The 56,967-nt window shown below is 60.3% G+C and carries 54 protein-coding genes and 4 tRNA genes (1 of these 58 only partly in view); 30 read left to right on the forward strand and 28 right to left on the reverse strand.

The window, feature by feature from the left end; genetic code table 11:
* Positions 1-221: 221 nt before the first annotated feature.
* The 6 genes from msrQ to GQX66_RS01695 all read right to left on the reverse strand — a co-directional run bounded on the left by msrQ (position 222) and on the right by GQX66_RS01695 (position 6,210).
* Positions 222-845 carry a protein-methionine-sulfoxide reductase heme-binding subunit MsrQ gene (gene msrQ, locus GQX66_RS01670; RefSeq protein ID WP_007959665.1) on the reverse strand — a complete coding sequence of 208 codons (624 nt, stop codon included), beginning with the start codon at positions 843-845 and terminating at the stop codon, positions 222-224.
* On the reverse strand, positions 845-1,858 hold the full coding sequence (msrP, locus tag GQX66_RS01675; protein ID WP_134021104.1) for a protein-methionine-sulfoxide reductase catalytic subunit MsrP: 1,014 nt from the start codon (positions 1,856-1,858) through the stop codon (positions 845-847). Before msrP ends, msrQ begins: the two co-directional genes overlap by 1 nt.
* Positions 1,859-1,920: 62 nt before the next feature.
* Positions 1,921-2,778, reverse strand: coding sequence for a CDP-diacylglycerol--serine O-phosphatidyltransferase (pssA, locus tag GQX66_RS01680; RefSeq protein ID WP_007959662.1), 858 nt, complete (start codon positions 2,776-2,778; stop codon positions 1,921-1,923).
* Positions 2,779-2,926: 148 nt separating this feature from the next.
* Complete coding sequence (gene ilvC, locus GQX66_RS01685; RefSeq protein WP_007959661.1) at positions 2,927-3,943, reverse strand: ketol-acid reductoisomerase; 1,017 nt, start codon at positions 3,941-3,943, stop codon at positions 2,927-2,929.
* A 48-nt stretch (positions 3,944-3,991) separates the two neighbouring features.
* The gene (gene ilvN / locus GQX66_RS01690) at positions 3,992-4,483 is read right to left on the reverse strand and encodes an acetolactate synthase small subunit (protein ID WP_003176102.1); all 492 of its coding nucleotides are present in this window, start codon (positions 4,481-4,483) and stop codon (positions 3,992-3,994) included.
* A gap of 2 nt (positions 4,484-4,485) precedes the next feature.
* Positions 4,486-6,210, reverse strand: coding sequence for an acetolactate synthase 3 large subunit (locus tag GQX66_RS01695; protein WP_085608788.1), 1,725 nt, complete (start codon positions 6,208-6,210; stop codon positions 4,486-4,488).
* A gap of 400 nt (positions 6,211-6,610) precedes the next feature.
* Between GQX66_RS01695 and GQX66_RS01700 the strand changes: the two genes are divergently transcribed.
* On the forward strand, positions 6,611-7,027 hold the full coding sequence (locus GQX66_RS01700) for a DUF4124 domain-containing protein (protein WP_085747757.1): 417 nt from the start codon (positions 6,611-6,613) through the stop codon (positions 7,025-7,027).
* Between the two features lie 18 nt (positions 7,028-7,045).
* Here the strand turns inward: GQX66_RS01700 and GQX66_RS01705 are convergent, their stop codons facing one another.
* From GQX66_RS01705 to mrcB, 3 genes are read right to left on the reverse strand one after another with little or no spacing between them, the layout of a single operon-like run.
* Positions 7,046-7,381 carry a YqcC family protein gene (locus GQX66_RS01705; protein ID WP_064599443.1) on the reverse strand — a complete coding sequence of 112 codons (336 nt, stop codon included), beginning with the start codon at positions 7,379-7,381 and terminating at the stop codon, positions 7,046-7,048.
* Complete coding sequence (locus GQX66_RS01710; RefSeq protein WP_134021101.1) at positions 7,381-8,127, reverse strand: hypothetical protein; 747 nt, start codon at positions 8,125-8,127, stop codon at positions 7,381-7,383. The genes GQX66_RS01705 and GQX66_RS01710 overlap by 1 nt, the downstream gene beginning before the upstream one ends.
* Positions 8,128-8,143: 16 nt before the next feature.
* The gene (gene mrcB, locus GQX66_RS01715) at positions 8,144-10,468 is read right to left on the reverse strand and encodes a penicillin-binding protein 1B (protein ID WP_134021098.1); all 2,325 of its coding nucleotides are present in this window, start codon (positions 10,466-10,468) and stop codon (positions 8,144-8,146) included.
* Positions 10,469-10,586: 118 nt separating this feature from the next.
* Here mrcB and GQX66_RS01720 point away from each other — a divergent pair, with 118 nt between their 5' ends.
* From GQX66_RS01720 to GQX66_RS01735, 4 genes are all read left to right on the forward strand, one after another.
* On the forward strand, positions 10,587-12,143 hold the full coding sequence (locus tag GQX66_RS01720; protein ID WP_240865724.1) for an AAA family ATPase: 1,557 nt from the start codon (positions 10,587-10,589) through the stop codon (positions 12,141-12,143).
* 91 nt (positions 12,144-12,234) lie between these two features.
* A complete protein-coding gene (locus GQX66_RS01725) occupies positions 12,235-12,579 on the forward strand; it encodes a pentapeptide repeat-containing protein (RefSeq protein ID WP_007959639.1) in 345 nt (114 codons plus the stop codon).
* A gap of 220 nt (positions 12,580-12,799) precedes the next feature.
* Positions 12,800-13,072 carry a TfoX/Sxy family protein gene (locus tag GQX66_RS01730; protein WP_003228231.1) on the forward strand — a complete coding sequence of 91 codons (273 nt, stop codon included), beginning with the start codon at positions 12,800-12,802 and terminating at the stop codon, positions 13,070-13,072.
* A 15-nt stretch (positions 13,073-13,087) separates the two neighbouring features.
* Positions 13,088-13,870, forward strand: a complete 783-nt coding sequence (locus GQX66_RS01735; protein ID WP_134021092.1) for a cyclic nucleotide-binding domain-containing protein — start codon at positions 13,088-13,090, stop codon at positions 13,868-13,870.
* Between the two features lie 226 nt (positions 13,871-14,096).
* Here the strand turns inward: GQX66_RS01735 and GQX66_RS01740 are convergent, their stop codons facing one another.
* From GQX66_RS01740 to GQX66_RS01755, 4 genes are read right to left on the reverse strand one after another with little or no spacing between them, the layout of a single operon-like run.
* Positions 14,097-14,948, reverse strand: a complete 852-nt coding sequence (locus GQX66_RS01740) for a ChaN family lipoprotein (protein ID WP_240865749.1) — start codon at positions 14,946-14,948, stop codon at positions 14,097-14,099.
* A gap of 21 nt (positions 14,949-14,969) precedes the next feature.
* Positions 14,970-15,737, reverse strand: a complete 768-nt coding sequence (locus tag GQX66_RS01745) for a heme ABC transporter ATP-binding protein (protein WP_102718626.1) — start codon at positions 15,735-15,737, stop codon at positions 14,970-14,972.
* Positions 15,737-16,720: an iron ABC transporter permease gene (locus GQX66_RS01750; protein WP_178083780.1), complete on the reverse strand. Its 984-nt coding sequence runs from the start codon at positions 16,718-16,720 to the stop codon at positions 15,737-15,739. The genes GQX66_RS01745 and GQX66_RS01750 overlap by 1 nt, the downstream gene beginning before the upstream one ends.
* Before the next feature lie 50 nt (positions 16,721-16,770).
* On the reverse strand, positions 16,771-17,643 hold the full coding sequence (locus tag GQX66_RS01755) for an ABC transporter substrate-binding protein (protein ID WP_134021080.1): 873 nt from the start codon (positions 17,641-17,643) through the stop codon (positions 16,771-16,773).
* 162 nt (positions 17,644-17,805) lie between these two features.
* Here GQX66_RS01755 and GQX66_RS01760 point away from each other — a divergent pair, with 162 nt between their 5' ends.
* Positions 17,806-18,123: a Rieske (2Fe-2S) protein gene (locus GQX66_RS01760; protein WP_085747750.1), complete on the forward strand. Its 318-nt coding sequence runs from the start codon at positions 17,806-17,808 to the stop codon at positions 18,121-18,123.
* Here the strand turns inward: GQX66_RS01760 and sfsA are convergent.
* Complete coding sequence (gene sfsA, locus GQX66_RS01765; protein WP_240865753.1) at positions 18,120-18,833, reverse strand: DNA/RNA nuclease SfsA; 714 nt, start codon at positions 18,831-18,833, stop codon at positions 18,120-18,122. The two genes, GQX66_RS01760 and sfsA, sit on opposite strands and share 4 nt — an antisense overlap.
* Complete coding sequence (locus GQX66_RS01770; RefSeq protein WP_085747748.1) at positions 18,833-20,005, reverse strand: pyridoxal phosphate-dependent aminotransferase; 1,173 nt, start codon at positions 20,003-20,005, stop codon at positions 18,833-18,835. The genes sfsA and GQX66_RS01770 overlap by 1 nt, the downstream gene beginning before the upstream one ends.
* Before the next feature lie 334 nt (positions 20,006-20,339).
* On the opposite strand from GQX66_RS01770, the gene dksA reads away from it, so the two are divergent.
* The 14 genes from dksA to GQX66_RS01840 all read left to right on the forward strand — a co-directional run bounded on the left by dksA (position 20,340) and on the right by GQX66_RS01840 (position 39,625).
* Entirely contained in the window at positions 20,340-20,783 is a 444-nt protein-coding gene (gene dksA / locus GQX66_RS01775; protein WP_039771633.1) for an RNA polymerase-binding protein DksA, read from the forward strand.
* Positions 20,784-20,866: 83 nt separating this feature from the next.
* Complete coding sequence (gluQRS, locus tag GQX66_RS01780) at positions 20,867-21,763, forward strand: tRNA glutamyl-Q(34) synthetase GluQRS (protein ID WP_240865765.1); 897 nt, start codon at positions 20,867-20,869, stop codon at positions 21,761-21,763.
* 77 nt (positions 21,764-21,840) lie between these two features.
* On the forward strand, positions 21,841-22,017 hold the full coding sequence (locus GQX66_RS01785; RefSeq protein ID WP_003176118.1) for a hypothetical protein: 177 nt from the start codon (positions 21,841-21,843) through the stop codon (positions 22,015-22,017).
* On the forward strand, positions 22,001-24,955 hold the full coding sequence (locus tag GQX66_RS01790; protein ID WP_007959612.1) for a sensor histidine kinase: 2,955 nt from the start codon (positions 22,001-22,003) through the stop codon (positions 24,953-24,955). The genes GQX66_RS01785 and GQX66_RS01790 overlap by 17 nt, the downstream gene beginning before the upstream one ends.
* Before the next feature lie 22 nt (positions 24,956-24,977).
* Positions 24,978-26,414 carry a sigma-54 dependent transcriptional regulator gene (locus tag GQX66_RS01795; RefSeq protein ID WP_085747746.1) on the forward strand — a complete coding sequence of 479 codons (1,437 nt, stop codon included), beginning with the start codon at positions 24,978-24,980 and terminating at the stop codon, positions 26,412-26,414.
* 734 nt (positions 26,415-27,148) lie between these two features.
* Positions 27,149-28,549 (forward strand): polynucleotide adenylyltransferase PcnB, encoded by a 1,401-nt coding sequence (locus GQX66_RS01800; protein WP_007959609.1) that lies wholly within the window; start codon positions 27,149-27,151, stop codon positions 28,547-28,549.
* Between the two features lie 3 nt (positions 28,550-28,552).
* Positions 28,553-29,038: a 2-amino-4-hydroxy-6-hydroxymethyldihydropteridine diphosphokinase gene (folK, locus tag GQX66_RS01805; RefSeq protein WP_102686300.1), complete on the forward strand. Its 486-nt coding sequence runs from the start codon at positions 28,553-28,555 to the stop codon at positions 29,036-29,038.
* Between the two features lie 320 nt (positions 29,039-29,358).
* The gene (panB, locus tag GQX66_RS01810; RefSeq protein ID WP_102718631.1) at positions 29,359-30,159 is read left to right on the forward strand and encodes a 3-methyl-2-oxobutanoate hydroxymethyltransferase; all 801 of its coding nucleotides are present in this window, start codon (positions 29,359-29,361) and stop codon (positions 30,157-30,159) included.
* Positions 30,156-31,016, forward strand: a complete 861-nt coding sequence (panC, locus tag GQX66_RS01815; protein ID WP_007959604.1) for a pantoate--beta-alanine ligase — start codon at positions 30,156-30,158, stop codon at positions 31,014-31,016. Before panB ends, panC begins: the two co-directional genes overlap by 4 nt.
* A 349-nt stretch (positions 31,017-31,365) precedes the next feature.
* On the forward strand, positions 31,366-33,030 hold the full coding sequence (gene pgi, locus GQX66_RS01820) for a glucose-6-phosphate isomerase (protein ID WP_240865770.1): 1,665 nt from the start codon (positions 31,366-31,368) through the stop codon (positions 33,028-33,030).
* A 114-nt stretch (positions 33,031-33,144) separates the two neighbouring features.
* Positions 33,145-35,082 carry an acetate--CoA ligase gene (acs, locus tag GQX66_RS01825; protein ID WP_240865773.1) on the forward strand — a complete coding sequence of 646 codons (1,938 nt, stop codon included), beginning with the start codon at positions 33,145-33,147 and terminating at the stop codon, positions 35,080-35,082.
* 145 nt (positions 35,083-35,227) lie between these two features.
* Positions 35,228-36,244, forward strand: coding sequence for a class I SAM-dependent methyltransferase (locus GQX66_RS01830; protein WP_240865776.1), 1,017 nt, complete (start codon positions 35,228-35,230; stop codon positions 36,242-36,244).
* Between the two features lie 133 nt (positions 36,245-36,377).
* Positions 36,378-39,329, forward strand: coding sequence for a DUF748 domain-containing protein (locus GQX66_RS01835; RefSeq protein WP_240865779.1), 2,952 nt, complete (start codon positions 36,378-36,380; stop codon positions 39,327-39,329).
* A complete protein-coding gene (locus tag GQX66_RS01840) occupies positions 39,329-39,625 on the forward strand; it encodes a DUF2845 domain-containing protein (RefSeq protein ID WP_085747738.1) in 297 nt (98 codons plus the stop codon). The genes GQX66_RS01835 and GQX66_RS01840 overlap by 1 nt, the downstream gene beginning before the upstream one ends.
* Positions 39,626-39,792: 167 nt before the next feature.
* Here GQX66_RS01840 and GQX66_RS01845 read toward each other — a convergent pair whose 3' ends face one another.
* Together GQX66_RS01845 and GQX66_RS01850 are read right to left on the reverse strand one after the other, a co-directional pair.
* Positions 39,793-40,149: a BON domain-containing protein gene (locus GQX66_RS01845; protein ID WP_011335977.1), complete on the reverse strand. Its 357-nt coding sequence runs from the start codon at positions 40,147-40,149 to the stop codon at positions 39,793-39,795.
* Between the two features lie 297 nt (positions 40,150-40,446).
* On the reverse strand, positions 40,447-40,869 hold the full coding sequence (locus GQX66_RS01850; protein ID WP_085747737.1) for a pilin: 423 nt from the start codon (positions 40,867-40,869) through the stop codon (positions 40,447-40,449).
* Positions 40,870-41,095: 226 nt separating this feature from the next.
* Here GQX66_RS01850 and pilB point away from each other — a divergent pair, with 226 nt between their 5' ends.
* From pilB to yacG, 5 genes are read left to right on the forward strand one after another with little or no spacing between them, the layout of a single operon-like run.
* On the forward strand, positions 41,096-42,796 hold the full coding sequence (pilB, locus tag GQX66_RS01855) for a type IV-A pilus assembly ATPase PilB (protein ID WP_240865789.1): 1,701 nt from the start codon (positions 41,096-41,098) through the stop codon (positions 42,794-42,796).
* A 2-nt stretch (positions 42,797-42,798) separates the two neighbouring features.
* Positions 42,799-44,016 carry a type II secretion system F family protein gene (locus GQX66_RS01860; RefSeq protein ID WP_240865792.1) on the forward strand — a complete coding sequence of 406 codons (1,218 nt, stop codon included), beginning with the start codon at positions 42,799-42,801 and terminating at the stop codon, positions 44,014-44,016.
* 1 nt (position 44,017) lies between these two features.
* Positions 44,018-44,890: an A24 family peptidase gene (locus GQX66_RS01865; protein ID WP_240865793.1), complete on the forward strand. Its 873-nt coding sequence runs from the start codon at positions 44,018-44,020 to the stop codon at positions 44,888-44,890.
* Positions 44,887-45,510: a dephospho-CoA kinase gene (coaE, locus tag GQX66_RS01870; RefSeq protein ID WP_007959586.1), complete on the forward strand. Its 624-nt coding sequence runs from the start codon at positions 44,887-44,889 to the stop codon at positions 45,508-45,510. The genes GQX66_RS01865 and coaE overlap by 4 nt, the downstream gene beginning before the upstream one ends.
* Positions 45,507-45,707, forward strand: a complete 201-nt coding sequence (gene yacG, locus GQX66_RS01875) for a DNA gyrase inhibitor YacG (protein WP_011335983.1) — start codon at positions 45,507-45,509, stop codon at positions 45,705-45,707. The genes coaE and yacG overlap by 4 nt, the downstream gene beginning before the upstream one ends.
* 6 nt (positions 45,708-45,713) lie before the next feature.
* On the opposite strand, the gene GQX66_RS01880 is transcribed toward yacG, so the two are convergent.
* The 3 genes from GQX66_RS01880 to GQX66_RS01890 all read right to left on the reverse strand — a co-directional run bounded on the left by GQX66_RS01880 (position 45,714) and on the right by GQX66_RS01890 (position 47,148).
* Positions 45,714-45,929: a hypothetical protein gene (locus GQX66_RS01880; RefSeq protein WP_240865796.1), complete on the reverse strand. Its 216-nt coding sequence runs from the start codon at positions 45,927-45,929 to the stop codon at positions 45,714-45,716.
* Positions 45,930-45,994: 65 nt separating this feature from the next.
* The gene (locus tag GQX66_RS01885) at positions 45,995-46,684 is read right to left on the reverse strand and encodes an energy-coupling factor ABC transporter permease (protein WP_129972816.1); all 690 of its coding nucleotides are present in this window, start codon (positions 46,682-46,684) and stop codon (positions 45,995-45,997) included.
* Complete coding sequence (locus tag GQX66_RS01890; protein ID WP_085689765.1) at positions 46,681-47,148, reverse strand: FAD/FMN-containing dehydrogenase; 468 nt, start codon at positions 47,146-47,148, stop codon at positions 46,681-46,683. Before GQX66_RS01890 ends, GQX66_RS01885 begins: the two co-directional genes overlap by 4 nt.
* 130 nt (positions 47,149-47,278) lie before the next feature.
* Here GQX66_RS01890 and GQX66_RS01895 point away from each other — a divergent pair, with 130 nt between their 5' ends.
* From GQX66_RS01895 to GQX66_RS01915, 5 genes are all read left to right on the forward strand, one after another.
* Positions 47,279-47,905 carry a DUF1780 domain-containing protein gene (locus GQX66_RS01895; protein ID WP_007959580.1) on the forward strand — a complete coding sequence of 209 codons (627 nt, stop codon included), beginning with the start codon at positions 47,279-47,281 and terminating at the stop codon, positions 47,903-47,905.
* A complete protein-coding gene (locus GQX66_RS01900; protein WP_102686306.1) occupies positions 47,902-48,429 on the forward strand; it encodes an MOSC domain-containing protein in 528 nt (175 codons plus the stop codon). Before GQX66_RS01895 ends, GQX66_RS01900 begins: the two co-directional genes overlap by 4 nt.
* Positions 48,430-48,480: 51 nt before the next feature.
* Positions 48,481-48,654, forward strand: coding sequence for a DUF3094 family protein (locus GQX66_RS01905; RefSeq protein WP_003228304.1), 174 nt, complete (start codon positions 48,481-48,483; stop codon positions 48,652-48,654).
* Positions 48,655-48,717: 63 nt separating this feature from the next.
* Entirely contained in the window at positions 48,718-50,016 is a 1,299-nt protein-coding gene (locus GQX66_RS01910) for an NAD(P)/FAD-dependent oxidoreductase (protein WP_240865798.1), read from the forward strand.
* 211 nt (positions 50,017-50,227) lie between these two features.
* Positions 50,228-50,635, forward strand: coding sequence for a hypothetical protein (locus GQX66_RS01915; RefSeq protein WP_007959573.1), 408 nt, complete (start codon positions 50,228-50,230; stop codon positions 50,633-50,635).
* Positions 50,636-50,707: 72 nt separating this feature from the next.
* On the opposite strand, the gene GQX66_RS01920 is transcribed toward GQX66_RS01915, so the two are convergent.
* The 8 genes from GQX66_RS01920 to rluD all read right to left on the reverse strand — a co-directional run.
* Positions 50,708-52,333, reverse strand: a complete 1,626-nt coding sequence (locus GQX66_RS01920; RefSeq protein WP_240865821.1) for a methyl-accepting chemotaxis protein — start codon at positions 52,331-52,333, stop codon at positions 50,708-50,710.
* Between the two features lie 160 nt (positions 52,334-52,493).
* A tRNA-Pro gene (locus GQX66_RS01925) sits at positions 52,494-52,570 on the reverse strand.
* A 97-nt stretch (positions 52,571-52,667) separates the two neighbouring features.
* Positions 52,668-52,743 (reverse strand) — tRNA-Lys (locus GQX66_RS01930).
* 5 nt (positions 52,744-52,748) lie between these two features.
* Positions 52,749-52,825: transfer RNA gene (locus GQX66_RS01935), tRNA-Pro, on the reverse strand.
* A 9-nt stretch (positions 52,826-52,834) separates the two neighbouring features.
* Positions 52,835-52,910 (reverse strand) — tRNA-Asn (locus GQX66_RS01940).
* 298 nt (positions 52,911-53,208) lie between these two features.
* Positions 53,209-55,773 (reverse strand): ATP-dependent chaperone ClpB, encoded by a 2,565-nt coding sequence (gene clpB, locus GQX66_RS01945; protein ID WP_102716614.1) that lies wholly within the window; start codon positions 55,771-55,773, stop codon positions 53,209-53,211.
* 130 nt (positions 55,774-55,903) lie between these two features.
* A complete protein-coding gene (gene pgeF / locus GQX66_RS01950; protein ID WP_240865838.1) occupies positions 55,904-56,626 on the reverse strand; it encodes a peptidoglycan editing factor PgeF in 723 nt (240 codons plus the stop codon).
* Positions 56,623-56,967: the final stretch of a 23S rRNA pseudouridine(1911/1915/1917) synthase RluD gene (gene rluD, locus GQX66_RS01955; RefSeq protein WP_085747728.1), read on the reverse strand. 618 nt of this gene lie beyond the right edge of the window; only the last 345 of its 963 coding nucleotides appear in the window; its start codon lies off the right edge, out of view; the stop codon is at positions 56,623-56,625. The genes pgeF and rluD overlap by 4 nt, the downstream gene beginning before the upstream one ends.

Here is a 56,967-nt window from a genome sequence, read left to right on the forward strand (position 1 = left end):
ACACGCTGCTGTCAACACCTCTTTTTCTCCGCTTTCGACCGAGAAGATCGAACCGTTGAAAGCGCCGAACAAGTCGGCATTTCCAACTCCTTCCAGGCTTCGATGAACTGAAGCGACCCGCCTTCGAAACCTACCTAACTCATTGAATCTCAAGGAGTTTTCCGTTTCGACTGCGCCGGAAGTGGGGCGAATTATAGAGACTCAGAATCTGCCGTCAACCCTTAATTTCGCTTTTCCTGAAAAACCTGCTTTTTACCCATCAAACGCGGGATCCGGCGGGTCAAAGGAGGAATACGCAACGCCAAAAGGAAAACACCTATAAAGGCATAGATTGCCCACTCCTTAAGATCAGCACGGACAATCCACAACATATGCAGCAATCCCAACCCGAGAATCACATACACCAGCCGGTGCAATTTCTTCCAGCGGGTACCTAAACGACGCTGACTGTATCGGTTGGAGGTAATCGCCAATGCCAACAACCCCAGAAAACCCAGAGCACCCACAATGATGTAAGGACGCTTGCGCAGCTCGACACCCAGTTGCGACCAGTCGAAACCGAGAATGAACGCCATATAGCTGCAAAGATGCAGAACCACATAGGCAAAACACCAGAGCCCCAACTGACGGCGCACAGCAATCCACCCGGCCCACCCCGTAAGTTTCTGCAGCGGCGTCATACTCAGGGTGATCAACAGCAATACCAATGTCCCAAGCCCCAGCCGATCAACCAGAACCTTCCCCGGATCTGGCCCAAGCAGATCCGCAAAAGCCTGATAGAACCACAACAGCGGCCAGATCGCCGCAGCCAGGAAAACGCCTACACGCCAGATCGGATATCGCATCAGTAGTTCTTCCGCAGATCCAGCCCTGTATATAAAGAAGCGACCTCATCCGAGTAGCCGTTGAACATCTGCGTATCACGCACATTCGGCTTGAACAGACTGTTAGGCAGTCGCCGCTCCCGAGCCTGAGTCCAACGTGGGTGGTCGACAGTAGGGTTCACATTCGCATAGAACCCGTACTCATCCGCCGCAATGCTCTGCCACGTCGTCTTCGGCTGCTCGCTGACCAGACTGATCCGCACGATGGATTTGACGCTCTTGAATCCGTACTTCCAAGGCACCACCAGACGCAACGGCGCACCGTTCTGGTTTGGCAATTCGCGGCCATACATACCCACCGCCAGAATCGCCAAGGGATTCATCGCCTCATCCAGACGCAAGCCTTCTACATAGGGCCAGTCGATCAGGGCGAATCCCGAACGCTGTCCGGGCATGCTCTTCGGATCCTGTAAGGTTTCGAAGCGAATGTATTTGGCATTCGAAGTAGGTTCTACCTGCTTCAACAGTGCCGAAATGGGAAAACCGATCCAGGGAATCACCATCGACCACGCCTCGACACAGCGCAGGCGATAAATACGCTCTTCCAGCTGGTAAGGCTTCATGAAGTCTTCCAGAGCATAACGCCCCGGTTTACCCACCTCCCCGTCCACGACAACACTCCACGGTTCGGTTTTCAGCGAACCGGCATTGGCTGCCGGGTCACCTTTGTCAGTACCGAACTCATAGAAGTTGTTGTAATGGGTCGCGTCTTTGAAAGGTGTGATCGCATCATCCTTGACGTTCACCGCACCCCATTTGACAGAAGGCAGTTTCTCGGCAAACCAGGTGGGCGCCTTTCCGGCTTCGACATCGGCATAGCGGGCAGCCTCTTCGGCACTGGCCCAGCGCGGCAAAGTGCTCATGGCCAAACCGGCCGCGGTTGCTCCGAGCAATTGACGGCGAGAGAGATAAATGGATTCAGGCGTGACGTCCGACTCATGGCAGTCGGACGCTTTGGGGACTTTGATCAGCATGGCAACTCCGCAGCTTTGGAGGACAGATGCACCATAGACTGCGGAGTATGAGGGAAATTACATCACTCGGCGTGTTTGTGACGACGAAGATGCAACAGATACTGCACCGGGCCCGACGCGGCATAAGCGAGGAACACCAGCAGCAGAATGCGAGGCGGATCGCTGAACACCACGGCAAACACCAGCACCACCGCCAGAATCGCCACGAAAGGCACGCGCCCCTTCAGATCCAGCTCCTTGAAGCTGTTGTATTTGATGTTACTGACCATCAGCATGCCGGCGGCCGCTACCATCAGCGCGACCAGGAACGACATCTTCGAACCCTGGATCCCGTAATCGCTGAACGCCCAGACAATCCCCGCAACAACGCCGGCAGCAGCCGGGCTGGCAAGACCGATGAAGTAGCGCTTGTCGGCGGTCCCCACCTGAGTGTTGAAACGCGCCAGACGCAACGCCGCACCCGCCACATAAATGAAGGCAACCATCCAGCCGACCTTGCCCATGTCACCCAGCGCCCAGCCGAATGCCAGTAATGCCGGAGCGACACCAAAGGCGACCATGTCCGACAGCGAGTCGTACTCGGCACCGAACGCACTCTGCGTATTGGTCATGCGCGCCACACGACCATCAAGGCCGTCGAGTACCATGGCGACGAAGATCGCGATAGCCGCGAAAGCGAAGTACTTGCTCGCATTCGCCGAGTCACCGGCGCTCAGCGCAGCCTGGGCACTCATCGAGTTGATGATGGAATAGAACCCTGCGAACAGGTTCGCAGTGGTGAACAGATTCGGCAGAAGATAGATACCACGATGCCGGACTTTACGACCTTCTGCGTCATGCCCTTCTTCGATGTGCTCATCGATGGGCAGCAGGCTTTCGGCGTCGGAAGCCTGGTTCGGCTCTTCGGGACGTTCGCTCATGGACAGTACCTTGCAACGGATTGGACATTTTCGACAGGTGTCTGGGACGACGGTTCGGCCACAAACGATGCAGCTTTATACCAGAACCGCCCGCCCATACGAAAAAACGCGGCCGAGGCCGCGTTTTTTTCATACAAGGTTCGACGACTTAGTTTTTGGCTTTGTCGACGATCTTGTTGGCACCGATCCACGGCATCATGGAGCGCAGTTGCTCGCCGATGATTTCGATACCGTGAGCGGCGTTGTTACGACGCTTGGCGGTCATTGAAGGGTAGCCGGTGGCGCCTTCGCTGATGAACATTTTGGCGTATTCGCCGTCCTGAATACGTTTCAGGGCGTTGCGCATGGCCTGACGGGATTCGGCGTTGATCACTTCCGGACCGGTCACGTACTCGCCGTATTCAGCGTTGTTGGAGATCGAGTAGTTCATGTTGGCGATACCGCCTTCGTACATGAGGTCAACGATCAGTTTCAGTTCGTGCAGACACTCGAAGTAGGCCATTTCCGGCGCGTAGCCAGCTTCAACCAGGGTTTCGAAACCGGCTTTTACCAGCTCAACGGTACCGCCGCACAGAACGGCTTGTTCGCCGAACAGATCGGTTTCGGTCTCGTCCTTGAAGGTGGTTTCGATAATGCCGGTACGACCGCCACCCACGCCGGCGGCGTAGGACAGTGCAACGTTCTTGGCGTTGCCCGAGGCGTCCTGGTAGATCGCGATCAGGTCAGGGATACCGCCGCCTTTCACGAACTCGGAACGTACGGTGTGGCCCGGTGCTTTCGGCGCGATCATGATCACGTCGAGGTCGGCACGTGGAACAACCTGGTTGTAGTGAATCGCGAAACCGTGGGAGAAGGCCAGGGTGGCGCCTTTCTTGATGTTCGGCTCGATTTCGTTCTTGTACAGCTGGGACTGGAACTCGTCCGGGGTCAGGATCATGACCAGGTCGGCGCCGGCAACAGCGGCAGCCACGTCGGTCACTTTCAGGCCGTGGGCTTCAGCCTTGGCAACGGTGGCCGAACCTTTACGCAGACCGACGGTAACGTCGACACCGGAATCTTTCAGGTTGCACGCCTGGGCGTGGCCTTGGGAGCCGTAACCGATGATGGCAACTTTCTTGCCCTGGATGATCGACAGGTCGCAGTCTTTATCGTAGAAAACTTTCATGAATTTCCCCTTTATATCCAGGCCGTTCAGGCCATTCGCTAATTTGGTTTAGATGCTGAGTACTTTGTCGCCGCGGGCAATACCGGTGACGCCACTGCGGACGGTCTCCAGAATCGATGCGGTGCCGATGGACTGAATGAAGCTGTCGAGCTTGTCGCTGGTACCGGTCAGTTGAACGGTATACACGCTGGCGCTGACGTCGACGATCTGTCCACGGTAAATATCGGTGGTGCGTTTGATCTCGGCGCGCTGGGCGCCAGTGGCCTTGACCTTGACCAGCATCAGTTCGCGCTCGATGTGAGCACTTTCCGACAGGTCCACCAGCTTGACCACCTCGATCAGCTTGTTCAGGTTTTTGGTGATCTGCTCGATGACTTCATCGTGGCCGACTGTGGTCAGCGTCAGACGCGACAGGGTCGGGTCTTCGGTTGGCGCCACGGTCAGGCTTTCGATGTTGTAGTTGCGCTGCGAGAACAGGCCGACTACGCGAGACAAAGCACCGGGTTCGTTTTCCAGAAGCAAGGAAATAATGTGCCGCATGATTAGGTACGCTCCGTCTTGCTCAGCCACATATCGCGCATGGAGCCGTCTTTGATCTGCATCGGATAGACGTGCTCGCTGGTGTCGACCGAAATGTCGATCACCACCAGGCGATCTTTCATGGCGAACGCCTCTTCCATCTTCGACTTCAAATCTTTCGATTCGGTGATGCGCACGCCGACGTGGCCATAGGCTTCAGCCAGCTTGACGAAATCAGGCAAGGATTCCATGTAGGAGTGCGAGTGACGGCTGCCGTAACTCATGTCCTGCCACTGACGAACCATGCCCAGAACACCGTTGTTCAGGATGACGATCTTGACCGGCAAACCGTATTGCAGGCAGGTCGACAATTCCTGGATGTTCATCTGGATACTGCCTTCACCGGTGACACACGCAACATCGGTGTCAGGGAAGCTCAGCGCGATACCCATCGCGGCCGGCAGACCGAAGCCCATCGTGCCCAGGCCACCGGAGTTGATCCAGCGGTTCGGCTTGTTGAACTTGTAGTACTGCGCAGCAAACATCTGATGCTGGCCCACGTCGGAGGTCACAAAGGCGTCGCCCTTGGTCACTTCGCACAGGGTTTCGATCACGGTCTGCGGCTTGATCTTGCTGCCGTCGCCCTTGTCGTAAGGGAACAGGCCGCGATCACCGCGCCATTCATCAACCTGCTTCCACCAGCTGGCAACGGCTTCCTTGTTCGGGGTTTCGCCGATTTCCTTGAGGATCGCGACCATTTCGGTCAGGACGCTCTCCACCGGACCAACGATTGGCACGTCGGCCTTGATGGTCTTGGAAATCGAAGCCGGGTCGATGTCGATGTGAATGATCTTGGCGTTCGGGCAGAACTTCGGCGCGCCGTTGATCACTCGATCGTCGAAACGCGCGCCGACCGCCAGGATCACGTCGGCATGGTGCATCGCCAGGTTCGCGGTGTAGCTGCCGTGCATGCCGAGCATGCCGATGAACTGACGGTCAGTGCCAGGGTAGCCACCCAGGCCCATCAAGGTGTTGGTAACCGGCAGGTTGAGCATTTGCGCCAGCTCGGTCAGCGGCGCGGAGCCGTTGCCGAGGATTACGCCACCGCCGGAGTACAGCACGGGACGCTTGGCCGCCAGGAGCATTTCTGCCGCCTTGCGGATTTGCCCGGAGTGACCGCGAACGGCCGGGCTGTAGGAACGCAGTTTGGCTTTCTTCGGGAAGATGTATTCGAACTTCTCGGCCGGGTTGGTCATGTCTTTCGGGATATCGACCACGACCGGGCCCGGACGACCGGATTGCGCCAGGTAGAAGGCCTTCTTCATGACTTCCGGGATTTCCGAAGCGTGCTTGATCATGAAGCTGTGCTTCACGATCGGCCGGGAGATACCGATCATGTCGGTTTCCTGGAACGCGTCGGTGCCGACCATGGTGCTTGGCACCTGACCGGAAATGATCACCATTGGAATCGAGTCCATATAGGCAGTGGCGATACCGGTGATGGCGTTTGTGGCGCCTGGACCGGAAGTCACCAATACCACGCCGGCTTTACCGGTGGCACGGGCGTAGCCGTCAGCCATATGGGTAGCCGCTTGTTCGTGACGAACCAGGATGTGGGTCACTTCCGGTTCTTTGAACAGGGCATCGTAAACATGAAGGAGAGCACCACCCGGGTACCCGTAGATATATTTGACGCCTTCGTCACGCAAAAAGCGGACGAGCATCTCACCGCCAGATAAAAGCTCCACGTTGTTCACCTCTAAAACGCCAGAATACCGTCCACAAAAAAGCGAACGGGTCTTAATAGGTTTACTTCTCGGCAGAGCATGAGCGACGGTGGTCGCCGACTACGTCAGCACTGACTGAGCAAGTATTGGGATCGTCCCAAGTGTTGCGGGCCTTTCCCACCCAGCGCGAGGTAACGCGTTGCGGGTGTAACAGGTCGACGCGGATATGCGCCTCATGATCTGCCGAGAGGGTCTGCTTCTGGCAGTCCCTGTACAGCGGACTTTGGATTCTTCTGTTTCGCCCTCTCCAAGTCAAGCCGTCTATGTGCTTAATTGTGGGTAAGCACATGAGAACGCAAGAAAAAACCTGGAAACCGCTACTCTGTTAGCTTCAATTGCGCAGTTTTGCCAAGGAATCAGCATGCGAACGCTTCTATTAACTCTGCTAATCGGCGCCAGCCCCTGGTGTATGGCCGGTCAGATCTACAAATGGGTCGATGCCCAAGGCGTCACCCATTTTGATCAACAGCCACCACAAGGGCAGTCATCCACCGCCGTGAAGACGCCCTCATCTCCAGCACCAATACCTGCCGCATTACCTGGCAGCGGCGCGCTGGGCGATCAGAAAGCCATCGATGACAAGGTAAAAAAGCAAGTGGCCGAGCAACAGAATCAGCTCAAGGCATTTTGCGAACAGGCACGCACGAATCTCGCGCAACTGCAGAACAATCCGCGCTTGAGGGAGGAAGTGGAGGGAGAATTGCGGCGGCTGAGCGACGAACAGCGCCAGCAACGTACTGCGGAGGCACAAAAACAGATTGCGGAAAACTGCCAGTAACCACTGGCAGTTTTCGGTTCAGCGCGAAGCGGTGATCAGCAGGTCGAACTCTTTGAGCAATACCTGAAGCTGCCGATCCTTGCCCTGCAGATTGCGCTGGGCAAAAACCATCTCGGCCATTTCCTGAATGCCCGAGGCATTGGGCAATGGCAGATCCTGTTCGAGGATCATCTTCATCCGCGGCAGGAAGATCCATTGCAGCCACTGCTCGAAATCGAGGGTGTCGACCGAAAACGGCTCGACACTGCTCAGGGCTTCGACCGAGGGCTGGACGTCATCCCACCAGCCCTGGGCGCGCAGTTCACGCTCGATCAACAGCAGTTGATCGGCGACTTTGGAGAAACGACTGTCCATCACAGCGAAACCTTGGCCTTCTGACGGGCCAGAGTGGCGCCGGCGGAATCACCTTGCTTCTCACGTGCCTGAGCGATCAATTCCCACAGACTGGCCTGCAAGTCCGGACGACCATTGGCCATGGTCAACGCACGGCGAGCGGTCTGCTCGGCTTGCGGCGCATCGCCCTGGGCCATGCGCACCTGCGCCAGACGGTAAAGCACTTGCGGCTCGCGTGGCGCTACACGCTGGGCGCGCTCCAGACTGGAAGACGCGCCGTTGAGGTCGCCACCGGCCTGCTGTTGTTGCGCAGTGGTCAACAGGGCGAGAACCGGCCCGTCCAACTGCTCATCAGCAGACAGACCGCCACCGCTGCTGGCCGAAGGAATGCCGCTCGGCGTCGAAGGCATGCTGTAGCTGCCGGAGCTGATCGGCGCCGACTCGACCGGCGAAGGGTTATACGGCCCTGAAGTGATGCCGCCAGACGCCGGGCCCGGAACGATCGGCGAAGTGCTGATCGGCGCCGAAGCCGCTGCGCCGCCCGGCACCATCACTACCACACCGGTATCGCCTTGCGGGATCGCCTGAGTCTGGGCTTGTGCAGGACGTTTCACCGTCGTTTGACGGAAACCGCCATTGGCCGAAATACGCTCGCTGTTGGACACGGCGGTGCCGGAATCCACAACCGGGATCGAACCACGCTGTACGGTGGAGCAGCCGCTGAGCAAAGCCACGGCGGTCACCGCTGGAATCAACCACTTGTTCACTTGAAACCCTCTTTGCTTAATTCATCCAGCCCTTGACCCAATCCATCACCGACTCGCCCGAGGCCGGGCTTTCGCCCGCGCAGGAGGCGCCGGGTGGCGGTTCGCTGCCGCGAATATACGGCATCTGCACGGCGCCCGGACAGCTGGCATCGGAGCCCTGGCCGGTACGCGAATCGACCCAGGCCTGCACCACGTTGTCCGGCTGCGGCATGTCCAGCGGCAGCGGATCGGCCTTGCGCATGAAACTGGTCCAGACCTGCAACGCACCTGTGGCCCCAGTGAACGGCGTCTTGCCGTTGTCGTCACGGCCGAGCCAGACCACCGCCAGCAGATCCTGGCTGAAACCGGCGAACCAGCTGTCGCGCGAATCGTTACTGGTACCGGTCTTGCCCGCCAGTGTCAGGGTTCTTGGCAACACGTTATAAACCGAACTGCCGGTACCTTCACGCATGACCCGCTGCATGGCGTTCTGGATCAGGTAGATCGAGGCCGGATCGAAACGCTGCTCGATCTGGAACGGATAACGCTTGAGCGGCTCGCCATCGGCAGTCAGCACGCTGCGGATCCCGCGCATCGGCGTGTTGAAGCCACCGTTGGCCAGGGTCTGGTACATGGTCGCGACTTCGATCGGGGTCATGCCGCCAGCACCGAGCAGCATCGACGGGAACGCCGGAAACTCGCGGGTTACGCCCAGTCGCGCGAGCGTCTTGAGGACATTCGGAACACCGACCGCCAGACCGAGACGCGAGGTCGAGAGGTTGTAGGAATGCGCCAGCCCCTGATATAGGAACACTGTGCCGTGGGAGCGACGATCATAGTTCTGCGGTTTCCAGACCTGTCCGTCTGCGCCTTTGATCGAAAGCGGGTCGTCCGACAGCCAACTGGTCAGCGTGTACTGGCTTGGTTTCTCCAGTGCCGTCAGATAAACCGCCGGTTTGATCAGCGAGCCGATCGGCCGCACCGCATCCAGCGCGCGGTTGAACCCGGCAAAACTCGCCTGACGGCTGCCGATCATGGCCTGGACCTCACCGGTTTCCGGGTTGGTTACGACCATCGCCGCTTCCACGTCGTCGGAACCTTTACGGCCGGACAGACGCTTGAAGGTGTCGTTGACCGACGCTTCGGCTTTCATCTGCAGGATCGGATCGAAACTGGTGAAGATCCGCAGGCCTTCTTCGGTCAAGTCTTCGTCGCGATAGTCTTCACGCAACTGGCGTTTGACCAGATCGATGAAGCCCGGGAACGAGCTGTCGGCCAGCTTGCCGCGTGTGGTCACGCCCAACGGCATTTTCTTCGCAGCGGCGACTTGTTCGGCAGAAGCGACGCCCTGCTGCTCCAGCACGTCGAGCACCAGATTGCGTCGTTCCAGCGCACGCTCCGGGTTGCGACGCGGGTTGTAATAGGACGGACCTTTGACCATGCCGACCAACAGCGCGACCTGATGCAGTTTCAGCTCGGACAAAGGCTGAGCGAAGAAGAACTGGCTCGCCAGACCGAAACCGTGCACCGCCCGCTGACCATCCTGACCGACAAAGACTTCGTTGAGGTACGCCTCAAGGATTTCCTTTTTGTCGTAATGCAGCTCGAGCAGCATCGCCATCATCGCTTCGGTGAGCTTGCGGGTCAGACTGCGTTCGTTGGTGAGGTAGAAGTTTTTGACCAGTTGCTGGGTCAGCGTACTGCCGCCCTGAGTCATCTTGCCGCCCGAGGTGTTGACCCAGACTGCACGGGCGATCGATTTCGGCGACACGCCCCAGTGGCTGTAGAAATCCCGGTCTTCCACGGCGACCAGGGTTTCCAGCAGATACGGCGGCACCTGATCGAGCTTGATCAGAATCCGGTCTTCAAGGTTTTTCGGGTAGATACCGCCGATCATCAGCGGCTCCAGGCGTACCACGGAGAGCTTCGAACCGTTGGTCGCCGAGAGTTCGGCCACGTAATCGCCGGAGAAACGCACGCGCACCGGCTGCGGTTTCTCGAGGCCTTCATAGAACTGGAAGCCACGGGTATTCAGATCAACCGTATTGCCATTGACCGCCGCCGCGCCGGGACCGTTGCTCACGGCTTCGCGGCGATAGCCCAGGGCATCGAGTTCGGTGAGGAAATCGTCCTTGCTCAGCTTTTGTCCGACGAACAGCTCGAGCGGGCGCGCGTAAACCTTGGCCGGGATGGTCCAGCGCTTGCCGGAGAACTTCTCCTGCACCACGGCATCGAGGTAAACGGCGAAGCCGGCCAGCACCACAAGGCCGACCAGACTGAGTTTAAGGGCCCAGCCCAACCATGGGCGCAGGCCCCGGGAAGCTGGTTTTTTAGGGGTACGGGGGGATCGAGTACGAGTCATGGCGGCGGATTATACGCACTTTATTCATACTCAACAGGAGCGCTCCGAGGTTTGCGTCGGGCTGGCGAGCGGCCATAATGAGCGCCTTGAATTTCTCCCAGTCTCTGAAGGATCGTCCGTGAGCCAGTCCCTGATCGTTGCCCTGCAAAACCCGGCCCTCTACCCGCATCCCGTCGAAGGGTTCCAGGTCATCGAAACCCATATCTCGTGGGTACTGCTCACCGGTCCCTACGCTTATAAAGTGAAGAAGCCGGTGAATTTCGGCTTCCTCGATTTCACCGGCCTTGATTCCCGTGAACACTTCTGCGGTGAAGAGCTGCGCCTGAACCAGCGCCTGACCGAAGATTTGTATCTGGAAGTGATTCCCGTAACCGGCAGTGCGGAAGCTCCGCAACTGGGCGGCGAAGGCCCGGCCATCGAATACTTGCTGAAAATGCGCCAGTTCCCGCAGAGCGGCCTGCTCAGCACCCTGCAAGCCAACGGCGAGCTGACCACCGCGCACGTCGACGCAATGGCCGAACAGATCGCCCGCTTCCACCTCAACGCGCCGAAAGTCCCGGCGGAACACGATGCCGGCACGCCTGAAAGCGTAATGGCGCCGGTGCGCCAGAATTTCGAACAGATCCTGCCATTCCTCAGCGACAAGAACGATCTTCTGCAACTCGACGCCCTGCAAGCGTGGGCCGAAAGCAGCTTCGATCGCCTGAAACCGCTGTTCGCCCAGCGCAAGGCGGACGGCTTCACTCGCGAATGCCACGGTGACATTCACCTGGGCAACGCCACGCTGATCGACGGCAAAGTCGTGATCTTCGACTGCATCGAATTCAACGAACCGTTCCGTTTCACCGACGTCTGGGCCGACACCGGCTTCCTGGCAATGGACCTGGAAGACCGTGGCCTGAAATCCCTGGCCCGTCGCTTCATCAGCCAGTACCTGGAACTGACCGGCGACTACCAAGGCCTGGAAGTACTGAACTTCTACAAGGCTTACCGCGCCTTGGTACGTGCGAAAGTCGCACTGTTCAGCATGCCGGCCGATGCCACTCCGGTGCAGCGTGCCACCACCCTGCGCCAGTACCGCAACTACGCCAACCTGGCGGAAAGCTACAGCACCATTCCTTCGCGCTTCATGGCGATTACCCACGGCGTGTCCGCTGTAGGCAAAAGCCACGTGGCCATGCGTCTGGTCGAAGCACTGGGCGCGATCCGCCTGCGTTCCGATGTCGAGCGCAAGCGCCTGTTCGGTGAGCAAACCGTTGCCAATGATGTTCAGGCCGGGATCTACAGCACCGACGCCAGCACTGCAACCTATGCGCGTCTGCATGAAATTGCCGAAGTGATTTTGCACGCCGGTTTCCCGGTGGTGATCGATGCCACTTACCTCAAGCGCGAACAACGCGACAACGCCGCCAAAGTCGCTGAAGCCACTGGCACGCCTTTCCTGATCCTTGACTGCAACGCTCCGCAGGCAGTGATCGAGAGCTGGCTGGCGATTCGTCAGGCAGACAAAAAAGATCCGTCCGACGCGACCCTCGCCGTGATCGAAGCTCAACAAGCCAACCGCGAAGCCCTGACCCCGGAAGAAATTCTGCGCAGCAAACGCGTGCAGACCAATGAATCCGGGACCCTGGACACCGTCGTGGCGCAGATTCGCCAGCGCCTGCCCGGCCTGTAAGAAACTATTTCGGCCGTGAAGCCCTCGCTTGCCTCACGGCCGTCAAATAGTGGCACTATACTGGCGTCATAAAACCAACAGGTGATTTGACATGAGCCAGCCAAAACTACTCGACACCCCGCTTTATGCCTTGCTGCACAAAGACGACATCACAGGTTTCAACAATGAGCGCCCGAAAGACGGTCCGATCGACATGGTTGGTGGTGATTTTCGCGGCCTGGACCTGCGTGAACTGAACGCCGATGGCGTGGATTTCCGGGACGCCTACTTCCGCTCCGCCGACCTGCGCGGCATCGACTTTCGCAACGCCTCGCTGGAAGGCGCGAGCCTGGCCCACGCGCAGATCTCCGGGGCCTACTTCCCGCCAGAGCTGAGTGCCGACGAAATCCTGATGTCGATGAATTTCGGTACGCGCCTGCGTTATCGCACCCGCTGAGCCTCGCACCACCCAAACTCGTCCAGCGCCCCCGCTTTGCGCTGGACTGCGTGCTATTGGTAATTCTCCCTCGCCCTCCCCATCCTGATTCATCAGCGGAAGCTGACGTTTCTTAGAAGCGTTTGCGTCGAATCCGACCAAACAACCACGCTTTTCCTACTGATGGCTACACTCCTGAGAAGCTCGCCCACGCACCATTCGGCCGTCGCAAGGAGGCTTGATGAATGATGAACTGCAACACCTGAAGAATCTTGGCAAGACGTCGGCGCAATGGCTGCATGCCGTGGGCATCCATAGCGCCTCGGACTTGCGTCGCCTCGGTGCGGTGGATGCCTACCGGGCCGTGCGCACTCGCGGGTTTCGGGCGTCGAAGGTGTTGTTGTACGCGATCGAAGGGGCGCTGATGGACGTGCACTGGAACGACATTCCCGCCGAACGCAAGGACGCGCTGAACAAGCAGCTGGAAGCCATTTCCTCTCGCCACAAGAACTAACGGGTACCGACCGTCATGTACCTGCTCGGGGAACAATCGGCCCAGGCCGATGCATTGATCAACCACTTGCAGTGCTTGCCTGCGCAATGGCTTGAGGGCCTGGCGCCGTGCGGGCCAGCGCTGGAACTGGAAGCAACGGATGATCTGTTGGCACCCTTGCCGGACGATCAGTTGTTCTTGCTCACGCAAGGTGTCATCACCGGCCGAGTCAGCGGTCGAGGCTTGTTCTACTGGCACGAGGGAGATTTGATCGGACTGCAACAAGGGCCGGAATGGGCGGATTGCACGCTGTACTCAGACAACCCGTTGACATTACTGCCCTATCGCCGAAGTGATTTGTTTCAACATGTGTATGGCGAACCATCGCGCTCGGAGCAGTTTCTGCGCTACCTGCTCGGTCAAATGGCGCTGCTGGCCCACGCCGTTGCCGAGTTCAAGCCGCGCGAGTTTCGCAGCACCAATGGTTTCAAGCGGGTTGAAGCCGGAGACGTTCTGATTCGTGAGGGCGATGACGCCGACCATGTGTTCGTGATTATCGAAGGACACGCCGAAGCGTTTGTTAACGGGCACAAGGTAGGCGACGTGCCCAAGGATGAAATATTCGGTGCAATGGCTGTGTTCACGGGCGAGCCGCGCAACGCGACGGTCATAGCCCGGGAGGCAAGCACGGTAATGCTGATTCCCGGCGATCAGTTTCTGAGCATGACCCGCACCAATCCGAAAATCGCCCACAGCCTGATCGAAAGCATGGCGCGGCGTATCGACCAGCTCAACAAGCAACTCACAGCCCAGACCTGACGCCCGTATTCACGGGGCGTTTACGCCATTGCCGGGACGAAACGACAGAAATGAAAAAACAGCAGTTGACTTGGTAATGAGAATCGCTATGATTATCACAACTGGTCGCGAGATCAGTCGATATTCTGAAAAGCCCTTGGTTCGGACTCTCAGATTATCTCCTCATCAGGCTAATCACGGTTATTTGACCCGGTTTTTACCGGGTCTTTTTTTGCCTGTGGAAAAGTCATTTCTTACTGAACTGTTTACGCATCTCGGCGCAATAATCCTGTTTCGGCGTGGCCGGTGTGTACCAGACATAATCAGCCATCGCCGCCGTGATCTGGTTGCCCTGCTCCGCCAGCATCAGCACCGTCGGCACTTCGGGCGCGCCCAGATCCAGCACATGCAACGGCACCCCCACATCCTTGCGCGCGTGATACGCACCCGCCAATAACAACGCAGGCGCGGGCGCCGCCAACAAACGCGAGGCCATGCGCCGATCCCGTTGTTGCTGAACGGCCAGCATCGCCGGCATTTGCGATGACGGCAGCAAGCCGCAGTGAGAATCGCCGATCTGCTCCAACAGCGTCTCTTTCACAGATTTGGCGTTGCTGCGCTCACCGCTCAAAACCGGAGGATCACGATAGAACGCACGAATTTCGATGTTATCGAGATTGGCCGCCAGCACTGGCCAGGATTGTGTCAGGGCAAACCGAACAATCGGTCCGTAGAGATTCCAGTCCCAACCGTCCTGCCAGGCCAATGCTGCAGGAAGATCAGTGGGTGGCGTTGCGGCATGGCGCACGTCATCGACGCGCGACTGTTGATCGGGCGTCAGCATTTCCAACAGGAGACTGCCTTGGGGTCGCGTTTGTTCGAGGTTCTGCAACAACCACAATTGAAGGGCATGGTGATCGGCGTTGTCATGCTGCTCGCCAATGATGAGCCGCGATGGCTCGCTCAATTGCGTCAGTAATTGCTGCGCCGTCAGACGCTCGCCGCTGCGCAGATCACGGATCTCGCCCACGACCGGCGGCGCCGCAACATGCTGGCAACCTGCAAGCCACAACACCGCCAACAGCAGAATCCCGCGCATACACTCACCTCGATGACGAAATCAGCGGGCGATGATCAGCGGATGCCCGCGCTCCGGGTGCGGCTGCACCAGCACTTCCAGACCGAAAACCGCCTTCAGCGATTCCGGGCGCAACACCTGTTGCGGCGTATCCAGCGCCACCGGGCGCCCGCCCTCCAGCAGCAGGATGCGATCACAATAGCGCGCCGCCAGATTCAGATCATGCAGGATCACCAGCACCGCCGCGCCACGATCGGCAAACTCGCGCACCGCTTGCAGCGTCGTATGTTGATGCAACGGATCGAGCATTGAGGTCGGCTCATCGAGCAGCAACGTCTGCCCCGCCTGACCCGGCCAGAGTTGCGCCAGCACCCGCGCCAGATGCACCCGCTGACGCTCGCCGCCGGACAGCGCCAGATAACTGCGGCCACTAAGATGCCCGGCATCGGCCGCCAATAACGCGGCAGCGACGATCTCGTCATCGCGCACCCGCCCGCTCTGATAAGGCAGACGCCCCATGCCGACCACTTCTTCAACACGAAAGGCGAAATCCAAGGTCGACACCTGCGGCAACACCGCCAGCCGCTGGGCGCGCTGAGTGCCGCTCCAATGACTCAAGGCCTCTCCGTCCAGCAGCACTTCCCCCTCGTGCGCGCTCAACTCACCGCACAACGCACCGAGCAAGGTACTTTTTCCGGCGCCATTCGGCCCCAGCACGCCAAGCACTTCGCCCGGTTCGAGTTGCAGGCTGACATCGGCCAGAACGGACTTGCGGCCACGGCGGATGTGCAGATTGTGCGCACGCAGCATCAGGCACGCCCTCGCAGCAGCAGATAAAGGAAGAACGGCGCACCGATGAACGCGGTGACGATGCCGATCGGCAGCTCCGCCGGTGCCAGCGCCAGCCGCGCCACCAGATCCGCCAGCAGCAACAGACTCGCACCGGCCAGCACCGATGCGGGCAGTAACACCCGGTGATCCGGCCCCGCGAGCAAGCGCACGAGATGCGGCACCACCAGCCCGACAAAGCCGATCATGCCCGCCGCTGCCACCGCTGCACCGACACCCAGCGCCGTGCAGAACACCAGCTCGCGCTTGAGCCGTTCTACATCGATTCCCAGATGCCCGGCTTCCGATTCGCCGAGCAGCAACGCATTGAGCGCCTTTGCCCGACGTGGAAGCCACAGTGCAACACCGGCGGTGATGATCAGCAGCGGCCACAACCGCGCATAGCTCGCGCCGTTAAGGCTGCCCAGGTTCCAGAACGTCAACGTGCGCAATGTCGCGTCATCAGCCAGATAGGTAAACAGTCCCACCGCCGAGCTGGCCAACGCCGTCAGAGCGATACCCGCCAGCAACATGGTCGCGACATTGGTCTGCCCATTGCGGCGGCCGAGCCGATAAACCAGCGCCGTCACACCCAAACCACCGAGAAACGCACACACCGACAGCAGGTAAGGCCCGAACCACTCGGGCAGTCCGCCAAAAAACGAGCCACCGACAATCGCGATCGCCGCGCCCAACGCCGCGCCGCTCGAGACGCCCACCAACCCTGGATCGGCCAGCGGATTGCGAAACAGCCCCTGCATCGCCACCCCGGACAACGCCAGCACACCGCCAACTGCCAGCCCGAGCAACGTACGCGGCAGACGAATCTGCCCGAGAATCAGTTCAGCCTGTTCCAGCCCGTCCGGCGCCAGCGGCACACCGATCATGCGCAACGCTGCGCGCAAGGTGTCGAACAACGGCAGACTGACCGGCCCCAGCGCCAGCGAAAGCCAGATCGCCAGCAGGCAGAGCAGGATCAGGCCGATAAACAAGCCACGGGGTTTGACCAGCGTGGTCATTGGCCGCTCTTGGCCGGGTAGAAACCGTCAGACAGGGCCTTCAGCGCTGCCGGCAAACGCGGCCCGAGCCCGCCCACCAGCAGCGTCGGGTCCAGCTCCAGCACACGTCCGGTCTTGGCCGCACGGCTGGAATTGAGGATCGGGTTTTCCTTAAATAGAGCCGCTTTCGCCGCCTCACCAGTTAGCGCACGGTCAGCGAACACCAGCACTTCAGGATCGAGACTGGCCAGGGATTCCACGGAAAACGGTTTGTAACCGGTGTGGGTCGCAAGGTTATGCCCGCCCGCCTGCTGCAGCAGCCAGTCGGCGGCGGTGTCCTTGCCGGCGATCAGCGGTTTGCCGCCGGCATGTCCAAGCAGCAACAGCACGCCCGGCGCTTTCTGTTTAGTCTGCGCTTGCGCCACACGCGCCTTTTGCGCATCAAGTTGCTGTTGATAACGTTGCAGCAGCTGCACGGCCTGGCTTTCAGCGCCCAGCAACCGTCCCAGATGGGTAACGTTTTTTTCCAATGTCGGCAGATCCGGCTGAGCCGAGAACAGTTCCACCTGCACCTTGGCACTGCGAACTTGCGAAATCACTGGCGGCGGGCCCATTTCTTCGGTGCCGATCAGGATGTCCGGGCGCAGGCTGAGAATGCCTTCGGCCGACAGGCTGCGCTGATAGCCGATGCTCGGCAGCGACTTGAGAGACTCGGGATGCTGGCTGGTGGTGTCGACGCCTACCAGTTTGGCCTCGCCACCCAGCGCACTCACCCACTCCGACAACGCGCCGCCGGCGCTGACCCAACGTTGCGGCAACTCGGCCGCTGCAGCCTGGTGGCTGACCAAAAGTCCGACACACAGCACGGCAACGCGGGTACTCAGGCGCATAGACAGCTTCCTTGAAATGTTTTCCCGGACATCGGGACGGCAGGCCAAGTATCCTCGGCAGCGGTCACCTCGCCACGGGTGAAGGCGGCCATTTGATAATTGTTTGCATTTGAACGTCAAGCTCGGACATATCCGGACACGAGCCGACATTTGAGGATAGCCATGAAGTTTCTTTGCGCGGGTGCCGATCTGGTTGAGGACGGCAGTCGCGGTTTCGATATCGACGGGAAAAAACTGTTTGCCGTGCGCCGCGCGGGGCAGGCTTATGTCTACCTCAATCGCTGCCCGCACCGGGGCGTCGGACTGGAATGGCAGCCCGACCAGTTTCTCGACCCAAGCAACAGCCTGATCCAGTGCGCCACCCACGGCGCACTGTTTCTGATCGAAGACGGTGAATGCGTCGCCGGCCCGTGCGCCGGGCAATCGCTGACGGCCATCCCTTGCCGTGAAGACGCGCAAGGGCTGTGGATCGATGTTTAACCGTTGAGCAGCACGTCCAGGCGCCGGTCGATCACCATCTCTTCATGGCTCAAACGCACGCCGTACGCCAGGACCTCGACTCCGCATGCCACCGCCTCGCGCAACGCAGCGGCGTAGGCCGAGTCGATTTCCTCGGCAGGACGCACCGCTTCGATACCCGTGAGATTGACGCAGTACAACTGCACCGCGCGAATCCCGTCCCTGGCCAGATGCACCAGCTCACGCAAATGCTTGGCGCCGCGATCGGTCACTGCATCGGGAAATGCCGCGACCGCCGTGCCGTCGAAACCCAGCGTGACACTTTTCACTTCCACATACGCCGGGCCCGTCGGGTAGTCGAGGCGAAAATCGATCCGGCTCTTTTCCTGCCCGTACGCCACCTCGCGTTTGAGCCCGGTAAACCCGCTCAATTCGCTGATGACACCGGCCTGCAAGGCATCTTCGACCAGTGCGTTGGCGCGTCCGGTGTTCACGCAAAACAGCCGGCCCTGCGGGGTTTCACCGACTTCCCAAGTACCGGGCAGTTTGCGTTTCGGATCTGTGGAGCGACTGAACCAGACCTGCCCGCCCTCGACCTGGCAATTGAGCATCGAGCCGGTGTTCGGGCAATGAATGGTCAGCAACTCGCCGCCAACGGTTTCGATATCGGCGAGAAAACGCTTGTAACGCCGGATCAACCGGCCTTCTTCGAGCGGAGGATGAAAGCGCATCAGCCTTGCCAGCTCTTCAAGCCACGGGCGATACGCTCTACCGCTTCCTGTAGGCGTGGGAGGTTTTGCGTGTAAGCAAAGCGCACATGATGACCGGCCTGATAGCGACCGAAATCCAGCCCCGGCGTGAAGGCTACATGCTCGGTTTCGAGGAAATGCCGGCAGAACGCGAAGGCATCGCCGCCGAACTGGCTGATATCGGCATACAAATAGAACGCGCCTTCCGGCTCTACGGCAATGTCGAAGCCCAGCTCCCGCAATGCCGGCAGCAGGAAGTCACGGCGACGGCCGAATTCGGCGCGGCGCTCTTCGAGAATCGCGATGGTGTCCGGCTCGAAACAGGCGAGCGCCGCATGCTGGGCCATGCTTGGCGCGCTGATGTAGAGGTTCTGCGCGAGTTTTTCCAGTTCACTGACCGCCGCATCCGGCGCCACCAGCCAGCCGAGACGCCAACCGGTCATGCCGAAATATTTGGAGAAACTGTTTAGGACAAATGCGCTGTCATCGACCTCCAGCACACTGGCCGCGTCGGTGCCGTAAGTCAGGCCGTGATAGATCTCGTCCACCACCAGATGCCCGTGTCGCGCCTTGATGGCTGTGGATAAACCGGCCAGTTCATCACGGGTCAGAATCGTACCGGTCGGGTTGGCCGGCGAGGCGACCAACGCACCGACGCTGTCGTGATCCCAGTGGCGCGCCACCAGGTCCGGCGTCAGTTGATAGCGAACGTCCGGGCCCACCGGCACAAGCTGCGCCGCGCCTTCGACCAGTCGCAGAAAATGCCGGTTGCAAGGATAGCCGGGGTCGGCCAGCAGCCAGTGCTTGCCCGGATCCACCAGCAACGCGCTGGCCAGCAGCAACGCCCCGGAACCGCCGGGCGTGATGAGAATCCGTCGAGGATCGATGTTCAGGCCGTAGCGCGTTTGATAGAAACCGGAAATCGCCTCGCGCAGCTCGGGAATGCCACGGGCCGCGGTGTAGCGGGTCTTCCCCGCTGTCAGGGCTTGCTGGCCGGCGCGGATGATCGGCTCGGCGGTGGTGAAATCCGGTTCGCCGATTTCCAGGTGGATCACGTCGTGGCCGGCGGCCTGCAATTCATTGGCCCGCGCCAGCAACGCCATCACATGGAACGGTTCGATCGCACGACTGCGCGCACTGTAGGGCTGAGCCATTGGCCTTCCTTCAACGAGGGAAAAGAAACGATTCTACCCATCTGCCGGAACGAGCGAGAACCCGCAGCGGTCACAGCCACAAGAACACTGGACTGTAACGACCCGCGCGTACGCTCCAGGATTGACTAAAATCAGTGATTGAGCAGGTTTGCAGCACCGCCGGACATGGCTTGGCAAACATTTGCAAGTCCCCTCGGCCACGCGCTCGACATCCGGGAGTAGCGCGGGTCGAATTGATCTGGTAAGTTCGCCCGCTTGCAGCCGCAGGGCCGGCAGGTGTCGGTGATGGAGCAATCCTGCGCAATGGATTACAAGAGTAGAGGCGGTCCATTTCATGCCCACCCAAGCAAAGCAACAGGCAAGTCAGACACTCAGCGGTTTCGAACCTTACGTCCCTAAAGAGGGCGAAGAGTACATGGGCGCGCCTATGCGTGCGCATTTCACCAAGATCCTGACCAAGTGGAAACTCGACTTGATGCAGGAAGTCGACCGCACTGTTGATCACATGAAAGACGAAGCGGCCAACTTTCCTGATCCGGCCGACCGTGCCAGTCAGGAAGAAGAGTTCGCCCTCGAGCTGCGCGCCCGCGACCGCGAGCGCAAACTGATCAAGAAGATCGACAAGACCCTGCAGTTGATCGAAGACGAAGAGTACGGCTGGTGTGATTCCTGCGGTATCGAGATCGGCGTCAAGCGCCTCGAGGCCCGTCCGACAGCCGACATGTGTGTCGACTGCAAGAACCTGGCGGAAATCAAGGAAAAGCAGGTCGGCAAATAATCCCGGCCTGAACGAAAAACGGAGCGTGCGAACGCTCCGTTTTTGTTTCTGCCGTTTTTTGACTCTCAAGTAACATCGCCCTCATGACTGCCAACACCTCCCCCGCCTATATTGGCCGCTTTGCCCCGACCCCCAGCGGGCACCTGCACTTCGGTTCGCTGGTTGCCGCCCTGGCCTCTTATCTGGACGCACGCTCGGTGGGCGGTCGCTGGCTGGTGCGCATGGAGGATCTCGATCCGCCCCGGGAAGAGCCGGGCGCGCAAGCGGCGATTCTCAAGGCGCTGGAAAGCTATGGCTTCGAATGGGACGGCGAGATGGTTCGCCAGAGCGATCGGCACGAGGCCTACGCGCAAGTGCTCGACAGCCTGTTCAATCACGGCCTCGCCTACGCCTGCACCTGCTCGCGCAAACAATTGGAGCCATACCACGGCATTTATCCGGGACTGTGCCGCAATGCCGGCCATGGCCAGGAAGACGCGGCGATTCGCCTGCGCGTGCCGGAGTTGGAATACCACTTCATCGACCGGGTGCAGGGCGAATACCGCCAGCATCTGGGCCGTGACGTGGGAGATTTCGTGATCCGCCGCCGCGACGGCTTCTACGCCTACCAACTGGCGGTGGTTCTGGACGACGCCTGGCAGGGCATCACCGACATCGTGCGCGGTGCCGATCTGCTCGACTCCACACCGCGCCAGCTCTACCTGCAGGAATTGCTGGGCCTGCGCCAACCGCGCTATCTGCATCTGCCACTGATTACCCAGCCGGACGGCAACAAGCTCGGCAAGTCCTATCGCTCGCCACCACTGGAAGCCGATCAGGCCACGCCATTGTTGCTGCGGGCCCTGCGCGCACTGGGGCAAGACCCGGGGCCCGAACTGGCCCACGCCACGCCGCAAGAACTGTTGAACTGGGGCTGCGTCCACTGGGATGCCTTGAAAATCCCGCGCACACTGACCCTGCCCGAAGCGCAACTGCTGTGACGACACTTGCAGTGGCGCGCCCATCCGTTACCATCGCCGCACGTTTTCGGGCACGCGCATAAAAAAGAGAGGCCGGGATGTACATCTATCGCTTGGTCCTGCTTCTGGTCGTGGGGATCTACCTGTTTTCTCCCGCCATCATGGATTGGTGGATCGACGCTACGGGCGCCTGGTATCGCCCTTATCTGCTCTGGCTGATCCTGATTGTCGTGACCTTCATCCTGCAGAGCCAAAAAGATGCCGATGAGCTTTAGCCTGACCCAGATGCTGCTGATCAGCGCCGCCTACCTGGCCGCGTTGTTCGGTGTGGCGTGGATCAGTGAACGGGGCATGATCCCGCGGGCGATCATTCGCCATCCGTTGACCTACACCCTGTCGCTGGGGGTCTACGCCAGTGCGTGGGCGTTCTATGGCACGGTCGGTCTGGCCTATCAGTACGGCTATGGTTTTCTGTCCAGTTATCTCGGGGTCTCCGGCGCGTTTCTGCTGGCGCCGGTGCTGCTGTATCCGATCCTCAAGATCACCCGCACTTATCAATTGTCGTCACTGGCGGACTTGTTTGCCTTCCGCTTTCGCAGCACCTGGGCCGGCGCGCTGACCACGATTTTCATGCTGATCGGCGTATTGCCGCTGCTGGCGTTGCAGATCCAGGCCGTGGCCGATTCCATCGGCATCCTCACCGGCGAACCAGTGCAAAATCGCGTAGCCCTGGCGTTCTGTGCGCTGATCATCCTGTTCACGATCTTCTTCGGCTCCCGTCACATCGCCACCCGTGAAAAGCACGAAGGGCTGGTATTCGCGATTGCTTTCGAATCGGTGATCAAACTGGCGGCCCTCGGCGGCGTTGGCCTCTACGCGCTGTACGGCGTATTCGACGGCCCCCAGCAACTTGAACTGTGGCTGCTGCAGAACCAGACCGCCCTCGCCGCCCTGCACACACCCTTGCAGGAAGGTCCGTGGCGCACATTGCTGCTGGTGTTTTTCGCCTCGGCGATCGTGATGCCGCACATGTATCACATGACCTTCACTGAAAACCTCAACCCGCGCTCGCTGGTCAGCGCGAGCTGGGGCCTGCCGCTGTTCCTGCTGTTGATGAGCCTGGCTGTGCCGCTGATTCTCTGGGCCGGCCTGAAACTCGGCGCCACCACCAATCCGGAATACTTCACCCTCGGCATCGGCATCGCCGCCAACAGCAAGTCGCTGGCGTTGCTGGCGTATGTCGGTGGTCTGTCGGCGGCCAGCGGTCTGATCATCGTCACCACGCTGGCGCTGTCGGGCATGGCCCTGAACCATCTGGTGCTGCCGCTCTATCAGCCACCGGCCGAGGGCAATATCTATCGCTGGTTGAAATGGACCCGCCGGGCGCTGATCGTCGCAATCATCATGGCCGGCTTTTGCTTCTATCTGATGCTCGGCGCCGAGCAGGATCTGGCCAACCTCGGCATCGTCGCTTTCGTTGCGACCCTGCAATTCCTGCCAGGTGTGCTGTCGGTGCTGTACTGGCCGACCGCCAATCGTCGGGGGTTCATCGCCGGTCTGCTGGCAGGGATTGTGGTGTGGGTCGTGACCATGCTGTTGCCGCTGGTCGGCAATCTGCAGGGTTTCTATATTCCGCTGCTGAACATGATCTACGTGCTGGACGACACCAGTTGGCACATGGCGGCCATCGCCTCGCTGGCGGCCAACGTCCTGATGTTCACGCTGATTTCGCTGTTCACCAATGCCAGCCCCGAAGAGGCCAGCGCCGCCGAAGCCTGCGCTGTGGACAACGTACGTCGCCCGCAGCGCCGCGAATTGCACGCAGCCTCGCCGCAGGAATTCGCCACGCAGCTGGCTAAACCGCTGGGCGCCAAGGCTGCGCAGAAAGAAGTCGAACAGGCCCTGCGCGACCTTTATCTGCCATTCGACGAGCGCCGCCCTTATGCCTTGCGCCGCCTGCGCGACCGGATCGAAGCCAACCTCTCCGGCCTGATGGGCCCGAGCGTCGCCCAGGACATGGTGGAAACCTTCCTGCCGTACAAGGCTGGCGGCGAAAACTACGTTACCGAAGACATCCATTTCATCGAAAGCCGCCTCGAGGATTACCACTCGCGTCTGACCGGGCTGGCCGCCGAACTCGATGCCCTGCGCCGTTACCACCGCCAGACCCTGCAGGAACTGCCGATGGGCGTCTGCTCGCTGGCCAAGGATCAGGAGATCCTGATGTGGAACAAGGCCATGGAAGAACTGACCGGGATTGCCGCGCAACGGGTGGTCGGCTCGCGCCTGAGCACCATCGCCAATCCGTGGAAAGATCTGCTGCAAGGCTTCATCCACCTGCCCGACGAACACTTGCACAAACAGCATCTGGCCCTCGACGGCCAGACCCGCTGGCTGAACCTGCACAAAGCGGCGATCGACGAGCCGCTGGCACCGGGCAACAGCGGCCTGGTGCTGCTGGTGGAAGACCTGACCGAAACCCAGATGCTCGAAGACAAACTGGTGCATTCCGAGCGTCTGGCCAGCATCGGTCGACTTGCAGCGGGTGTGGCCCACGAAATCGGCAACCCGATCACCGGCATCGCCTGCCTCGCGCAAAACCTGCGCGAAGAGCGCGAAGAGGACGGTGAGCTGACGGAAATCAGCGGCCAGATCCTCGAACAGACCAAACGCGTGTCACGCATCGTCCAGTCGTTGATGAGCTTCGCCCACGCCGGCAGCCATCAGCACAGCGACGAGCCCGTCTGTCTGGCGGAAGTGGCCCAGGACGCCATCGGCCTGCTGGCCCTGAACCGGCGCAATTTCGAAGTCCAGTTCTATAACCTGTGCGATCCCGATCACTGGGTCGAAGGCGACCCGCAGCGGCTCGCCCAGGTTTTGATCAATCTGCTCTCCAACGCCCGTGACGCCTCGCCTGCGGGCAGTGCGGTGCGGGTCAAGAGCGAAGCCGGCGAACACACGGTCGATCTGATCGTCGAAGACGAAGGCAGCGGTATTCCGTCGAGCATCATGGACCGATTGTTCGAACCCTTCTTCACCACCAAGGATCCTGGCGAAGGCACCGGTCTGGGCCTTGCACTGGTCTATTCCATCGTTGAAGAGCATTATGGACAAATCACCATCGACAGCCCGGCTGATGTTCAGAGCCAGCGCGGCACCCGTATCCGGGTGACATTGCCGCGCCATGTCGAAGCGACGTCCGCTGTGAACTGAGACCGTCGAGAGTATCGAATCAATGCCGCACATTTTGATCGTCGAAGACGAAACCATTATCCGCTCCGCCTTGCGCCGCCTGCTGGAACGCAACCAGTACCAGGTCAGCGAAGCCGGTTCAGTGCAGGAAGCACAAGAACGCTTCAGTATTCCCACATTCGATCTGATCGTCAGCGACCTGCGTCTGCCGGGCGCTCCGGGTACCGAGCTGATCAAGCTCGGCCAGGGCACACCGGTGCTGATCATGACCAGCTACGCCAGCCTGCGCTCGGCGGTCGACTCGATGAAGATGGGCGCGGTGGATTACATCGCCAAGCCTTTCGACCACGATGAAATGCTGCAGGCTGTCGCGCGGATCCTGCGCGATCGCCAGTCGGCGCCCGCCGTCGGCGAAGCAGCTCCGGCCAAATCGGCCAATGGCAGCGGCAAATCCGCGATCGATAACAGCAATGGCGAAATCGGCATCATCGGCTCGTGTCCGCCGATGCAGGATCTTTACGGCAAGATCCGTAAGGTCGCGCCGACCGATTCCAACGTATTGATCCAGGGTGAGTCCGGTACCGGTAAAGAGCTGGTGGCCCGTGCCCTGCATAACCTGTCGAAACGCGCCAAGGCGCCGATGATCTCGGTGAACTGCGCCGCCATTCCGGAAAGCCTGATCGAGTCCGAACTGTTCGGCCACGAGAAAGGCGCGTTCACCGGTGCCAGCGCCGGTCGCGCCGGTCTGGTGGAAGCGGCGGACGGCGGCACGCTGTTCCTCGACGAAATCGGCGAGTTGCCGCTGGAAGCCCAGGCTCGCCTGCTGCGCGTGTTGCAGGAAGGCGAAATTCGCCGGGTGGGCTCGGTCCAGTCGCAAAAGGTCGATGTTCGCTTGATCGCGGCGACCCACCGCGACCTCAAGAGCCTGGCGAAAATCGGCCAGTTCCGTGAAGACTTGTACTACCGCCTGCACGTGATCGCGTTGAAACTGCCGGCCCTGCGCGAACGCGGCGCCGACGTCAACGAAATCGCCAATGCGTTCCTCGCTCGCCAGAGCGCCCGCATCAACCGCACCGACCTGAAATTTGCCGCCGATGCCGAACAGGCGATCCGGCACTATTCCTGGCCGGGTAACGTGCGGGAGCTGGAAAACGCCGTCGAGCGCGCGGTGATTCTGAGCGAAAGCCCGGAAATCTCTGCCGACCTGCTGGGTATCGACATCGAGCTGGGCGATCTGGAGGACGACGAATTCATCGGCCTGCCGGCGCAAACGGCCGGTAACGCCAGCAACAGCAGCCACGAACCGACCGAAGACCTGTCACTGGAAGACTACTTCCAGCATTTCGTACTCGAGCATCAGGACCACATGACCGAGACCGAACTGGCGCGCAAACTGGGCGTCAGCCGCAAATGCCTGTGGGAACGTCGTCAGCGTCTGGGCATTCCACGGCGCAAGACCGGGGTCGCCAGCGAGAGCTGAACGTTACCTGTCGAGTGTGCGGGTTACCGTTGAAGAGGTGAAAAAACTGTTACCTCAGTCTTTTCACGTAACAGAAGCCGGGGTTATCGGTAACGAAACCCCGGCTTTTTTTCGCCCTGCGAAAACGGTTATATCGACCTAACCCCTTGTTTTATTGGGTTTCGCAAAAGTTGGCACGGCACCTGCTATATGTTTGGTACAAGAACAATAACAAGCAATGCACAAGACAATAAAAATAAGACGAATCGACTCACGCACAATAAAAACAAGACGGCGAGAGGCGCAGCTAACTGATTCTTTTGGAGAGGCGTTGTATTTGGGGCTATCCCCACGACCAGGCCGAGAACAACAAAAACTGTCTTAAGACAGAGCCTGTACTGGTTGGATCGCAAGATCACTGCAACACAGCGACCAAAGCAATCCGTTTGCTCTTGGCTCCCGATTGGGAGGGTCATGAAGGAAAAGCTTCATGGCGAGGGCACTCAACAAAAACAAGAAGCCCGAATCAATAATAAAAAGAGCACGCAACTACTTCTTGGGGAGCTTCGGCTCCCCTTGTAGTTTCTCCTTTCTGGAAAATCCCCCCTTCTGACGCATCTCCACCCCCTCTAGCCTGCGGCTTGCAGCGCAAAACGGCAGCGTCCTACACCATCCCTCGACTAAATGCTAGAATCCCGGCCCATCATGCGGTCATTCTCTGGTATGGCCGAACATTCCTTCAAACAGTGCATCCCATGCTGAAGAAGCTGTTCCAGTCATTCCGAACTCCCCTGCGTCGTACGCAACACATCCGTAGCACGCCTGAAGTCCTCAACAGCGGCCAACACTCGCTGCAGAAGGCGCAATTCAGCCGTTACGCGGTCAACATCGTCGAACGTCTGCAGGGCGCCGGCTACCAGGCCTACCTGGTTGGCGGTTGCGTGCGAGACATGCTGCTGGGCATCACGCCCAAAGACTTCGACGTCGCCACCAGCGCCACCCCCGAGCAGGTTCGCGCCGAATTCCGCAATGCGCGGATCATCGGCCGCCGGTTCAAGCTGGTACACATCCATTTCGGTCGCGAAATCATTGAAGTCGCGACCTTCCGCGCCAATCACCCGCAAAACGAAGACGACGAAGACAGCAACCAGTCTTCGCGCAACGAGAGCGGGCGTATTCTGCGTGACAACGTTTACGGCACCCTGGAAGAAGACGCGCAACGCCGCGACTTCACCATCAACGCCCTGTATTACGATCCGGTCAGCGAGCGCATCCTCGACTACGCCAACGGCGTACACGACATCCGCAATCACCTGATCCGTCTGATCGGCGACCCGAAGCAACGCTACCAGGAAGACCCGGTGCGGATGCTGCGGGCCGTGCGTTTCGCCGCCAAGCTCAATTTCGGTATCGAGAAGCACACCGTCCAGCCGATTCGCGAACTGGCGCCGATGCTGCGCGAGATTCCGTCGGCCCGCCTGTTCGAGGAAGTGCTCAAGCTGTTCCTCTCCGGTCATGGCGCGATCACGTTCGAGATGCTGGTCGACCTGCAACTGTTCGCGCCGCTGTTCCCGGCCAGTGCCGATGCGCTGGAACACAACCCGGAATATACCCACACGCTGATCAGCGAAGCACTGACCAACACCGACCTGCGGATCAAGCAGAACAAACCGGTAACCCCGGCGTTCCTGTTTGCTGCCCTGCTGTGGCCTGCCCTGCCGGCCCGAGTGCTACGTCTGCAAGAGCGCGGCATGCCGCCAATTCCAGCCATGCAGGAAGGCGCTCACGAACTGATCGCCGAACAGTGCCAGCGCATCGCGATTCCAAAACGCTTCACCATGCCGATCCGCGAGATCTGGGACATGCAGGAACGCCTGCCACGCCGCAGCGGCAAACGCGCCGACCTGCTGCTGGACAATCCGCGCTTCCGCGCCGGCTACGACTTCCTCCTGCTGCGTGAAAGCGCTGGCGAGCAGACCGATGGCCTGGGTGAATGGTGGACCGATTATCAGGACGCCAACGACAGCGAACGTCGCGACATGATCCGCGACCTCAGCGGCAAGGGCGATGACGCCAGTGGCGCACCGCGCAAGCGTCGCCGCAGCAGCGGCTCCAAACGCAAACGCGCTGGCGCACCGAGCGCCACGGGCGAATAAGGCATGGAACGCATCTACATCGGCATGGGCAGCAACCTGGCTGACCCGGCCGAACAACTGCGCAGCGCGGTCGACGCGCTGGGGCAATTGCCCGAGACCGAACTGGTCGGCGTATCTGCCTTCTACCAAAGCGACTCGCTGCTGCCGGGCCAACCGCGTTACACCAACGCGGTTGCCGCGCTCGACAGCGCGCTCGCCCCGCTTGATCTGCTCGATGCCTTGCAGGCGATCGAAAACGATCAGGGCCGCGAACGCCTTGAGCGCTGGGGCCCACGCACGCTGGATCTGGACATTCTGCTGTTCGGTGATCGCCTGATCGACGAACCGCGCCTGAAAGTCCCGCATTACCACATGCAGGAACGCGCGTTCGTTCTCTATCCCCTGGCCGAACTGGCGCCCGAAGATCTGCGCCTGGCCGATGGCCGCACCCTTGCCGATCTTCTCGCAGCCTGCCCGTTCGTCGGCCTAGAACGCCTCTCTCACGCCTGATACAAACCGCTGATGCGGGAGCCAACCGGCTCCCGCATTTTGCGTTCTTGTAGGACAAAAAACCCGCAGATCAGGCCCGCCGGCCCGCTGAATCGCATCAGTAACGCCGGTAACACTCCCCTCGTAACAATGCGGTAACACATGCAATTGACTTCCTGAGGCCTCATCACGACTATAGGCGTCCCGCTGCCGCCAACCCGGCATACAAGGGCGCAATCCAGGCCTTATAAGCACGACAAAAGAGCGTGCGCCTGAATAGATGACGAATCACGCGCGTTACTCGCAGTAGTTTCCAAAGCGCCTGAACGAGGATTTCTTACATGCCAGCCATCACCCTGACCACGCTCCAGAGCCTCAAGCAGAAAGGTGAAAAGATCACCATGCTGACCTGCTATGACGCGACCTTCGCCCACGCCTGCAACGAGGCCGGTGTCGAAGTGCTGCTGGTGGGCGACTCCCTCGGCATGGTCCTGCAGGGTCACGACAGCACCCTGCCCGTGACCACCGCAGAAATGGCCTACCACGTTGCCAGCGTCAAACGCGGCAACTCTGATGCCTTGATCCTGGCCGACCTGCCGTTCATGGCCAACGCCACCCTCGAGCAAACCATGACCAACAGCGCCCTGCTGATGCAGGCCGGCGCGCACATGGTCAAGGTCGAAGGCGCCTTGTGGCTGGCGGATTCGATCCGCCTGCTGGCCGAACGCGGTGTGCCGGTCTGCGCCCACATGGGCCTGACCCCGCAAGCCGTGAACATTCTCGGTGGTTATAAAGTGCAAGGTCGCAACGAGAACCAGGCACGCCAGATGCGCGCCGACGCGATCTCGCTGGAACAGGCCGGTGCAGCCATGCTGCTGCTCGAATGCGTGCCGAGCGAACTGGCGGCTGAAATCAGCCAGGCCGTGAAAATCCCGGTGATTGGCATTGGCGCCGGTTCGAATACCGACGGTCAGGTCTTGGTGCTGCACGACATGCTCGGCCTGTCGATCAGCGGCCGTGTGCCGAAATTCGTGAAGAACTTCATGCAGGGTCAGGACAGCATCCAGTCCGCGCTGAAGGCTTACGTCAGTGAAGTCAAAGCCACCACTTTCCCCGGGATCGAACACGGATTCTCTGCATGAACACCGTCAAAACCGTACGTGAACTGCGCGCCGCCGTGGCGCGCGCCCGCAGTGAAGGCAAGCGCATCGGCTTCGTGCCGACCATGGGCAACCTGCACAGCGGCCACATTGCCCTGATCACCAAGGCCACCCAGCGCGTGGACTTCGTGGTCGCGAGCATTTTCGTCAACCCGCTGCAGTTCGGCGCCGGCGAAGACCTCGACAAATACCCGCGCACCTTGGCGGCGGATCAGGAAAAACTGCTGGAAGCCGGCTGCGATCTGCTGTTCGCCCCGACCGTCGAGGAAATGTACCCCGACGGCATGGCCGGGCAGACCCGGGTCAGCGTGCCGCAACTGTCCGAAGGCCTGTGCGGCGCCAGCCGTCCGGGGCACTTCGAAGGCGTGGCGACGGTGGTCAGCAAGCTGTTCAACATGGTCCAGCCGGACCTGGCGATCTTCGGCCAGAAAGACTTCCAGCAACTGGCGGTAATCCGCGCGCTGGTGCATGACCTGAACATGCCGATCCAGATCATTGGCGAGCCGACCGTACGCGCCGCCGACGGTCTGGCGCTGTCGTCGCGCAACGGTTTCCTCAGTGAAGAACAGCGCGCTGTGGCGCCGGTGGTCTATCGCACCCTGAGCAGCATTGCCGAGTCGATCAAGCAAGGTGAACGCGACTTCCCTGCCCTGATCCAGGCGCAACGCCAGCAACTGGAAGCCGCCGGCCTGCGCCCGGATTATCTGGAGATCCGCCACGCCCTGACCCTGCGCCCGGCAACGGCCGAGGATCGCGATCTGGTGATTCTGGTCGCGGCCTTCCTCGGCACCACCCGGTTGATCGACAACCTGCACCTGAATCTCGATACCCCCGCCTGAACACCGGCAAGCGCTGTGGGAGCAACCCCGCTCCCACAGCGTTTGCACGCGCTTCCAGACCGTATTGCTGAGCACCTGCCCATCGGGCAAACTTCCTGCCGTTCGACGCCACGCGATAAGCAGGGACTTGCTCGCATTACTCGCCGTCTGTCGGCCCCGTCTGTTATCAATGTTAAAAAAGTACCGAAAACAGGTCAGACAAAGCCAAGACAGATCGCGGCGCTGGGTTTACTGTATTCGCCCTGCGCCCAAGTAATCGTGTCGACGCAGTTGCCCCCTCGCCCAAACATGGCGGGGAGGTCTTTTCAGAGTTCAAAAGGCCGTTCAAGTAAAAAGGAAAACCGCAGCGATGGCGTACTACCGCACTCCTCATGACGTTACCGCTCTGCCTGCCTGGCAAGCGTTGAAAGATCACCGCCAAGCCATGCAGGATTTCAGCATGCGCGAAGCCTTCAACGCCGATCCGCAGCGCTTCAATCAGTTCACCCTCAGCAGCTGCGGACTGTTTCTCGACTATTCGAAGAATCTGATCAACGCCGAGACCCGCAATCTGCTGGTGGGTCTGGCCAACGAAGTCGATCTCAAGGGCGCGATCAAGGCGCTGTTCGACGGCGAAATCGTCAACTCCTCCGAAGGCCGCCCGGCGCTGCACACCGCCCTGCGTCGCCCGGTCGGCGACAAGCTGTCGGTCAACGGCGTCAACGTGATGCCTGAAGTACACAAGGTCCTGAACCAGATCACCGATCTCGTGGGCCGCATCCACGACGGTCTGTGGCGCGGTTACACCGAGAAGCCGATCACCGACGTGGTGAACATCGGCATCGGCGGCTCGTTCCTCGGCCCCGAGCTGGTCTCCGAAGCCCTGCTGTCCTACGCCCAGAAAGGCGTGCGTTGCCATTACCTGGCAAACATCGACGGCAGCGAATTCCACGAGCTGACGCAAAAACTGCGCGCCGAGACCACGCTGTTCATCGTTTCGTCGAAATCGTTCAACACCCTCGAAACCCTGAAAAATGCCCAGGCCGCACGCGCCTGGTACCTGGCCCAGGGTGGTTCGGAAGCCGAGCTGTATCGCCACTTCATCGCCGTATCGAGCAACAATGCCGCCGCCGTGGCCTTCGGTATCCGCGAAGAAAACATCTTCCCGATGTGGGACTGGGTCGGCGGTCGTTACTCGCTGTGGTCGGCCATCGGCCTGCCAATCGCGCTGGCCATCGGCATGTCCAACTTCAAGGAACTGCTGTCCGGTGCCTACACCATGGACCAGCATTTCCAGAGCGCGCCGTTCGAACAGAACATGCCGGTACTGCTGGCCCTGCTCGGCGTGTGGTACGGCAACTTCTGGGGCGCGCAAAGCCACGCGATCCTGCCGTACGACCACTACCTGCGTAACATCACCAAGCACTTGCAACAGCTGGACATGGAATCCAACGGCAAGAGCGTGCGTCAGGACGGCACCCCGGTGTCGACCGACACTGGCCCGGTGATCTGGGGCGGCGTCGGTTGCAACGGTCAGCACGCTTATCACCAGTTGCTGCACCAAGGGACCCAACTGATCCCGGCCGACTTCATCGTGCCGATCGTCAGCTTCAACCCGGTCTCCGACCACCATCAGTGGCTGTACGCCAACTGCCTGTCGCAGAGCCAGGCGCTGATGCTCGGCAAGACCCTGCCGGAAGCCGAAACCGAACTGCGTGACAAGGGCATGAGCGAAGACCAGGTGCAGAAACTCGCACCGCACAAGGTGATCCCGGGCAACCGTCCGAGCAACACCCTGGTGGTCGAGCGCATCAGCCCGCGTCGTCTCGGCGCACTGGTGGCGATGTACGAACACAAAGTCTTCGTGCAAAGCGTGGTCTGGGGCATCAACGCCTTCGACCAGTGGGGCGTGGAGCTGGGCAAGGAACTGGGCAAAGGCGTGTACAACCGCCTGGTCGGCAGCGAAGAAACCGCCGCTGAGGACCCGTCCACCCAAGGCCTGATCAACTACTTCCGCGGCCGTCACCGCGGCTGATCCCGCCCTGAACACACCCCCTCGCCATGAGGGGGTGTTTGTTTACAGGTATTGAACCCTCTCCGCTCTCGGCGCATCTTTATCCTTGTCGCACAACAAGAATAAGGAACCGTCATGTTCGATATCAGCACGTTCCCCAAAGCCGATGCCGTCCGCCGGGCTGCACAGTTGAGTCAGGACGACTACCAGCGCCTGTACCGCGAATCCATTGAACACCCCAGCACCTTCTGGGCCGAACAGGCCACCCGCTTCCTCGACTGGAGCACGCCGTGGCAGACCGTCCAGCGCTATGACCTGAAGACCGGCCAAGCCGCCTGGTTTGCCGGTGGCAAGCTGAACGTCAGCTACAACTGCATCGACCGCCATCTGGAAAAGCGCGGCGATCAGACCGCAATCCTCTGGGAAGGCGACGACCCTGCCGAATCGACGCAAATCACCTACAGCAAACTCCATCACCACGTCTGCCGCCTGGCCAACGTGCTGAAAAGCCGTGGCGTGAAAAAAGGCGACCGGGTGTGCATCTACATGCCGATGATCCCCGAAGCGGCCTACGTCATGCTCGCCTGCGCGCGGATCGGCGCGATTCATTCGGTGGTGTTTGGCGGCTTCTCTCCGGATTCCCTGCGCGACCGCATTCTCGACGCCGACTGCCGCACCGTGATCACCGCCGACGAGGGCGTGCGCGGTGGCAAATTCGTGCCACTGAAACAGAATGTCGACAAGGCCCTGCAGAGTTGCCCGAATGTCAGCACCGTCGTGGTGGTCGAGCGTACCCAGAACAAAGTCGACTGGGTCGAAGGCCGCGACCTCTGGTATCACCAGGCCGTGCGCGACGTCAGCGACGATTGCCCGCCAGAACCGATGGACGCCGAAGACCCGCTGTTCATCCTCTACACCTCCGGCAGCACCGGCAAACCCAAGGGCGTGTTGCACACCACCGGCGGTTACCTGCTGCAAGCGGCGATGACCTTCAAGTACGTCCTCGATTACCGCGACGGCGAAGTGTTCTGGTGCACCGCCGACGTCGGCTGGGTTACCGGCCACAGCTATATCGTCTACGGCCCGCTGGCCAACGGCGCCACCACACTGATCTTCGAAGGCGTGCCGAGCTACCCGAGTACTTCGCGGTTCTGGCAGGTGATCGACAAACACAAGGTCAACATCTTCTACACCGCCCCCACCGCCCTGCGCGCATTGATGCGTGAAGGCGCCGGGCCCTTGCAGGAAACGTCGCGACAAAGCCTCAGATTGCTCGGCAGTGTCGGTGAGCCGATCAACCCGGAAGCGTGGGAATGGTATTTCAACGTCGTAGGCGAACAGCGCTGCCCGATTGTCGATACGTGGTGGCAGACCGAAACCGGCGGCATCATGCTCAGCCCGCTGGTCAGCGCCCAGCGGATCAAACCGGGCTGCGCCACCCAGCCGATGTTCGGCGTGCAACCGGTGCTGCTCGATGAGCACGGCAAGGAGATCAAGGGCGCCGGCAGTGGCGTACTGGCGATCAAGTCGAGCTGGCCGGCGCAGATCCGCAGCGTTTACGGCGATCCGCAGCGCATGGTCGACACCTACTTCAAGCCCTACCCCGGTTACTACTTCACCGGCGACGGTGCCCGTCGTGACGAGGACGGCGATTACTGGATCACCGGGCGCATCGATGACGTGATCAATGTCTCCGGCCATCGCATCGGTACCGCCGAGGTGGAAAGTGCGCTGGTGCTGCACGACAGCATTGCAGAGGCCGCCGTGGTCGGTTATCCCCACGACGTCAAAGGTCAGGGGATTTATGCGTTCGTCACACCGATGAATGGCACCGAGCCCAACGATGAGCTGAAGAAAGAACTGCTGGCCCACGTCAGCAAGGAAATCGGCAGCTTCGCCAAACCGGACCTGATCCAGTGGGCCCCGGCCCTGCCGAAGACCCGCTCGGGCAAGATCATGCGGCGGATCCTGCGCAAGATCGCCTGCAACGAACTCGACAGCCTTGGCGACACTTCGACTCTGGCGGATCCGAGCGTGGTGCAGGGCTTGATCGATAAACGCCTGAACCAGTAAGGCCGCAAAAGCATCGCGAGCAGGCTCGCTCCCACAAGGACTTATGATCGTCTGTGGGAGCGAGCCTGCTCGCGATGGGAACCCCTCGATTGCCTGCCAAACTGCTAAACTCCCGCGCCCCGATTCCCTCCAGCAAGGCGCCCGCATGTCTTCCTTGAACCTGGCGCTGCGCGCCGCCCTCGATCAACGCCAGGATCTGCTCGCCGAGCTGCACCGCCAAGGCACCGACTGCTATCGGCTGTTCCACGGCAGCCAGGAGGGTGCCGGCGGCCTGACCATCGACCGCTACGGCCCGCAACTGATGGTGCAAAGTTTCCACCAGACCCTGGCACGCGAAGACCTGCTGCAACTGCACGCCATGGTCAACCAGACCCTGGGCCTTGAAACCCTGTTGGTCTACAACGACCGCTCCCGTGGCAACTCGCGAATCGACCGTGAAGACAGCGTCTACCGCGCCGACGACGCCGCGCTGGCCGATCTGGTCGGCCACGAATGGGGCCTGAATTATCGTGTGCGCGGACGCCATGCCGGACAGGATCCGCTGCTGTTCCTCGACCTGCGCAACACCCGCGGCTGGGTCAAGGATCACGCCAAGGGCAAAAGCGTGCTCAACCTGTTTGCCTACACCTGCGGCGTCGGCCTCAGCGCAGCAGCCGGCGGTGCACGTGAGGTGTGCAACCTGGATTTCGCCGAGGGCAATCTGGCGGTGGGGCGCGAGAACGGTCAGCTCAATCCGCACCTGCCGGCCATGGAGTTCATCCAGTCCGACTACTTCCCGGCGATCCGCCAACTCGCCGGCCTGCCGATCAGTCAGCGTCGCGGGCAGAAACTGCCGAGCTATCAGCGCCTGGAACAGCGCCAGTACGATCTGGTACTCCTCGACCCGCCCGCGTGGGCCAAGAGCGCGTTTGGCACCGTCGACCTGCTGCGCGATTATCAAAGCCTGCTCAAGCCGGCCCTGCTGACCACCGCCGAAAATGGCGTGCTGATCTGCTGCAACAATCTGGCGAAAGTCAGCATGGACGACTGGCGCGAACAAGTGCTGCGCTGCGCCGAAAAAGCCGGGCGGCCGGTGCGTGAATGGAGCGTGATGACTCCGGGCCGGGACTTCCCGTCGATGGATCAACAACCGCCGTTGAAGACACTGATTCTGCAGCTCTGATCTTTACCCATGCAGGAGCAGCCTTCGGAAGCTCCTACAGAAATTGCAGACAAATCTGAACAATCCTGTCTCGTGCGATGTACTTCGGAACCGGAATCGCGTGCCATACTCCAAGGCACTCCGATTCAGACAGATGAAGCCGCACATGCCCAAAGGATTGATTCGCGCGATTGGCGCCCTGTTGACTGCCCTGGCCCTCTACAGCCTGCTGGGGTTCCTGATTTTGCCGGGCATTGCGCTCAGGGTGGTGAATCAGCAACTGGCCAACTACGCCACGGTGCCGGCGCATCTGCAGCGCATCGAACTCAACCCGTTCAGCCTTGAACTCACGCTGTGGGGTCTGGTGATCGGCGAGCCGGGCAAGGAACAGGTCGGCTTCGAACGTCTGTATGCCAACCTGCAACTCGACAGCCTGTGGACCAAAGCCCTGCATCTGTCCGACATCGAACTGGAAAAATCCAAGACCGAAATCCTGTTCGCCAAGGACGGTCAGCTCAACCTTCTCGGTCTGTTCAAGCTCCCGGCCAGCGAGCCCACCCCGGCCGATCCCGACGCCAAACCGTTTCCGCTGCGCATCGACCGGATCCAGCTGGCTGGCGGCAACCTGCATTTTGTGGATGCGCGGCCCAGCGAGCCGATCGAGTTTCTCTACGACAAGCTCGACTTCGAGCTGAAAAACCTCAGCACCCTGCCCGAAGACAACGCCGACATGACCCTCGTCGCGATCGGCCCGGCCGGTGGGCAGATCGACTGGAAAGGCAATTTCACCCTGATCCCGATCGCCTCCGAAGGCACCCTCAAGATCACCGATGGCAAGATGAAAGCCTTCTGGCCTTACGTGCGCGACGCCGTGCCACTGGTGCTGGAAGAGGGTGTCGTCAGCTTGAGCACCGACTACAAGCTCAACCTGTCCAAGGAAACCGAACTGCTGCTGAGCAACGTCGCGGTCAACATCGCGCCGTTCGCGATCAAGGCGCCGGACGGACGTCAGCTGGCGAAACTCGAGCGTCTCGACGTCAGCGACACCACGGTGGACCTGGCCAAACAGCAAGTGGTGGTCGGCAAGATCCGCAGTCAGAAACTGGAAACCTGGGCGGCGCTGGAAGCGGACGGCAAACTGGACTGGCAAAAACTGTTCGCCAGCCAGCCATCGAAACCCGCTGCCAAAGCTGCAGCGGAGCCGAAAAGCACCCCGGCGGCCGCCGACTCGCCGAAACCTGAACCGACCGCGCCGAGCAAACCGTGGCAAGTGTTGATCAAGGACGTGCAACTGCGTGACTACAAAGTGCATCTGGCCGACCGTTCGGCGAAGCCGGAAGTCACCCTGGACGTCACCCCGCTGAACGTCGATCTGCAAAACTTCGACAGCCTCAACGGCTCGCCTTTCAACCTCAAACTCGATACCGGTCTGGGCAAGCAAGGCAAGATCAGCGCCGACGGCGTGGTCAATCTGGCCCCGGTCAGCGCGCAGCTCAACGTGAAAACCCAGGACATCGACCTGCGGGTCGCGCAGTCCTACATCAACCCGTTCATTCGTCTCGAACTGCGCAGCGGCATGCTCGGCAGCGACCTGAAAGTGAACCTGAAAAGCACTGACCCGCTGGCCCTCAGCGTCACCGGTCGTGCTCAGGTCGATCAGTTGCACACCCTCGACACCCTGAAAACCCGCGACTTTCTCAAATGGCAGCAGGTGGTGGTCGAAGGCCTGAACTATCAGCACGGCGACAGCCTGTCGATCGACAGGGTCAACCTGTTCCAGCCGTATGCGCGGTTCATGATCAACGATGATCGCACCACCAACATCGACGACCTGCTCATTCCGCAGCCGGCCGATTCCGGGGCGAAGACCGCCGCGGCGAAACCGGCGAGCAATGACAAACCGCTGGGTATTCACATCGGCGGCATCGCGATCAACGACGGCTCGGCCAACTTCGCCGACTTCAGCCTGACCCCCAACTTTGCCACCGCGATCCAGCAGCTCAACGGCCAGATCGGCACCATCGACAGCCGTCAGGCGAAACCGGCCAGCGTCGACATCAAGGGCAAGGTCGACCGCTATGCGCCGGTGACCATCAAGGGCGCGGTCAACCCGTTCGACCCGATGGCCAGTCTCGACATCGCCACCAGTTTCAAACGCGTCGAGCTGACCACCCTGACGCCCTACTCCGGCAAGTTCGCGGGCTACCGGATCCGCAAGGGCCGGCTCAACCTCGATTTGCATTACCTGATCACCAAAGGCCAGCTCAAGGCCGAGAACAAAGTGGTGGTCGAGCAGCTGCAACTGGGTGAGAAAGTCGACAGCCCGGACGCCGTGAGCCTGCCGTTGAAATTGGCGATCGCCCTGCTCAAGGATGTCGACGGCAAGATCTCCATCGAGCTGCCGGTGACCGGCGACCTGAACAACCCGCAATTCAGCGTGATGCCGATTGTCTGGCAGACCCTGCGCAACCTGATCGTCAAGGCTGCCGCCGCGCCGTTCAAGCTGATTGGCGGTCTGGTCAGCGGTGGTGGTTCCGAAGACCTCGGCACCGTGTCCTTCGCGCCGGGTTCCAGCGACCTGAGCAAAGACGCCGAAGCGGCGCTGGTGAAGCTGTCGCAAGCGCTGAAGGAGCGTCCGGCCCTGCGCCTGGAAATCGAAGGCACCGCGGCAAAAAGCAGCGACGGTCCGTTGCTCGCAGAACAGCGCCTGGAACGTGAATACCAGTACAACTACTACAAGATGCTCCAGCGCCGGGGCGACAAGGTGCCGGCTCAGGCTTCGCTGATTCAGGTACCGGATAACGAAAAAGGCCCGCTGCTTGAGGGCATCTATCGCACCCGTCTGAAAACCCAGCCACCGGCCGAATGGAAGGATCTGGGCAAGGAAGAACGCACGGCGAAAATGCGTGCCGACGTGATCAAGTTCTGGAGCTCCAGCGACGTGCTGTTGCGCCAGCTCGGTCAGGACCGTGCAAGCAGCATCAAGGACTACCTGGTGGATAAAGGCCAACTGGCCGACGATCGCGTGTACTTCATCGACGCCAATCTCGGCGAAGCGGAGAGCGACGGGCGAGTGGTGACGCAAATGCATCTGGATGCCGAGTGATGAACCGAAACTGGCTGACTGCAATGGGGCTGGCATTGATCGCCAGCCAGGCTGCGGCGTCCGATACCCTGCGCTGCGGCAGCCAACTCGTCAGCCTTGGCGACCGCGCCAGCGAGGTGCTGCAAAAATGTGGTGAGCCGGTTGGTCGCGATCTGCTCGGTTACAAACGCAGCGCCAACCGTCGTGAAGAGTTTCAGGTCGAGGAATGGACCTACGGCCCGAGCAACGGCATGTATCAATACCTGCGCTTTGAAGGCAATCGCCTGAAGCAGATCAACAGCAAACGCGGCAATTGACCTTCCCCGCCTTTTCCGGCCCCTGAATAGAACAGGCCCCGACACATGTGCCGGGGCCTGTAATGGCCACATTCCGTGTGGCCGGTCGCATGAACTCTAAAGTGCGGCAGACGTATTGCTCGGCCCGCCTGTCGCGTCTTCTCCCGGTTCAGGCGAGAAGTCTTGCCTTACTCGGCTTTCAGGCCGTCAGCGGAGACCGCTTTCACGCCTTTGATTTTCTTGGTGATGTTCACTGCGGTGGTTTTCTGAGCCTCGGTGATAGCGACGTCAGAAGACAGGGAAACCACACCTTTGTTGGTTTCGACTTTGATGTCGGTACCAGGAATGCCTTTTTCGGTTACCAGGTCGCTTTTGACTTTGGTAGTGATCCAGGTATCGGAAGTAGCTTCTTTAGCCTTGGTGACTTCACCGGCAGCCAAAGTCATTGGAGCCTGAGTGGTCTGGGTCGATTGAGCAAATGCACCGGAAGCCATGGTCAGGGTCAGCGCGGTAGCAGCAGCGGCAGTGATAGCGAACTTCTTCATACGAGTAACTCCTGTTTTTCTGGAAAGTCTGCTGCGTGTCTTGTCAGCAGGGTTACCGTAGATATTGCGAACGTTGTGCCAACTTTTAAAATCTTAATAATCCCTTATAAATCAACAACTTAAAAACTATGAATATTTTCGGAATCATGCAAATTGCATGACCGGTGAAATATTTACATGCAAGTTGCGGCTTTTCGAAAAGTTCCTAAAGCACTGAAATTATTGAAGCTTTTGCCAGGTAGTCGACATAACGAAAATGCCCCGCAGAGCGGGGCATCGTTCGGACTTCCAAATGGATCAGGTACCGCTTGCTGTACAGCCTTTAGGGGAGTAGTCCGGCGCAACGGTCGTTGCACACGACCAGCCGTTGGCAGCGGTTCGTGTGAGCGTGATGGTTTTGCCCACCACCGGTGCCGGCGCATTGGCCAGCGTACAAACGATGGTGCCCGCTCCATCTGCAGCTGTCCCCGAGGCGGTCAGTGCACAGTTGGAGGTGGTAGTGCCCGCATCGCCTTTAACGGCAGCCAGCGTGGGGTTCGTCCCTTGATTGATGATGTCTTCGAACGGCACTTTCATCGCCGAGATTTCGGCCAGCCCCGCCGTCACCTTCGACCGCGCCTGATATTTGGAGTACTGCGGCAGCGCCACAGTCGCGAGAATACCGATGATCGCCACAACGATCAGCAGCTCGATCAGAGTGAAACCTTGTTGTTTCTTCATAGACACGCTCCATGCATGAGTCGGAATCTCATGATCTGAAATGGACTCAGCACAGCCCGTGCCAAGGGCTCGCAGCCCCGGCCTGCTGGGCGTGAACCGGACGTCGTGCCGATTCCTACAGCCCGTAACCGCACTATCTGACACTTTTTGTCACCTGCACCCCGGGTGTTTGGCGCTGTCACTTGACTAGGCTATAAGTCATGAACGGCAAGCACGTGGAAACCCCATGAATGACATCGCTCTGAGCGGTCTGGCCAAACAACTGGTCCAGGCCGAATTGCTCACGGAAAAGAGTGCCCAGCAGGCCTGGCAGCAGGCGCAGCGCAATCGCCTGTCGCTGGTCAGTTACCTGGTGCAGAACAAACTGGTGAAGAGCTGGCAGGTCGCCGAAATAGCCTCGGAGCATTTCGGCATGGCATTTCTCGACCTCAACTGTCTCGACAAGGAAACCCAGCCCAAGGGCCTGGTCAGTGAAAAACTGGTGCGCCAGCACCACGCCCTGCCCCTCTGGCGGCGCGGTAACAAACTGTTCGTGGGGATTTCCGACCCGAGCAATCACCAGGCGATCAATGACATTCAGTTCAGCACCGGGCTGAGCACCGAAGCCATTCTGGTCGAAGACGACAAACTCACCGACGCCATTGAAAAATTCTTCGACACCCACGCCACCGGCCTGGAGGAGATGGCCGATGTCGACCTCGACGGGCTGGACATCGAGTCGGCCGACGACAGCAGACAGGACACCCTCGGCGGAATCGACGCCGACGATGCTCCGGTGGTGCGCTTCGTGCACAAGATGCTGCTGGACGCGATCAAGAGCGGCTCATCCGACCTGCATTTCGAGCCTTACGAAAAGAACTACCGGGTGCGGGTGCGTACTGACGGCATTCTGCGGGAGGTGGCCAAGCCGCCGATTCAGCTCGCCGGGCGCATTGCCGCGCGCCTGAAGGTCATGGCCAGCCTCGACATTTCGGAGCGGCGCAAACCCCAGGACGGGCGGATCAAGATGCGCCTGTCGAAGAGCAAGTCGATCGATTTCCGGGTCAACACCCTGCCCACGCTCTGGGGCGAGAAAGTGGTGATGCGGATCCTCGACCCCTCCAGCGCCCAGATCGGCATCGATGCCCTCGGCTACGAGCCGGAACAGAAAGACCTGTACATGGCCGCCCTCAAGCAGCCGCAAGGCATGATTCTGGTAACCGGCCCCACCGGCTCGGGCAAGACCGTGTCGCTGTACACGGGACTGAACATCCTCAATACCGTCGACATCAACATCTCCACCGCCGAAGACCCGGTGGAGATCAACATGGAAGGCATCAACCAGGTCAACGTCAATCCGAAGCAGGGGCTGGACTTCGCCCAGGCCCTTCGCTCGTTCCTGCGCCAGGACCCGGACGTGATCATGGTCGGCGAAATCCGCGACCTCGAAACCGCCGAAATCGCGATCAAGGCCGCCCAGACCGGTCACCTCGTGCTGTCCACCCTGCACACCAACAGCGCAGCAGAGACCCTCACCCGCCTGCACAACATGGGCATTCCCGGCTTCAACATCGCGACCTCGGTGAGCCTGATCATTGCCCAGCGTCTGGCGCGAAAACTCTGCAGCCACTGCAAGAAACCCATCGAGATCCCCCGCGAAACCCTGATCAAGGAAGGTTTCCCCGAGGAACGCATCGGCCATTTCACGATCTATGAGCCCGCCGGTTGCGATCACTGCAACGGCGGGTACAAGGGTCGCGTGGGGATTTATGAAGTGGTGAAGAACACCCCCGAACTGCAACTGCTGATCATGGCCGAAGGCAACTCACTGGAAATCGATATACAGATGCGCCGGGACGGCTTCAACGACCTGCGCACCTCGGGCCTGATCAAGGCCATGCAAGGCATCACCAGCCTTGAAGAAATCAACCGGGTCACCAAGGACTGAACATGGCGGTCAAGGCAGCGAAAATCAGCATCTACGCCTGGGAAGGTACGGACCGCAAAGGCAGCAAGGTGACCGGCGAGTTGAGTGGCCAGAACCCCGCACTGGTCAAGGCCCAGTTGCGCAAGCAAGGCATCAACCCCGGGAAGGTGCGCAAGAAATCCGCCTCGTTGCTGAGCTTCGGCAAGCGCATCAAGGCCCAGGACATTGCCCTGTTCACCCGGCAAATGGCGACCATGATGAAGGCGGGCGTACCGCTGTTGCAGTCGTTCGACATCATTGGCGAAGGCTTCGAGAACCCGGCCATGCGCAAACTGGTCGACGAGGTGAAACAGGAAGTCGCCGCCGGCAACAGCTTCGCCGCCGCGCTGCGCAAGAAGCCTCAGTATTTTGACGAGTTGTACTGCAACCTGGTGGATGCCGGTGAACAGTCCGGCGCGCTCGACACCCTGCTGGAACGGGTCGCGACCTATAAGGAAAAGAGCGAAAGCCTCAAGGCCAAGATCAAGAAGGCCATGACCTACCCGTCGGCCGTGGTGCTGGTGGCGGCGGTGGTTACCGGGATTCTGCTGGTCAAGGTGGTGCCGCAGTTTCAGTCGGTGTTCTCTGGCTTCGGTGCCGAACTGCCAGCCTTTACGTTGATGGTGATCAGCCTGTCCGAATTCATGCAGCAATGGTGGTGGGCGATTCTTGGTCTGCTGGTGGCCGGTTTTTTCGGCACCCGCCATGCCCTGAAAAAATCCCAGGCCATGCGCGACCGGCGTGACGCCTGGTTTCTCAAGCTGCCGCTGGTGGGCACGCTGATGTACAAGTCCGCAGTGGCGCGGTTCGCCCGGACCCTGTCGACCACCTTCGCAGCCGGCGTGCCGTTGGTTGAAGCGCTGGACTCGGTGGCCGAGGCCACCGGCAACGTGGTGTTCAAGCGCGCCGTGCTGCGTATCCGTCAGGACGTTTCCACCGGCATGCAGCTGAATTTCTCGATGCGCTCCACCGGCATCTTCCCGAACATGGCGGTGCAGATGACCGCCATCGGCGAAGAGTCCGGCGCACTGGACGAGATGCTCGACAAGGTCGCGGGTTTCTACGAGGACGAAGTGGACAACATGGTCGACAACCTCACCAGCCTGATGGAGCCGTTCATCATGGTGGTGCTCGGGGTGATCGTCGGCGGTCTGGTGGTGGCGATGTACCTGCCGATCTTCCAACTCGGCTCAGCGATCTGACATGCCTATCGACGAACTCTTCAGCCTGTGTCCGCTGGCCTTTATCTTCACTGCCTTGTTGCTGGGGCTGGTGGTCGGCAGTTTCCTCAACGTGTTGATCTGGCGCCTGCCGAAAATGCTCGAGCGTGAATGGCGTCAGCAGGCTCACGATGTTTTGGGACTGCCCGGTGAAGCGCCGTTGCCTACCTACAACCTGATGCTGCCGCACTCGCAATGCCCGCACTGTGGCCACCGGATCCGCGCGTGGGAAAACATTCCCGTGTTGAGTTACGTGTTCCTGCGCGGGCGTTGTTCAAGTTGCAGCGCACCGATCAGCAAGCGTTACCCGCTGACCGAACTGGCCTGCGGCCTGCTCTCGGCATTCATCGCCTGGCACCTGGGTTTCGGCTGGCCGGCGTGCCTGCTGATCGTGCTGACCTGGGGCCTGTTGGCCATGAGCCTGATCGACACTGAGCATCAATTGCTGCCCGACGTGCTGGTGCTGCCGCTGCTCTGGCTGGGGCTGATCGTCAACAGCTTCGAGCTGTTCGTGCCGCTGCACGACGCCCTGTGGGGCGCGGTGCTGGGTTACATGGCCCTGTGGTCGGTGTTCTGGCTGTTCAAGCTGATCACCGGCAAGGACGGCATCGGTCACGGCGATTTCAAGCTGCTGGCGCTGCTTGGGGCCTGGGGCGGCTGGCAGATTTTGCCGCTGACCATCCTCTTGTCCTCGCTGGTGGGTGCCGTGCTAGGGGTGATTTTGCTCAAGCTGCGGGACCAGAAAACCTCGACGCCGATCCCCTTCGGCCCGTATCTGGCAATTGCCGGCTGGATTGCCTTGCTCTGGGGTGGTCAAATAACCGGCTTCTATTGGCAGTTTGTCGGTTTGAAATGAATACCCCTGTGGAAAAACCCTGGATTCTCGGCCTGACCGGCGGCATCGGCAGCGGCAAAAGCGCTGCCGCCCAGCACTTCATCGATCTTGGCATCCACGTGGTGGACGCCGACCACGCGGCGCGCTGGGTGGTCGAACCGGGCCGTCCGGCGCTGGCGAAGATCGCCGAACACTTCGGCCCCGATGTGTTGCAGGCCGACGGCACGCTGGATCGTGCGGCCCTGCGCAAACTGATCTTTGAGGTGCCGGAGCAACGGCGCTGGCTCGAAGCGCTGCTGCATCCGCTGATCGCCGAGGAAATCGCCCATCATCTGGCGCTGGCACAATCGCCTTACGCGATTCTGGTCTCGCCGCTGCTGATCGAATCAGGGCAATACGCGATGACTCAGCGAATCCTGGTGATCGACGCCCCGCAACAACTGCAGATCGAACGCACCTTGCAGCGTGACCAGACCAGCGAACAGCAGGTTCAGGCGATCCTCAAGGCCCAGTCCAGCCGCGAAGACCGCGTCAGCCGTGCCGACGACGTGGTGGTCAACGACCGCGACCTCGCCTGGCTGCACAGCGAGGTCGAGCGCCTGCATCACTTTTACCTGACTTTATCCGGAGGCCAATCATGAGCCAGACCCCAACCGTCAACTGCCCGACTTGCGGCGCGCCCGTGGAATTCACCCCGGAAAACAAATACCGTCCGTTCTGCTCGGACCGCTGCAAACTGATCGACCTCGGCGCCTGGGCGTCGGAAGAGCACAAGATTCCGGTGGCCCCGGATGCCGAGGACGAACTGTTTTCCGGCGATTTCGACCCGCGTCACTGATCCCGCTCAGGGCCGCATGAAGCCGTAGTCCTGATCGTCGTCGAGGTTTTCCGCCAGAAAACGCAACTCGTCGGCCAGGTCTTCGGCATTGCGCACCGCCTTGCTCTGCTGCACCACCGCACTGAGCAAGGCGCGCAGGCTCAGGCCCGGATCGAATCCCACCTCCTGCGCAATCTCCAGACTCTGCCGGGTTTCCTGCCTCGCCCACTCGTACACGCTCATGCCGCTGCTCCTGAAGGGATTTGGCCGAGCATGAAATGCCGCGCGCAGAGTCGATTTGATGTGGATCAAGACTTGGGATCGTCGTCCTTCCACGGCGCCGAAAGGTAGCGCGTGCGGTTGAAGGTCTCCAGCCATTCCGGGCAGAACACCACCAAGGCGCTGACCACCATGCCGTTGATGAAGGCTTCGGGAAAAATCAGCAACCACAGGTAACCGATGAAATCTTCCAGCCATTCCGGCATGGCAAAGAGGCCGTCGTACCAGAGCAACGTCAGGCTCAGCGTCAGGCAGAACAACGCCGACAGCGCCGCGGCGAAAAAACCGGAACAGAAGATGTACACGAACGGATTGCGCGGCTGGGCGCGCTCGACCAGGATTGCCACGCATTCGGTGATCAGCACCGGCAACAGGATCAGCAAGGCGCCATTGACCCCGACGGCCACCAGGTCCTGACGCCCCAACAGCACCAGTCCCAGTTGCGCCACCAGTCCGCCGACGATCGCCAGCGGCCAGTCCAGCAGCAGCGTCACAGCCGTCATGCCGATGAAGTGGTAGGACACGCCGGTGTCGAAATCCCTGCGCACCAGCCACAGCAGAAACAACGCGAACACCGTGCCGAACAGCAAATGCTGACGGCGGTTATCGCTGAACAGCTCGACCCACGGTGCGCGGACAATCGCCCAGAGCAGCACCGGCAGGTAAATCAACCATCCCAGCAGCAGGCTCGCAGACGACAGCAGCTCGGCGCCGATCATGGGCGAGCCTGCTCCAGCGCCTCACGTAGTTCAGCCGCCTGGGTGTATTCGTGCCGGGCCAGCAAACGCCCGTCCTTGAGCTGCAGCCAGAGCACCGCGCCTTCGGCCCCGGGGTAGCGCGAGGCCACGCGACTTTCGCGATCAAGCAACACTCGATAGCTGTAGTCACGCATCGCCGGAACGGCGAACATCTTCGCGATCAGCGCCGGCATGCGCTGGATATCGGCGACAAACACCGCGTGCCGCGCCTCCAGATAGCCCTTGGGCTGATCGGCCATGGCTTGCTTGAGCAGTTTCGCACCGTCCATGTCACGCGCCACCAACAGCGTCGTAGTGCGGTCATCGAGAGTAAACGGCTGATCGTACTGGTCCAGCAGCGTCCAGGGTGCCAGTCGCTCACCTATTTCCAGCGCATGGGCCCATAGCGGAACGACAGCGAACAACAACAGCCAGCGAAATTTCACATTCAGCCCCTTTCATTCGACGTTAATACACGGTGCCCTCAGTCTACACCGCCCCTCCCGACTGCCCACTGATGCACTTTGCCGCGCGAACGCTTTCTGCTTGTCGCAATTGAACGCTAAGCTAGGGCCTATGGATGACTCAGATTATTTACGCCTGCTGACCATCGCGGCCGAGCAAGCCAACGCATTCCTGTCCAATGCCCGCAAATGGGAGCGTGAGCGTTGGGTCTGCCAGCGCCTGCTGCAAGGCTTGAACATTCCTTATCGTGCCGACGAATTCGCGCCCGCCGGTGAGCCGCCGGACGTTTTGTTTCGCGACGCCAATTTCGAGGTGTTTTTCGTCCTCGACGAAGGTCGTCGGCTGAACGACGAATGGCGCGATGAGCTGCAACGTCGGCGCAGTGCGTTTTCCCTCAGCCAACTGGTGAGGCGTGAAGCCAAGCCGCGGCGGATTCCGGCCAATGAATTTCTGCTGAGACTGGCGCCGACCTTGCGCAAGAAAGCGCACAACTACAAGGAACGCGGCATGGATCTCGGCGAGCTGGACATCATTGCCTTCGCCAGCCTCAAACGCGAAGTGCTCGACCTCAACAGCCATTTTCCGCCGCCCACCGAATATTTGCGTCAGGGCTGGCGTTCGCTGTCGCTGGTCGGGCCGACCTTTGCCCGGGTGTTGTTCGCCCATCCCGATGCCCCGGACTTTCTGCGCGGTAACCTGGGGCGCAGCATCGTGTTCGATGTCGGGATCAGCCTGTGACGCCACTTCAACAATTGATTGCCGATGTTCCGCAGACCGGATGCGTGCGCTGGATTGGCGTGCGCCCCGAGTCACGGGGGCCGATGCTTGCGCTCGATGCGGTGGAGGCGCGGCTTGAAGCCGGGCTCACTGGCGATCACGCTCGTCCCGGGGTGCGCAATGCGCGGCAGGTGACGCTGATTCAGTGGGAGCATCTGGCCGTGATCAGCGCCCTGATGGGCCGGTCGGCCGAACAACCGGTCACGCCTGAAGATCTGCGGCGCAATCTCGTTATAAGCGGGATCAACCTGTTCAGCCTCAAGGGGCGGCGCTTTCGCATTGGTCAGGCGATTTTCGAAACCACGGGCTGGTGCCAGCCGTGTGCGCGCCTGCAAAACAACCTTGGCCCCGGAACATTCCAGGCCGTGCGCGGGCATGGCGGAATCACCGCGCGAGTGTTACAAAGCGGGATCATTCGCCTCGGGGACAGTGTGTCTGTCGAACCGGTCCCGGACAGTGGCTATGCTGCGTTCAATCCCGGTTGAAAACCGCTGTAGCGTGTTCTCATTCAGTAACGTCTACCTGACGAGGCCTTTATGACCAGCCGCCTGAACCCCGAAGACCAGAAGCATGTCGAAGAGTACCTGCAGTTGTCCCAACACCGTGTCGAGCGCCGGCCATTCCGGCCGTGGATGCTCCTGGTGCTGGTGCTGGCAGTGACTATTGGTCTGGGCCTGTTGAGCCGACTTATCAGTTACCTGACGCTATGAGCTGCATCGCGCTCGCTCGGGTAGCCGTACCGATTTCCTTTCAAAACCTTGCGAGCTATCCCTATGTCCCATCGTATTGTCATTGTCGGCGGCGGCGCCGGCGGTCTGGAGTTGGCTACCCGTCTGGGTAAGACTCTGGGCAAACGCGGCACCGCCAGCATCATGCTGGTTGACGCGAACCTCACGCACATCTGGAAACCGCTTTTGCACGAAGTGGCCGCCGGATCGCTGAACTCTTCCGAAGACGAACTCAACTATGTCGCCCAGGCCAAATGGAACCACTTCGAGTTCCAGCTGGGGCGCATGAGCGGGCTCGATCGTGAGCAGAAGAAGATCCAGCTGGCCGCCACCTACGACGAAAACGGCGTTGAGCTTGTTCCGGCGCGGGAAGTGCCCTATGACTCGCTGGTGATCGCGGTCGGCAGCACCACCAACGATTTCGGCACCCAGGGCGCCGCGCAACACTGCCTGTTCCTCGACACCCGCAAACAGGCCGAGCGCTTCCACCAGCATCTGCTCAATCACTATCTGCGTGCTCACGCCGGGCAGACCGATGTGGTCCAGCAGATCAGCGTGGCCATCGTTGGCGCCGGCGCCACGGGTGTCGAACTGGCGGCCGAGCTGCACAACGCCGCCCATGAACTGGCGGCTTACGGTCTGGACCGAATCAAACCGGAAAACATGCACATCACCCTGATCGAAGCCGGGCCACGGGTGCTGCCAGCCCTGCCTGAGCGCATCAGCGGGCCGGTGCACAAGACTCTGGAGAAACTCGGGGTCAACGTGATGACCAACGCGTCGGTCAGTCAGGTCACCGCCGACAGCCTGATCACCGCCGATGGCAACGAGATCAAGGCCAGTCTGAAAGTCTGGGCCGCCGGGATCCGCGCACCGGGTTTCCTCAAGGACATCGACGGTCTGGAAACCAACCGCATCAATCAGCTGCAAGTGCTGCCGACGCTGCAGACCACCCGCGACGAAAACATTTTCGCCTTCGGTGACTGCGCCGCCTGCCCGCAACCGGGCTCGGATCGCAACGTTCCACCTCGGGCCCAGGCCGCGCATCAACAGGCCTCGCTGCTGGCCAAGTCGCTGAAACTGCGCATCGAAGGCAAGACCCTGCCGGAGTACAAGTACACCGACTACGGCTCGCTGATTTCGCTGTCGCGTTTTTCGGCGGTGGGTAACCTGATGGGCAACCTGACCGGCAGCGTGATGCTTGAGGGCTGGCTGGCGCGGATGTTTTACGTGTCGCTGTACCGCATGCACCAGATGGCACTGTACGGGCCGTTCCGCACGGCGATGCTGATGCTGGGCAGCAAGATCGGACGCGGCACCGAGCCACGCCTGAAGCTGCACTGATGTAATAACACCGTGGGGGCGGGCTCGCCCTCACGGTGTTTTGTCTTCTACTGTATCTGCCCCCTGCTTTCCCCACCTTCGCTTACAAACGTCCCGCTCCTCGACACAGACGCGATACACCGCCACCGCTTAATGGCCACACCCGAGCACAACTGCTCCGGCTTGATCGCCCTTAACGTGTGGTTGCGCAGTGCAACCGAAGGAGAATGCAATGTCCCGTACTTCGAAAATCGGCAAAAACTCCCTTGGCCTGGTCGGTGCCGTACTGGCCGGCGGCCTGATGCTGTCCGGCTCGGTGTTCGCCGCGCAACCGCTGGCCCAGGGCTACATGGTTGCCTCGGCTGAAACCTCGGTGAAAACCCCGGAAGGCAAATGCGGTGAAGGCAAATGCGGCGATGCGTCGATGGCCAAGACCGACACCGATGGCGACGGCAAGGTCTCGCGCGCCGAGTTCCTGAAGGTCGCGCCGAAGTCCGACTTCGACAAGATCGACACCAACCACGACGGCTTCATCGACGAGCAAGAGGCGTACAACAACGTCAAAGCCAATTTCGAAGCCAATGGCAAGAAAATGCCGAAAGGCCTGTTCGAACACCTGAAAGACCAGGATGGTGCCTGATTTTCAGCCTGCCCGACAAAACAAGCCGCGCGATCTCTGACGAGAAGCGCGGCTTTTTCACGCCTGCACTGATTACAGCTGGAAGCGCCGCACCATGCCCTGCAGGGCGTTGGCCAGTTGCGACAGTTCATGGCTGGATGCGTTGGTTTGATCGGCACCCGCCGCCGAGCGCACCGACAGATCGCGAATGTTCACCAGATTGCGGTCCACTTCCCGCGCCACCTGCGCCTGTTCTTCGGCGGCGCTGGCGATCACCAGATTGCGCTCGTGGATTTCGTGTACCGAGGCCGTGATCGTCTGCAACGCTTCACCAGCCCGCTCGGCCAGCACCAGCGTGGTGGCCGCCCGCGAGGCGCTGGCCTGCATCGACTCCAGCGCCAGGCTCGAACCGTTGCGCATGCCCTGCACCATCTGCTCGATTTCCTGGGTCGATTGCTGCGTGCGATAAGCCAGCGCCCGGACTTCATCGGCAACTACCGCAAATCCGCGCCCGCTCTCCCCGGCCCGCGCCGCTTCGATGGCAGCGTTGAGCGCCAGCAGGTTGGTCTGTTCGGCAATCGCTCGGATCACGTCCAGTACCTTGCCGATGTCCTGCGACTGATTGGCCAGTGATTGCACCAGCTCGCCGGTGTGTTCGACTTCGCTGGCCAGGGCGTTGATGGCACCGGCGGTTTCACTGACCCGCTCCTGGCCCAACTGTGCCGACTCGCTGGACTGGCGGGTAGCGTCGGACGTCGACACCGCATTGCGGGCAACTTCCTCGACCGCCGTGGTCATCTCGTTGACGGCGGTGGCGGCCTGTTCGATCTCGTTGTTCTGCTGTTGCAGCCCTTGCGTGCTGTCGTGGGTCACTGCGCTCAGTTCGTCGGAAGCGGTCGCCAGTTGCGTGGCCGAGCCACTGATGCCCTGCAGGGTTTCGCGCAGGTTCTGCTGCATGGTCGCCAACGCCTTGAGCAAGCGGCTGACTTCATCATTGCCGCGGGTTTCGATCGGACGGGTCAGATCGCCTCTGGCGACGTGCTCGGCAGCGTCGACGGCGGCGCTCAAGGGGCGAACGATGCTACGGGTCAGCAACATGGCCAGGGCCACGGTTGCCAACGCCGCCAGAGCGATGAACAAGGTCACGATGGTGCGCGAGGTTTCGTAGTGGGCGGCAGAGTTCTGGCTTTCGGCGGCGACCTGGCGGGCGAACAGATCGGCCAGATCGTTGAGTTGCTTCCCGGAGCCGTCGACCACGGTTTTCATGTCGACCAGCAGCAGCTTGGTCAGCTCATCGCGCTTGCCTTGCTCCGCGAGGGTGAACGACTGGGCGATGCCGGTGCGGTAGGCGGCGAAGGTTTTCTTGAACTGATCGTATAACTGCTGGCCTTCCGGGGTGGTCACCAGCCGGTCGTAGGCGGCGATTTTCTCGCTCAGTTCCTTGTCCCGGGTGTCCATCTGGCTGCGGTACGTGGCGATATTGGCTGGATCCTGGTCCAGCGCCATGCGCAAGGAGATGGTGCGGATGCGCAGCATGATTTCGCGGATCTCGTCGCCGCCGCGAATGCTCGGCAGCCACTGCGTCTCTACCGCCACTTCGCTGTCGCGGATGCTCGACATCTGCCCCAGCGCAAACACCCCGAGCAACGCCACGAGCACCGCAATCAGGGCAAAGCCCAGGGCGGCACGGGGAGCAATATTCAACTGACGAAGCAACATGACGAACGCCCTTTTTCTTGTATTGGCAGAATTCAGGAGCGCTTGATGCGGCAGGCCCCTTTCGTTAGCGGGCTATCGGCAAGTTGTATGACGACTTGAATGAAACATTTCCGCAGGGCAAAAAAAATCCCCGTATCTTTCGATACGAGGATTTTTAATATGGTCGGGGTAGGGGGATTCGAACTCCCGACATCCTGCTCCCAAAGCAGGCGCGCTACCGGACTGCGCTATACCCCGGTAAAAAAAAGGCGACCTTTCAAAGATCGCCTTCTTCGATCAGCGCTTTTGGCCTCTGATCTTAAGATTCGATCCCAGTATTACCTGGTTTCAAAAATGGTGGGTCGTGTGGGATTCGAACCTACGACCAATTGGTTAAAAGCCAACTGCTCTACCAACTGAGCTAACGACCCAAAAATGGTCGGGGTAAGGGGATTCGAACTCCTGACATCCTGCTCCCAAAGCAGGCGCGCTACCGGACTGCGCTATACCCCGGTTTGAAATTGGCTCCGTGACCAGGACTCGAACCTGGGACCCAATGATTAACAGTCATTTGCTCTACCGACTGAGCTATCACGGAACTACATATTTCAATTTACAACGGTGAAACTTGCAGCTTCTCGACATCGTTTTCGCATCGCTGCGTTCGTGTGTCTGAGGCGCGCTATTCTACAACCTAGAACACCTCTGTCAACCCCCTAAATTGCTTTCAAGTTAATGATTTGCAACTTATTTCAGATTTCTGCCCAGTGAGCTGAAACCGTGTTGGTGACTGACTGCGGGGCGCACTTTACAAGCCTTTTCCTTTGAGTTCAACAGCCTGGCGAAAAAAAAGGCCTCGCATCGCGAGGCCTTCCTTACTTCACCACCGTCGAGCGTCAGTTGAACGTGATCTCGTCGTTCTCCACCACACCGGTCGCAGTCTCGCCCGGCATGAAGCGTCCCGACAGGATCAACTGCGCCAACGGGTTCTCGATCCAGCGCTGGATCGCCCGCTTCAGCGGCCGTGCGCCGTAGACCGGGTCGTAACCGACGGCAATCAGCTTGTCCATCGCTTCCGGGCTCAGTTCCAGCTTCAGCTCGCGCTCGGCCAGACGGCTGCGCAGACGGCCCAGCTGGATCTCGGTAATGCCCGCGATCTGATCCCGCGCCAATGGCTCGAAGATCACTACTTCGTCGACCCGGTTGATGAACTCCGGACGGAAGTGGGTGGAAATCGCATCCATCACCGCTGCCCGTTGCGCTTCACGATCACCGACCAGTTCCTGGATCTGCATCGAACCGAGGTTGGAGGTCATGACGATCACGGTATTGCGGAAGTCCACCGTGCGGCCATGACTGTCGGTCAGACGGCCATCCTCCAACACTTGCAGCAGGATGTTGAACACGTCCGGGTGCGCCTTCTCGACTTCGTCCAGCAGGATCACCGAGTAAGGCTTGCGCCGTACCGCTTCGGTCAGGTAACCGCCCTCTTCGTAGCCAACGTAGCCCGGTGGCGCACCGATCAGCCGTGCCACGGAATGTTTCTCCATGAACTCGGACATGTCGATCCGCACCATCGCCTCTTCCGTATCAAAGAGGAATTCGGCCAGCGCCTTGCACAGCTCGGTTTTACCGACACCGGTCGGGCCGAGGAACATGAACGAGCCGCTCGGGCGATTCGGATCGGACAACCCGGCACGGGAACGCCGCACCGCGTTGGCCACGGCAACCACTGCTTCGTCCTGGCCGATCACGCGTTGATGCAACAGGCTTTCCATCTTCATCAGCTTGTCGCGCTCGCCTTCGAGCATTTTCGACACCGGAATACCGGTCCACTTCGAAACGACTTCGGCGATTTCCTCTTCGGTCACCTTGCTGCGCAGCAACTGGTTTTCGCTCTTGCCGTGCTGGTCGACCATTTGCAGGCTGCGTTCCAGATCCGGGATCACCCCGTACTGCAACTCGGCCATGCGGTTCAGGTCGCCTTTACGGCGCGCGGCTTCCAGTTCCTGACGGGACTGTTCGATCTTCTGCTGAATCTGTGCAGAACCCTGCACCTCGGCTTTTTCCGAGTTCCAGATTTCTTCCAGATCCGAATACTCACGCTCGTGGCGGACGATTTCTTCCTGGAGTTTTTCCAGGCGCTTGATCGCCGCTTCGTCGCTTTCTTTCTTCAGTGCCTGGGATTCGACTTTCAGTTGAATCAGGCGCCGCTCCAGACGATCCAGCACTTCCGGTTTGGAGTCGATCTCCATGCGGATGCGGCTGGCCGCCTCGTCGATCAGGTCGATCGCCTTGTCCGGCAGTTGCCGGTCAGTGATGTAGCGATGGCTGAGCTTGGCTGCCGCGATGATCGCGCCGTCGGTGATCGCCACCTTGTGGTGAACCTCGTAACGCTCCTTGAGGCCACGCAGGATCGCGATGGTGTCTTCTTCGCTCGGCTCGTCCACCAGCACTTTCTGGAAGCGCCGCTCGAGGGCCGCGTCCTTCTCTATATATTGGCGGTACTCGTTGAGCGTGGTCGCGCCGACGCAATGCAGCTCACCACGGGCCAGGGCCGGTTTGAGCATGTTGCCGGCGTCCATCGAGCCTTCGCCTTTACCGGCGCCGACCATAGTGTGCAGTTCGTCGATGAACAGAATGATCTGCCCTTCCTGCTTCGACAGCTCGTTGAGCAGCGCTTTCAGGCGCTCTTCGAACTCGCCGCGATACTTGGCGCCGGCAATCAGCGCACCCATATCGAGAGACAGCAGGCGCTTGCCGCGCAGGCCATCCGGCACTTCGCCGTTGATGATGCGCTGGGCCAGTCCTTCGGCAATCGCGGTTTTACCCACGCCAGGCTCGCCGATCAGCACCGGGTTGTTCTTGGTGCGGCGTTGCAGAACCTGAATGGTGCGACGGATCTCGTCGTCACGGCCGATCACCGGGTCAAGCTTGCCTTCTTCGGCGCGCTTGGTCAGGTCGACGGTGTATTTATCCAGCGCCTGACGCGACTCTTCGTGGTTGGCATCATTCACCGCCTCGCCACCGCGCAGGTTGTTGATCGCATTCTCCAGCGCCTTTTTGCTCACGCCCTGGCCGAGCAGCAACTTGCCGAGCTTGCTGTTCTCGTCCATCGCGGCGAGCAGCACCAGCTCGCTGGAAATGAACTGGTCGCCCTTCTGCTGGGCCAGACGGTCGGCCTGATTGAGCAGACGCGCCAGATCCTGCGACATGTTCACGTCGCCGGTCGGGTTCTGGATTTTCGGTAATTGATCGAGCTCTTTGGTCAGCTCTTTACGCAAGCTGTTGACGTCGAAGCCCACCTGCATCAACAGGGGTTTGATCGAACCACCCTGTTGTTCAAGCATGGCTTGCATCAAATGCGCCGGCTCGATGGCAGGATGATCGTGGCCGACAGCCAGGGATTGGGCATCGGACAACGCCAACTGCAATTTGCTGGTTAAACGGTCTATACGCATGGGTCACCTTCCTTTTGAGCAGGCCGGACCTAAAAAACCATCCTGAATAAAGAAACCTGCCAGATACCGCTATAGATGCGGTCGATTCTGGAAGATTCAAGCGTCAGGGAGTTGATGCAGATCAGAGAGTTTAGCGGGTAAGCCAGACTAAAGAGGCGAAGCGACCAGTGCGAGGCGCACGGCGATAGGAAAAGAAGCGCGGATCGATCACTGTACAGAAACCGCCACCATAAACAGCGGTGACACCGCGGACCGCCAGACGCAGCCGCGCCAGCTTATAGATGTCAGCCATGAACTTGCCGGCGTTGTGGCTCGGGACAAAGGCTGTCTCGGCTTCGGGCAATTGATTGATGAAGACTTCCCGGACTTCCGGGCCGACTTCAAAGGCTTGCGGGCCGATGGCCGGGCCGAGCCAGACCAGAACGTCTTCGGCGGGCACGTCCAGACTGTCGAGGGTGGCCTCCAGCACGCCGGCCGCCAATCCACGCCAACCGGCATGAGCCGCCGCGACGCGAGTACCGGCACGGTCGCAGAACAGCGCCGGCAGGCAGTCGGCGGTCATCGCCGCACAGGCGATACCGGGTGTTGCCGTCCAGCTGGCATCCGCCGTGGCCACCACGGACGGATCAGCATGCGCCACGGCAATCCCGTGCACTTGCTGCAACCAGGCAGGCTTTATAGAGAAGTGTTCGGTCAGGCGCCGACGGTTTTCGACGACGGCCTCGGGACGGTCATCGACATGATCGCCCAGGTTGAGGCTGTCGAACGGCGCCTCGCTGACGCCGCCCTCGCGAGTGGTGACACAGGCCTTGACGCTGGCCGGCGCGGGCCAGTCCGGCGTCAGCCAGTTCATCCGATGAATGCCTCGCGGTCCTGCTTGAGCAGGGTCAGCAGCCACACCAGATCTTCCGGCAGCGGCGATTCCCAGCTCATGCGCTCACCGGTGGTCGGGTGATCCAGCTCAAGGAACCGCGCGTGCAGGGCCTGACGTGGGAAGTGCTTGAGGGATTCGACCATGGTCTGGCTCGCGGCCGGCGGAATGCGGAAACGACCGCCGTACGCCGGGTCGCCGACCAACGGGAAGTTGATGTGCGCCATGTGCACGCGAATCTGGTGAGTACGACCGGTTTCCAGCTTCACCCGTACGTGGGTGTGGGAACGGAAGCGCTCCAGCACGCGGTAGTGGCTGACGGC

Source organism: Pseudomonas sp. B707, assembly GCF_022496685.1.
GTDB classification, from domain to species: Bacteria; Pseudomonadota; Gammaproteobacteria; order Pseudomonadales; family Pseudomonadaceae; genus Aquipseudomonas; species Aquipseudomonas paraglycinae.

Bases quoted from the DNA above. Each gene is read 5' to 3' on its own strand.
- GQX66_RS01915 (WP_007959573.1), top strand. From the start codon at position 50,228: ATGTCCCGTACTTCGAAAATCGGCAAAAACTCCCTTGGCCTGGTCGGT.
- GQX66_RS01830 (WP_240865776.1), top strand. From the start codon at position 35,228: ATGTCTTCCTTGAACCTGGCGCTGCGCGCCGCCCTCGATCAACGCCAG.
- GQX66_RS01910 (WP_240865798.1), top strand. From the start codon at position 48,718: ATGTCCCATCGTATTGTCATTGTCGGCGGCGGCGCCGGCGGTCTGGAG.
- GQX66_RS01795 (WP_085747746.1), top strand. From the start codon at position 24,978: ATGCCGCACATTTTGATCGTCGAAGACGAAACCATTATCCGCTCCGCC.
- GQX66_RS01845 (WP_011335977.1), bottom strand. From the start codon at position 40,149: ATGAAGAAGTTCGCTATCACTGCCGCTGCTGCTACCGCGCTGACCCTG.
- dksA (WP_039771633.1), top strand. From the start codon at position 20,340: ATGCCCACCCAAGCAAAGCAACAGGCAAGTCAGACACTCAGCGGTTTC.
- GQX66_RS01700 (WP_085747757.1), top strand. From the start codon at position 6,611: ATGCGAACGCTTCTATTAACTCTGCTAATCGGCGCCAGCCCCTGGTGT.
- folK (WP_102686300.1), top strand. From the start codon at position 28,553: ATGGAACGCATCTACATCGGCATGGGCAGCAACCTGGCTGACCCGGCC.
- pssA (WP_007959662.1), bottom strand. From the start codon at position 2,778: ATGAGCGAACGTCCCGAAGAGCCGAACCAGGCTTCCGACGCCGAAAGC.
- GQX66_RS01860 (WP_240865792.1), top strand. From the start codon at position 42,799: ATGGCGGTCAAGGCAGCGAAAATCAGCATCTACGCCTGGGAAGGTACG.
- GQX66_RS01850 (WP_085747737.1), bottom strand. From the start codon at position 40,869: ATGAAGAAACAACAAGGTTTCACTCTGATCGAGCTGCTGATCGTTGTG.
- GQX66_RS01705 (WP_064599443.1), bottom strand. From the start codon at position 7,381: ATGGACAGTCGTTTCTCCAAAGTCGCCGATCAACTGCTGTTGATCGAG.
- clpB (WP_102716614.1), bottom strand. From the start codon at position 55,773: ATGCGTATAGACCGTTTAACCAGCAAATTGCAGTTGGCGTTGTCCGAT.
- GQX66_RS01785 (WP_003176118.1), top strand. From the start codon at position 21,841: ATGTACATCTATCGCTTGGTCCTGCTTCTGGTCGTGGGGATCTACCTG.
- GQX66_RS01895 (WP_007959580.1), top strand. From the start codon at position 47,279: ATGGATGACTCAGATTATTTACGCCTGCTGACCATCGCGGCCGAGCAA.
- ilvN (WP_003176102.1), bottom strand. From the start codon at position 4,483: ATGCGGCACATTATTTCCTTGCTTCTGGAAAACGAACCCGGTGCTTTG.
- GQX66_RS01800 (WP_007959609.1), top strand. From the start codon at position 27,149: ATGCTGAAGAAGCTGTTCCAGTCATTCCGAACTCCCCTGCGTCGTACG.
- gluQRS (WP_240865765.1), top strand. From the start codon at position 20,867: ATGACTGCCAACACCTCCCCCGCCTATATTGGCCGCTTTGCCCCGACC.
- mrcB (WP_134021098.1), bottom strand. From the start codon at position 10,468: ATGACTCGTACTCGATCCCCCCGTACCCCTAAAAAACCAGCTTCCCGG.
- GQX66_RS01880 (WP_240865796.1), bottom strand. From the start codon at position 45,929: ATGAGCGTGTACGAGTGGGCGAGGCAGGAAACCCGGCAGAGTCTGGAG.
- GQX66_RS01905 (WP_003228304.1), top strand. From the start codon at position 48,481: ATGACCAGCCGCCTGAACCCCGAAGACCAGAAGCATGTCGAAGAGTAC.
- GQX66_RS01790 (WP_007959612.1), top strand. From the start codon at position 22,001: ATGCCGATGAGCTTTAGCCTGACCCAGATGCTGCTGATCAGCGCCGCC.
- sfsA (WP_240865753.1), bottom strand. From the start codon at position 18,833: ATGCGCTTTCATCCTCCGCTCGAAGAAGGCCGGTTGATCCGGCGTTAC.
- GQX66_RS01770 (WP_085747748.1), bottom strand. From the start codon at position 20,005: ATGGCTCAGCCCTACAGTGCGCGCAGTCGTGCGATCGAACCGTTCCAT.
- GQX66_RS01730 (WP_003228231.1), top strand. From the start codon at position 12,800: ATGAATGATGAACTGCAACACCTGAAGAATCTTGGCAAGACGTCGGCG.
- GQX66_RS01745 (WP_102718626.1), bottom strand. From the start codon at position 15,737: ATGCTGCGTGCGCACAATCTGCACATCCGCCGTGGCCGCAAGTCCGTT.
- GQX66_RS01920 (WP_240865821.1), bottom strand. From the start codon at position 52,333: ATGTTGCTTCGTCAGTTGAATATTGCTCCCCGTGCCGCCCTGGGCTTT.
- GQX66_RS01725 (WP_007959639.1), top strand. From the start codon at position 12,235: ATGAGCCAGCCAAAACTACTCGACACCCCGCTTTATGCCTTGCTGCAC.
- panB (WP_102718631.1), top strand. From the start codon at position 29,359: ATGCCAGCCATCACCCTGACCACGCTCCAGAGCCTCAAGCAGAAAGGT.
- ilvC (WP_007959661.1), bottom strand. From the start codon at position 3,943: ATGAAAGTTTTCTACGATAAAGACTGCGACCTGTCGATCATCCAGGGC.
- acs (WP_240865773.1), top strand. From the start codon at position 33,145: ATGTTCGATATCAGCACGTTCCCCAAAGCCGATGCCGTCCGCCGGGCT.
- pgi (WP_240865770.1), top strand. From the start codon at position 31,366: ATGGCGTACTACCGCACTCCTCATGACGTTACCGCTCTGCCTGCCTGG.
- pgeF (WP_240865838.1), bottom strand. From the start codon at position 56,626: ATGAACTGGCTGACGCCGGACTGGCCCGCGCCGGCCAGCGTCAAGGCC.
- pilB (WP_240865789.1), top strand. From the start codon at position 41,096: ATGAATGACATCGCTCTGAGCGGTCTGGCCAAACAACTGGTCCAGGCC.
- GQX66_RS01735 (WP_134021092.1), top strand. From the start codon at position 13,088: ATGTACCTGCTCGGGGAACAATCGGCCCAGGCCGATGCATTGATCAAC.
- GQX66_RS01740 (WP_240865749.1), bottom strand. From the start codon at position 14,948: ATGCGCGGGATTCTGCTGTTGGCGGTGTTGTGGCTTGCAGGTTGCCAG.
- GQX66_RS01885 (WP_129972816.1), bottom strand. From the start codon at position 46,684: ATGATCGGCGCCGAGCTGCTGTCGTCTGCGAGCCTGCTGCTGGGATGG.
- msrP (WP_134021104.1), bottom strand. From the start codon at position 1,858: ATGCTGATCAAAGTCCCCAAAGCGTCCGACTGCCATGAGTCGGACGTC.
- yacG (WP_011335983.1), top strand. From the start codon at position 45,507: ATGAGCCAGACCCCAACCGTCAACTGCCCGACTTGCGGCGCGCCCGTG.
- GQX66_RS01865 (WP_240865793.1), top strand. From the start codon at position 44,018: ATGCCTATCGACGAACTCTTCAGCCTGTGTCCGCTGGCCTTTATCTTC.
- coaE (WP_007959586.1), top strand. From the start codon at position 44,887: ATGAATACCCCTGTGGAAAAACCCTGGATTCTCGGCCTGACCGGCGGC.
- panC (WP_007959604.1), top strand. From the start codon at position 30,156: ATGAACACCGTCAAAACCGTACGTGAACTGCGCGCCGCCGTGGCGCGC.
- GQX66_RS01755 (WP_134021080.1), bottom strand. From the start codon at position 17,643: ATGCGCCTGAGTACCCGCGTTGCCGTGCTGTGTGTCGGACTTTTGGTC.
- GQX66_RS01840 (WP_085747738.1), top strand. From the start codon at position 39,329: ATGAACCGAAACTGGCTGACTGCAATGGGGCTGGCATTGATCGCCAGC.
- GQX66_RS01760 (WP_085747750.1), top strand. From the start codon at position 17,806: ATGAAGTTTCTTTGCGCGGGTGCCGATCTGGTTGAGGACGGCAGTCGC.
- msrQ (WP_007959665.1), bottom strand. From the start codon at position 845: ATGCGATATCCGATCTGGCGTGTAGGCGTTTTCCTGGCTGCGGCGATC.
- GQX66_RS01835 (WP_240865779.1), top strand. From the start codon at position 36,378: ATGAAGCCGCACATGCCCAAAGGATTGATTCGCGCGATTGGCGCCCTG.